Origin of the sequence: Streptomyces sp. NPDC056347 (assembly GCF_042262625.1) — a bacterium.
GTDB lineage: Bacteria > Actinomycetota > Actinomycetes > Streptomycetales > Streptomycetaceae > Streptomyces.
On sequence record NZ_JBHJQP010000001.1, the window covers coordinates 1 to 55,549 of the forward strand.

At 70.1% G+C, this 55,549-nt stretch carries 54 protein-coding genes, 2 pseudogenes and 1 riboswitch (1 of these 57 cut by a window edge); of the genes and pseudogenes, 30 read left to right on the plus strand and 26 right to left on the minus strand.

Annotation, left to right across the window (positions count from 1 at the left end; genetic code table 11):
* Window positions 1-58: 58 nt before the first annotated feature.
* Window positions 59-373, minus strand: a complete 315-nt coding sequence (locus ACFCV8_RS00005; RefSeq protein ID WP_376682921.1) for a hypothetical protein — start codon at window positions 371-373, stop codon at window positions 59-61.
* A 277-nt stretch (window positions 374-650) separates the two neighbouring features.
* Here ACFCV8_RS00005 and rpsF point away from each other — a divergent pair, with 277 nt between their 5' ends.
* From rpsF to rplI, 4 genes are all read left to right on the plus strand, one after another.
* Window positions 651-941, plus strand: a complete 291-nt coding sequence (rpsF, locus tag ACFCV8_RS00010; RefSeq protein ID WP_030115097.1) for a 30S ribosomal protein S6 — start codon at window positions 651-653, stop codon at window positions 939-941.
* A gap of 76 nt (window positions 942-1,017) precedes the next feature.
* The gene (locus ACFCV8_RS00015; protein WP_376682922.1) at window positions 1,018-1,620 is read left to right on the plus strand and encodes a single-stranded DNA-binding protein; all 603 of its coding nucleotides are present in this window, start codon (window positions 1,018-1,020) and stop codon (window positions 1,618-1,620) included.
* A 43-nt stretch (window positions 1,621-1,663) separates the two neighbouring features.
* Window positions 1,664-1,900: a 30S ribosomal protein S18 gene (gene rpsR / locus ACFCV8_RS00020; protein WP_003967857.1), complete on the plus strand. Its 237-nt coding sequence runs from the start codon at window positions 1,664-1,666 to the stop codon at window positions 1,898-1,900.
* Window positions 1,901-1,918: 18 nt separating this feature from the next.
* A complete protein-coding gene (gene rplI / locus ACFCV8_RS00025; RefSeq protein WP_376682923.1) occupies window positions 1,919-2,365 on the plus strand; it encodes a 50S ribosomal protein L9 in 447 nt (148 codons plus the stop codon).
* Window positions 2,366-2,497: 132 nt separating this feature from the next.
* On the opposite strand, the gene ACFCV8_RS00030 is transcribed toward rplI, so the two are convergent.
* Window positions 2,498-3,835 (minus strand): MATE family efflux transporter, encoded by a 1,338-nt coding sequence (locus tag ACFCV8_RS00030; protein WP_376682924.1) that lies wholly within the window; start codon window positions 3,833-3,835, stop codon window positions 2,498-2,500.
* 460 nt (window positions 3,836-4,295) lie between these two features.
* On the opposite strand from ACFCV8_RS00030, the gene dnaB reads away from it, so the two are divergent.
* Window positions 4,296-5,777 carry a replicative DNA helicase gene (gene dnaB / locus ACFCV8_RS00035; RefSeq protein ID WP_376682925.1) on the plus strand — a complete coding sequence of 494 codons (1,482 nt, stop codon included), beginning with the start codon at window positions 4,296-4,298 and terminating at the stop codon, window positions 5,775-5,777.
* Between the two features lie 14 nt (window positions 5,778-5,791).
* Window positions 5,792-6,139, plus strand: a pseudogene (locus ACFCV8_RS00040) (M15 family metallopeptidase); the annotation flags it as partial.
* Here ACFCV8_RS00040 and ACFCV8_RS00045 read toward each other — a convergent pair.
* A complete protein-coding gene (locus tag ACFCV8_RS00045; RefSeq protein WP_376682926.1) occupies window positions 6,115-6,492 on the minus strand; it encodes a hypothetical protein in 378 nt (125 codons plus the stop codon). The pseudogene ACFCV8_RS00040 and the gene ACFCV8_RS00045 overlap by 25 nt on opposite strands.
* A 597-nt stretch (window positions 6,493-7,089) precedes the next feature.
* On the opposite strand from ACFCV8_RS00045, the gene ACFCV8_RS00050 reads away from it, so the two are divergent.
* A complete protein-coding gene (locus tag ACFCV8_RS00050; RefSeq protein ID WP_376682927.1) occupies window positions 7,090-8,055 on the plus strand; it encodes a trypsin-like serine protease in 966 nt (321 codons plus the stop codon).
* Between the two features lie 285 nt (window positions 8,056-8,340).
* On the plus strand, window positions 8,341-8,997 hold the full coding sequence (locus tag ACFCV8_RS00055; protein ID WP_376682928.1) for a M15 family metallopeptidase: 657 nt from the start codon (window positions 8,341-8,343) through the stop codon (window positions 8,995-8,997).
* Window positions 8,998-9,206: 209 nt separating this feature from the next.
* Here the strand turns inward: ACFCV8_RS00055 and ACFCV8_RS00060 are convergent, their stop codons facing one another.
* The 3 genes from ACFCV8_RS00060 to ACFCV8_RS00070 form a co-directional block, all read right to left on the minus strand.
* Complete coding sequence (locus ACFCV8_RS00060) at window positions 9,207-9,371, minus strand: hypothetical protein (protein ID WP_376682929.1); 165 nt, start codon at window positions 9,369-9,371, stop codon at window positions 9,207-9,209.
* A 55-nt stretch (window positions 9,372-9,426) separates the two neighbouring features.
* Entirely contained in the window at window positions 9,427-9,663 is a 237-nt protein-coding gene (locus tag ACFCV8_RS00065; protein WP_376682930.1) for a hypothetical protein, read from the minus strand.
* A 110-nt stretch (window positions 9,664-9,773) separates the two neighbouring features.
* Complete coding sequence (locus ACFCV8_RS00070; RefSeq protein ID WP_376682931.1) at window positions 9,774-10,391, minus strand: TetR/AcrR family transcriptional regulator; 618 nt, start codon at window positions 10,389-10,391, stop codon at window positions 9,774-9,776.
* Between the two features lie 92 nt (window positions 10,392-10,483).
* On the opposite strand from ACFCV8_RS00070, the gene ACFCV8_RS00075 reads away from it, so the two are divergent.
* Both ACFCV8_RS00075 and ACFCV8_RS00080 read left to right on the plus strand, forming a co-directional pair.
* Window positions 10,484-10,897 carry a DUF4345 domain-containing protein gene (locus ACFCV8_RS00075; RefSeq protein ID WP_376682932.1) on the plus strand — a complete coding sequence of 138 codons (414 nt, stop codon included), beginning with the start codon at window positions 10,484-10,486 and terminating at the stop codon, window positions 10,895-10,897.
* A gap of 158 nt (window positions 10,898-11,055) precedes the next feature.
* Window positions 11,056-11,487 carry an SgcJ/EcaC family oxidoreductase gene (locus ACFCV8_RS00080; protein WP_376682933.1) on the plus strand — a complete coding sequence of 144 codons (432 nt, stop codon included), beginning with the start codon at window positions 11,056-11,058 and terminating at the stop codon, window positions 11,485-11,487.
* Between the two features lie 52 nt (window positions 11,488-11,539).
* On the opposite strand, the gene ACFCV8_RS00085 is transcribed toward ACFCV8_RS00080, so the two are convergent.
* On the minus strand, window positions 11,540-12,097 hold the full coding sequence (locus ACFCV8_RS00085) for a DUF2087 domain-containing protein (protein WP_376682934.1): 558 nt from the start codon (window positions 12,095-12,097) through the stop codon (window positions 11,540-11,542).
* Window positions 12,098-12,305: 208 nt separating this feature from the next.
* Here ACFCV8_RS00085 and ACFCV8_RS00090 point away from each other — a divergent pair, with 208 nt between their 5' ends.
* Window positions 12,306-13,346 carry a hypothetical protein gene (locus ACFCV8_RS00090; RefSeq protein ID WP_376682935.1) on the plus strand — a complete coding sequence of 347 codons (1,041 nt, stop codon included), beginning with the start codon at window positions 12,306-12,308 and terminating at the stop codon, window positions 13,344-13,346.
* Window positions 13,347-13,485: 139 nt separating this feature from the next.
* The gene (locus tag ACFCV8_RS00095) at window positions 13,486-14,874 is read left to right on the plus strand and encodes a serine hydrolase domain-containing protein (protein ID WP_376682936.1); all 1,389 of its coding nucleotides are present in this window, start codon (window positions 13,486-13,488) and stop codon (window positions 14,872-14,874) included.
* Window positions 14,875-15,263: 389 nt separating this feature from the next.
* On the opposite strand, the gene ACFCV8_RS00100 is transcribed toward ACFCV8_RS00095, so the two are convergent.
* The 3 genes from ACFCV8_RS00100 to ACFCV8_RS00110 all read right to left on the minus strand — a co-directional run bounded on the left by ACFCV8_RS00100 (window position 15,264) and on the right by ACFCV8_RS00110 (window position 17,882).
* The gene (locus tag ACFCV8_RS00100; protein WP_376682937.1) at window positions 15,264-16,427 is read right to left on the minus strand and encodes a winged helix DNA-binding domain-containing protein; all 1,164 of its coding nucleotides are present in this window, start codon (window positions 16,425-16,427) and stop codon (window positions 15,264-15,266) included.
* 28 nt (window positions 16,428-16,455) lie between these two features.
* On the minus strand, window positions 16,456-16,908 hold the full coding sequence (locus tag ACFCV8_RS00105; RefSeq protein ID WP_376682938.1) for a GNAT family N-acetyltransferase: 453 nt from the start codon (window positions 16,906-16,908) through the stop codon (window positions 16,456-16,458).
* A gap of 104 nt (window positions 16,909-17,012) precedes the next feature.
* Window positions 17,013-17,882: a GNAT family N-acetyltransferase gene (locus ACFCV8_RS00110; RefSeq protein WP_376682939.1), complete on the minus strand. Its 870-nt coding sequence runs from the start codon at window positions 17,880-17,882 to the stop codon at window positions 17,013-17,015.
* Between the two features lie 388 nt (window positions 17,883-18,270).
* Here ACFCV8_RS00110 and ACFCV8_RS00115 point away from each other — a divergent pair, with 388 nt between their 5' ends.
* Window positions 18,271-19,449 (plus strand): globin domain-containing protein, encoded by a 1,179-nt coding sequence (locus ACFCV8_RS00115; protein ID WP_376682940.1) that lies wholly within the window; start codon window positions 18,271-18,273, stop codon window positions 19,447-19,449.
* A gap of 6 nt (window positions 19,450-19,455) precedes the next feature.
* On the opposite strand, the gene ACFCV8_RS00120 is transcribed toward ACFCV8_RS00115, so the two are convergent.
* A complete protein-coding gene (locus tag ACFCV8_RS00120) occupies window positions 19,456-19,935 on the minus strand; it encodes an NUDIX domain-containing protein (RefSeq protein WP_376682941.1) in 480 nt (159 codons plus the stop codon).
* A gap of 63 nt (window positions 19,936-19,998) precedes the next feature.
* Window positions 19,999-20,635, minus strand: a pseudogene (locus ACFCV8_RS00125) (LysR family transcriptional regulator).
* Window positions 20,636-20,855: 220 nt separating this feature from the next.
* On the opposite strand from ACFCV8_RS00125, the gene ACFCV8_RS00130 reads away from it, so the two are divergent.
* Window positions 20,856-21,467, plus strand: coding sequence for a class I SAM-dependent methyltransferase (locus tag ACFCV8_RS00130; protein ID WP_376682942.1), 612 nt, complete (start codon window positions 20,856-20,858; stop codon window positions 21,465-21,467).
* 137 nt (window positions 21,468-21,604) lie between these two features.
* Here the strand turns inward: ACFCV8_RS00130 and ACFCV8_RS00135 are convergent, their stop codons facing one another.
* On the minus strand, window positions 21,605-22,729 hold the full coding sequence (locus tag ACFCV8_RS00135; protein ID WP_376682943.1) for a cystathionine gamma-lyase: 1,125 nt from the start codon (window positions 22,727-22,729) through the stop codon (window positions 21,605-21,607).
* Window positions 22,730-22,817: 88 nt separating this feature from the next.
* Window positions 22,818-23,195, minus strand: a complete 378-nt coding sequence (locus tag ACFCV8_RS00140) for a phage holin family protein (protein WP_376682944.1) — start codon at window positions 23,193-23,195, stop codon at window positions 22,818-22,820.
* A 68-nt stretch (window positions 23,196-23,263) separates the two neighbouring features.
* Between ACFCV8_RS00140 and ACFCV8_RS00145 the strand changes: the two genes are divergently transcribed.
* From ACFCV8_RS00145 to ACFCV8_RS00160, 4 genes are all read left to right on the plus strand, one after another.
* Complete coding sequence (locus tag ACFCV8_RS00145) at window positions 23,264-23,581, plus strand: cupin domain-containing protein (RefSeq protein WP_352274014.1); 318 nt, start codon at window positions 23,264-23,266, stop codon at window positions 23,579-23,581.
* A 241-nt stretch (window positions 23,582-23,822) separates the two neighbouring features.
* On the plus strand, window positions 23,823-24,041 hold the full coding sequence (locus tag ACFCV8_RS00150) for a DUF5326 family protein (protein WP_376682945.1): 219 nt from the start codon (window positions 23,823-23,825) through the stop codon (window positions 24,039-24,041).
* Between the two features lie 247 nt (window positions 24,042-24,288).
* Entirely contained in the window at window positions 24,289-25,059 is a 771-nt protein-coding gene (locus ACFCV8_RS00155; protein WP_376682946.1) for an IclR family transcriptional regulator, read from the plus strand.
* Window positions 25,060-25,160: 101 nt separating this feature from the next.
* Window positions 25,161-25,598, plus strand: a complete 438-nt coding sequence (locus ACFCV8_RS00160; protein WP_072488197.1) for an SsgA family sporulation/cell division regulator — start codon at window positions 25,161-25,163, stop codon at window positions 25,596-25,598.
* A gap of 80 nt (window positions 25,599-25,678) precedes the next feature.
* On the opposite strand, the gene ACFCV8_RS00165 is transcribed toward ACFCV8_RS00160, so the two are convergent.
* Window positions 25,679-27,076, minus strand: coding sequence for a YibE/F family protein (locus ACFCV8_RS00165; RefSeq protein WP_376682947.1), 1,398 nt, complete (start codon window positions 27,074-27,076; stop codon window positions 25,679-25,681).
* A 70-nt stretch (window positions 27,077-27,146) separates the two neighbouring features.
* A riboswitch (TPP riboswitch) is annotated at window positions 27,147-27,280 on the plus strand.
* On the opposite strand from ACFCV8_RS00165, the gene thiC reads away from it, so the two are divergent.
* Complete coding sequence (thiC, locus tag ACFCV8_RS00170; RefSeq protein ID WP_376682948.1) at window positions 27,273-29,048, plus strand: phosphomethylpyrimidine synthase ThiC; 1,776 nt, start codon at window positions 27,273-27,275, stop codon at window positions 29,046-29,048. Its footprint overlaps the riboswitch before it by 8 nt.
* Window positions 29,049-29,201: 153 nt before the next feature.
* Window positions 29,202-29,711, plus strand: coding sequence for a GNAT family N-acetyltransferase (locus tag ACFCV8_RS00175; RefSeq protein WP_376682949.1), 510 nt, complete (start codon window positions 29,202-29,204; stop codon window positions 29,709-29,711).
* Window positions 29,712-29,776: 65 nt separating this feature from the next.
* Here the strand turns inward: ACFCV8_RS00175 and ACFCV8_RS00180 are convergent, their stop codons facing one another.
* The 3 genes from ACFCV8_RS00180 to ACFCV8_RS00190 all read right to left on the minus strand — a co-directional run bounded on the left by ACFCV8_RS00180 (window position 29,777) and on the right by ACFCV8_RS00190 (window position 33,127).
* On the minus strand, window positions 29,777-30,598 hold the full coding sequence (locus ACFCV8_RS00180) for a hypothetical protein (protein WP_376682950.1): 822 nt from the start codon (window positions 30,596-30,598) through the stop codon (window positions 29,777-29,779).
* Window positions 30,599-30,780: 182 nt separating this feature from the next.
* Window positions 30,781-31,857 carry a metallophosphoesterase gene (locus ACFCV8_RS00185; RefSeq protein ID WP_376682951.1) on the minus strand — a complete coding sequence of 359 codons (1,077 nt, stop codon included), beginning with the start codon at window positions 31,855-31,857 and terminating at the stop codon, window positions 30,781-30,783.
* Window positions 31,858-32,014: 157 nt separating this feature from the next.
* Entirely contained in the window at window positions 32,015-33,127 is a 1,113-nt protein-coding gene (locus ACFCV8_RS00190) for a LacI family DNA-binding transcriptional regulator (RefSeq protein WP_376682952.1), read from the minus strand.
* A 370-nt stretch (window positions 33,128-33,497) separates the two neighbouring features.
* Here ACFCV8_RS00190 and hisC point away from each other — a divergent pair, with 370 nt between their 5' ends.
* The 5 genes from hisC (at window position 33,498) to ACFCV8_RS00215 (ending at window position 42,856) form a co-directional block, all read left to right on the plus strand.
* Complete coding sequence (hisC, locus tag ACFCV8_RS00195; RefSeq protein WP_376682953.1) at window positions 33,498-34,577, plus strand: histidinol-phosphate transaminase; 1,080 nt, start codon at window positions 33,498-33,500, stop codon at window positions 34,575-34,577.
* A gap of 279 nt (window positions 34,578-34,856) precedes the next feature.
* Window positions 34,857-36,365: a cytochrome ubiquinol oxidase subunit I gene (locus ACFCV8_RS00200; RefSeq protein ID WP_376682954.1), complete on the plus strand. Its 1,509-nt coding sequence runs from the start codon at window positions 34,857-34,859 to the stop codon at window positions 36,363-36,365.
* A gap of 18 nt (window positions 36,366-36,383) precedes the next feature.
* Entirely contained in the window at window positions 36,384-37,385 is a 1,002-nt protein-coding gene (gene cydB, locus ACFCV8_RS00205) for a cytochrome d ubiquinol oxidase subunit II (RefSeq protein WP_376682955.1), read from the plus strand.
* 106 nt (window positions 37,386-37,491) lie between these two features.
* The gene (cydD, locus tag ACFCV8_RS00210) at window positions 37,492-41,013 is read left to right on the plus strand and encodes a thiol reductant ABC exporter subunit CydD (RefSeq protein ID WP_376682956.1); all 3,522 of its coding nucleotides are present in this window, start codon (window positions 37,492-37,494) and stop codon (window positions 41,011-41,013) included.
* A 136-nt stretch (window positions 41,014-41,149) separates the two neighbouring features.
* Window positions 41,150-42,856, plus strand: coding sequence for a GAF domain-containing sensor histidine kinase (locus ACFCV8_RS00215; protein WP_376682957.1), 1,707 nt, complete (start codon window positions 41,150-41,152; stop codon window positions 42,854-42,856).
* A gap of 138 nt (window positions 42,857-42,994) precedes the next feature.
* On the opposite strand, the gene ACFCV8_RS00220 is transcribed toward ACFCV8_RS00215, so the two are convergent.
* From ACFCV8_RS00220 to ACFCV8_RS00245, 6 genes are all read right to left on the minus strand, one after another.
* On the minus strand, window positions 42,995-43,861 hold the full coding sequence (locus ACFCV8_RS00220) for a Cof-type HAD-IIB family hydrolase (protein ID WP_376682958.1): 867 nt from the start codon (window positions 43,859-43,861) through the stop codon (window positions 42,995-42,997).
* 120 nt (window positions 43,862-43,981) lie between these two features.
* Window positions 43,982-44,881, minus strand: coding sequence for an LLM class flavin-dependent oxidoreductase (locus ACFCV8_RS00225; protein ID WP_376682959.1), 900 nt, complete (start codon window positions 44,879-44,881; stop codon window positions 43,982-43,984).
* Window positions 44,882-45,013: 132 nt separating this feature from the next.
* Window positions 45,014-45,556: an RNA 2'-phosphotransferase gene (locus ACFCV8_RS00230; protein ID WP_376682960.1), complete on the minus strand. Its 543-nt coding sequence runs from the start codon at window positions 45,554-45,556 to the stop codon at window positions 45,014-45,016.
* Window positions 45,557-45,705: 149 nt separating this feature from the next.
* On the minus strand, window positions 45,706-46,686 hold the full coding sequence (locus ACFCV8_RS00235; RefSeq protein WP_376682961.1) for a MerR family transcriptional regulator: 981 nt from the start codon (window positions 46,684-46,686) through the stop codon (window positions 45,706-45,708).
* Window positions 46,683-48,452 (minus strand): SDR family oxidoreductase, encoded by a 1,770-nt coding sequence (locus ACFCV8_RS00240; protein WP_376682962.1) that lies wholly within the window; start codon window positions 48,450-48,452, stop codon window positions 46,683-46,685. The genes ACFCV8_RS00235 and ACFCV8_RS00240 overlap by 4 nt, the downstream gene beginning before the upstream one ends.
* On the minus strand, window positions 48,449-49,300 hold the full coding sequence (locus ACFCV8_RS00245) for a M24 family metallopeptidase (RefSeq protein ID WP_376682963.1): 852 nt from the start codon (window positions 49,298-49,300) through the stop codon (window positions 48,449-48,451). The genes ACFCV8_RS00240 and ACFCV8_RS00245 overlap by 4 nt, the downstream gene beginning before the upstream one ends.
* 275 nt (window positions 49,301-49,575) lie before the next feature.
* Here ACFCV8_RS00245 and ACFCV8_RS00250 point away from each other — a divergent pair, with 275 nt between their 5' ends.
* The 5 genes from ACFCV8_RS00250 to ACFCV8_RS00270 all read left to right on the plus strand — a co-directional run bounded on the left by ACFCV8_RS00250 (window position 49,576) and on the right by ACFCV8_RS00270 (window position 54,179).
* On the plus strand, window positions 49,576-50,610 hold the full coding sequence (locus ACFCV8_RS00250; RefSeq protein ID WP_376683031.1) for an ABC transporter ATP-binding protein: 1,035 nt from the start codon (window positions 49,576-49,578) through the stop codon (window positions 50,608-50,610).
* Window positions 50,607-51,518 carry an ABC transporter permease gene (locus ACFCV8_RS00255; RefSeq protein WP_376682964.1) on the plus strand — a complete coding sequence of 304 codons (912 nt, stop codon included), beginning with the start codon at window positions 50,607-50,609 and terminating at the stop codon, window positions 51,516-51,518. Before ACFCV8_RS00250 ends, ACFCV8_RS00255 begins: the two co-directional genes overlap by 4 nt.
* On the plus strand, window positions 51,515-52,426 hold the full coding sequence (locus ACFCV8_RS00260; RefSeq protein WP_376682965.1) for an ABC transporter ATP-binding protein: 912 nt from the start codon (window positions 51,515-51,517) through the stop codon (window positions 52,424-52,426). Before ACFCV8_RS00255 ends, ACFCV8_RS00260 begins: the two co-directional genes overlap by 4 nt.
* A 30-nt stretch (window positions 52,427-52,456) precedes the next feature.
* Window positions 52,457-53,176, plus strand: coding sequence for an ABC transporter permease (locus ACFCV8_RS00265; RefSeq protein WP_376682966.1), 720 nt, complete (start codon window positions 52,457-52,459; stop codon window positions 53,174-53,176).
* Window positions 53,177-53,480: 304 nt separating this feature from the next.
* Window positions 53,481-54,179 (plus strand): hypothetical protein, encoded by a 699-nt coding sequence (locus ACFCV8_RS00270; RefSeq protein ID WP_376682967.1) that lies wholly within the window; start codon window positions 53,481-53,483, stop codon window positions 54,177-54,179.
* Window positions 54,180-54,353: 174 nt separating this feature from the next.
* Here the strand turns inward: ACFCV8_RS00270 and ACFCV8_RS00275 are convergent, their stop codons facing one another.
* Window positions 54,354-55,160: an HAD family hydrolase gene (locus ACFCV8_RS00275; RefSeq protein ID WP_376682968.1), complete on the minus strand. Its 807-nt coding sequence runs from the start codon at window positions 55,158-55,160 to the stop codon at window positions 54,354-54,356.
* Window positions 55,157-55,549: the end of a serine--tRNA ligase gene (gene serS / locus ACFCV8_RS00280; RefSeq protein WP_376682969.1), read on the minus strand. It continues 897 nt past the right edge of the window; the window shows 393 of its 1,290 coding nt (coding positions 898-1,290); its start codon lies off the right edge, out of view — the gene reads right to left on this strand; its stop codon occupies window positions 55,157-55,159. The genes ACFCV8_RS00275 and serS overlap by 4 nt, the downstream gene beginning before the upstream one ends.

The window sequence follows — 55,549 nt, forward strand, 5'->3', positions numbered from 1 at the left end:
GGGGGGGGGGGGGCCGGGGGGGGCCCCCCCCCCCCCGTTCCGGGCGGTGGTCGCGCAGTCAGCCCACGATGCCGCCGAAGAGGCCGCCGTGGGCCATGCCCAGGAAGAAGCCGATGGCGGCCGCGCCCATGCCGATGACCAGCAGGAACCGTTCACGCGTAGTCACCGAGACGTACTGTCCGTACGCGCCCGTGAGGATTCCGACGAGTCCGGCCCACGAGCTGAGCAGATGCAGGTTGTGGAACATCGCCGTCACGAAGGCGAGCACACCGAGCACCACCGTCACCGTCACCAGGGCCTGCTGGAGCGGGTGGCTCCTGCCGTCCGTGGCGAAGAGCGAGACGGGGGGACGGGGTCGTATTGCCTGTGCCATGGAGTACCTCCTGGCCGAAAAGGGGCGCGCGGTGGCGCCGCTCACACCCGATGTGTCCAGATTGCGTCTCCTGACCACCGGATTTCAACCGGAAGCCGGGGAGCGGGTACTCTGTACGGTCTGCACCGGTGTCTGCCCAGGCCAGCACGGCGGCCCCTCTCCATGGAGGGTGTTGTCGGCAGCGGCCGTTCGGTCCGGCGACAACGGTGCTCACGCATCACGACCCTCCTGCCACGGAACGACCGTGGCCGCTGAGTCCAAAGGAGGTGGGTTCCACATGCGTCACTACGAGGTGATGGTCATCCTCGACCCCGATCTCGAGGAGCGCGCTGTCTCCCCGCTGATCGAGAACTTCCTCTCCGTCGTCCGTGAGGGCAACGGAAAGGTCGAGAAGGTCGACACCTGGGGCCGTCGTCGTCTCGCTTACGAGATCAAGAAGAAGCCCGAGGGCATCTACTCGGTCATCGACCTGCAGGCCGAGCCTGCGGTCGTCAAGGAGCTCGACCGCCAGATGAACCTGAACGAGTCGGTCCTCCGGACCAAGGTCCTCCGCCCCGAGGCCCACTGAGCTTCCCGCTCAGCGGTCATCGGGTCCGAGTAGTAGCAGCAAGCAGCCAGCAGCAATCCCGCCGAGAGGTTCACCCATGGCAGGCGAGACCGTCATCACGGTCGTCGGCAATCTCGTCGACGACCCCGAGCTGCGCTTCACCCCGTCCGGTGCGGCGGTCGCGAAGTTCCGTGTCGCGTCCACTCCCCGCATCTTCGACCGGCAGACCAACGAGTGGAAGGACGGCGAAGGCCTGTTCCTCACCTGCTCGGTCTGGCGGCAGGCGGCGGAGAACGTTGCCGAGTCGCTCCAGCGCGGCATGCGTGTCGTCGTGCAGGGTCGGCTGAAGCAGCGGTCGTACGAAGACCGCGAGGGCATCAAGCGCACGGTCTACGAGCTGGACGTCGAGGAAGTCGGCCCCAGCCTGAAGAACGCCACTGCCAAGGTCACCAAGACCACCGGTCGCGGTGGCCAGGGCGGCCAGGGTGGATACGGCGGCGGCCAGCAGGGCGGCGGTAACTGGGGCGGCGGTCCCGGTGGCGGTGGCCAGCAGGGTGGTGGCGGCGCTCCCGCCGACGACCCGTGGGCCTCCAGCGCTCCGTCCGGCGGCCAGCAGGGTGGCGGCGGAGGTGGCTGGGGTGGAAACTCCGGCGGCTCCGGCGGCTCTGGCGGCGGCTACTCGGACGAGCCCCCCTTCTAGGGACGGCTCGATCCCCACTTCTTGATCACACAGGAGAAACATCATGGCGAAGCCGCCTGTGCGCAAGCCTAAGAAGAAGGTCTGCGCGTTCTGCAAGGACAAGACCCAGTACGTGGACTACAAGGACACGAACATGCTGCGGAAGTTCATTTCCGACCGCGGCAAGATCCGTGCCCGCCGCGTGACCGGCAACTGCACGCAGCACCAGCGTGACGTCGCCACGGCCGTCAAGAACAGCCGTGAGATGGCGCTGCTGCCCTACACGTCCACCGCGCGATAAGGGAAGGGTGACCGAAACATGAAGATCATCCTCACCCACGAGGTCACCGGCCTCGGTGCCGCGGGCGACGTCGTCGACGTCAAGGACGGGTACGCCCGTAACTACCTGGTTCCGCGTGGCTTCGCCATTCGCTGGACCAAGGGCGGCGAGAAGGACGTGGCGCAGATCCGCCGCGCCCGCAAGATCCACGAGATCGCCACGATCGAGCAGGCCAACGAGGTCAAGGCCAAGCTCGAGAGCGTGAAGGTCCGTCTGGCCGTTCGCTCCGGCGAGGCCGGCCGTCTCTTCGGCTCCGTGACCCCGGCTGACGTCGCCTCGGCGATCAAGGCCGCCGGTGGCCCCGACGTCGACAAGCGTCGCGTCGAGCTCGGCTCGCCGATCAAGACGCTCGGCGGACACCAGGTGTCCGTGCGTCTGCACCCCGAGGTCGCTGCGAACCTCGGTATCGAGGTCGTCGCTGCCTAAGGGCGCGGCTCACTTGAGCAGCTGAAGGGTCGCACCTCTCGGGGTGCGGCCCTTCACCGTTTCACGTGAAACGCGCTTCGCCCGAAGTCTTCCGTTTCACGTGAAACCTGTCGTTTCACGTGAAACCACGACTCAGCGGATGGCTCCGGTGACGACCCATTTGCCGGAGCGGGCGCGGAGCCAGAGTGTCGCCAGGCGGACGGCCATCATCAGTGTCATCGCCCACCACAGGGCCGTCAGGCCGCCACCGGCCGCCGGTACCAGCAGGGCGACCGGGGCGAAGACCGCGAGGGTGACGAGCATGGCCCAGGCGAGGTACCGGCCGTCACCGGCCCCCATCAGTACTCCGTCCAGCACGAAGACCACACCGGCGATCGGCTGGGACAGGGCCACCACCAGCAGTGCCGGTACCAGGGCGTCCTGAACGGAACCGTCGCTGGTGAACAGGGGGACGAACAAGGGGCGGGCCAGCACGATCAATGCCCCGAACACCGCCCCGGAGACGACACCCCACTGCACCATGCGGCGGCAGGCCTCGCGTGCGCCCTTGGAATCGTCGGCGCCCAGATACCGGCCGATGATCGCCTGGCCGGCGATGGCGATAGCGTCGAGCGCGAAGGCCATCAGGCTCCAGAGCGAGAGGATGATCTGGTGGGCCGCTATCTCCGTGTCGCCGAGGCGGGCGGCGACGGCCGTGGCGATCATCAGGACGGCACGCAGCGAGAGCGTACGGACCAGCAGGGGAACGCCCGCCTGTGCACTGGCCCTGATGCCGGCGGCGTCCGGGCGCAGCGAGGCTCCGTGGCGGCGTGCTCCCCGTACCACCACGATCAGGTAGGCGGTGGCCATGGCGATCTGGGCGATCACGGTGCCCCAGGCCGATCCGGCGATCCCGAGACCGGCACCGTAGACCAGGCCCACGTTGAGGGCGCCGTTGGCGGCGAACCCCCCGACAGCGACGTACAGCGGGGTCCTGGTGTCCTGGAGGCCGCGGAGCACACCGGTCGCGGCCATCACCACGAGCATGGCCGGGATGCCGATGCTGGAGATCCTCAGATATGTGGTCGCGTAGGGGGCCGCCGTGTCGGAGGCCCCGAAGACGTCCACCAGCCATGGAGCGGCGGGGAGGGTGACGGCGATGACGGCGGCGCCCAGCAGCAGCGCCAGCCAGATGCCGTCCATGCCCTGCCGGATCGCCGAGGCGAGGTCGCCCGCGCCGACCCGTCGTGCCACCGCGGCGGTGGTGGCGTAGGCGAGGAAGACGAAGATGCTGACGGCGGTGGTCAGCAGGGCGGCGGCGACGGCCAGGCCGGCCAGTTGCGGGGTGCCGAGATGGCCGACGATGGCGCTGTCGACCATCACGAAGAGCGGCTCTGCCACAAGTGCGCCGAAGGCTGGAACGGCGAGCGAGATGATCTCGCGGTCGTGGCGACGGCGGCTGGATGGCGGGGGTGCCGGGACCTGGGTCATGGGGGCCAATCTAATCTTCCACAGGTAATAGATGCAATGGGCTTCTAGTCCTTACATTTGTTGAGGTCCGGTGTTCTCTCCCATGCCGTTTGTCGTGATCTTGTGCTGAGTCGGAAAGTTTTTCTCCCCCACAGCCCGTGGATGGGGAAAGCGCAGGTCAGCGCCGTAGTGGCCGTGGCGTTATGAGTTTGTCCACAGTGCTGTCCCCCGCTCCGTGCACAGGTTCTGCGGAGTTCTCCACAGCATCTGGTCCGTCGTCCACATGGCCTGTGGATAACCAGATTGGCTGACGGTGCCGAGCGGCCTACCGTGGACCGGCGCCCGCACTCCGTTTCCGGTCTTGGAACCATGCAGAACTCGACGCGCCGGAACCGGAGTCGGGCGTCTTGTTTGTCGGTGCTGTGCCGTAAGAAGGAGTGGCATGGCGAGGTCCGCGGAGCGGACGGGAGGAGGTGGCCCGGTGAGTATCCCCGAGCCCTTGGACGACCCCTGGGCCGAGTCCGGTCCCAGTGATCGCCTGCCCGTTTCCCGGCAGCGCCGTGCCGAGGGCCAGAGCCGCGGCGAGCAGCACGAGCGCGGCAGGGAGAGCGGCGGCTGGGACGGTGGTTCCTCCTCGGGTTTCGAGCGGGTGCCCCCCCAGGACCTCGCCGCCGAGCAGTCCGTCCTCGGCGGCATGCTCCTGTCCAAGGACGCCATCGCGGAAGTCGTGGAGGTCATCAAGGGCCACGACTTCTACCGTCCCGCGCACGAGACCGTCTTCCAGGCCATCCTCGACCTCTACGCCAAGGGCGAGCCGGCCGACCCGATCACGGTCGCGGCCGAGCTGGTCAAGCGTGGCGAGATCACCAAGGTGGGCGGGGCGCCGTACCTCCACACCCTGGTCCAGTCCGTGCCGACCGCGGCCAACGCCTCGTACTACGCGGAGATCGTCCACGAGCGGGCGGTGCTGCGGCGGCTCGTCGAGGCCGGTACGAAGATCACGCAGATGGGATACGCGGCCGACGGCGATGTCGACGACATCGTGAACTCCGCGCAGGCCGAGATCTACGCCGTCACCGAACAGCGCACCAGCGAGGACTACCTGCCGCTGGGCGACATCATGGAGGGCGCGCTCGACGAGATCGAGGCGATCGGTTCGCGCAGTGGCGAGATGACGGGTGTGCCCACGGGCTTCACCGACCTCGACGCCCTCACCAACGGGCTGCATCCCGGCCAGATGATCGTCATCGCGGCCCGTCCCGCCATGGGTAAGTCCACGCTCGCCCTGGACTTCGCGCGGGCCGCGTCGATCAAGAACAACCTGCCGAGCGTCATCTTCTCGCTCGAAATGGGCCGCAACGAGATCGCGATGCGCCTGCTGTCCGCCGAGGCGCGCGTCGCACTGCACCACATGCGGTCCGGCACGATGACCGACGAGGACTGGACGCGGCTGGCCCGACGGATGCCGGAGGTGTCGACCGCGCCGCTGTACATCGACGACTCCCCCAACCTGTCGATGATGGAGATCCGGGCGAAGTGCCGTCGGCTGAAGCAGCGCAACGACATCAAGCTCGTGATCATCGACTACCTCCAGCTGATGCAGGCCGGTGGCTCCAAGCGGTCCGAGAGCCGCCAGCAGGAGGTCTCGGACATGTCCCGAAACCTCAAGCTCCTGGCCAAGGAGCTGGAGGTCCCGGTGATCGCGCTCTCGCAGCTGAACCGTGGCCCCGAGCAGCGCACCGACAAGAAGCCGATGGTGTCCGACCTGCGTGAGTCCGGCTCCATCGAGCAGGACGCCGACATGGTCATCCTGCTGCACCGTGAGGACGCGTACGAGAAGGAGTCCCCGCGGGCCGGCGAGGCGGACATCATCGTCGGCAAGCACCGAAACGGCCCCACGGCCACCATCACCGTCGCTTTCCAGGGCCACTACTCCCGCTTCGTGGACATGGCACAGACCTGATCGGCGATTTATAGGAACAGATCCGCTCGGCAGCCAGCCGCTACGTGTCCCCGCTCGAGATCGCACCGCACAGCGCCGGGGCAGCTGTTGACCTGACTCTCGCTGATGACGCAGGGCGCGAGCTTGACATGGCCACTCGTATGAACGCCTCTCCGGAGGAGAGCGCGGGCGCTTGTTACACGCAGGCCGACAGCATCAGTGACGAGGCTCGCTCCCATCGGGAACTCCTGGGCACTGCGCTCACTGCTGCGGGCCTGGTCAACTACCCCACAGAGTGGTGGCACTGGTCATACGGAGACCGCTACTGGGCCTTGCAAACAGGAGGGACAGTCGCCCACTACGGGCCCATGGAACTCGGATGACCGGCACGGAACTCATCGAGCAGCTCAAAGAACAGCTCGATCGCGGGCCGGTCCATGGCCTCGGCCGCCCGCTCGATCTCCACCGCCCAGCCCAGCGAGCTTTCGTACTCATACCCCAGCTGCGGCCACAGCCAGTCGGCGAACGGGCCGCCCTGCCGGAAGTCAAGCTCTTCCTTGGCGCCGTGAACCTTCAAAGCCACGTGATAGCCAAACAGCATGGAATCCAGATGCTGCAGCGAACTCCCTCGCACCCACATCCCCGGGCGCAGCCGCACCTCGTCCAGGAGGTCGTACACATTGCGCATCTCGGTGAGCTGTCTGGGCGCCCGCCGGGCCATCCCCGCCTCTGCCATGCGGGAATCCTACTGTCACTTCGAGGACCACCGAACGGGGCAGGGACTTTCGAACAGCGAGACGAAACTGCCCTGCGGCATGAGATCGCCTAGGTCAGACGTCAAGCATCACCCGACGCCGAACCGTCAGGCTTCACCTGACGCTCGACAAGTCACCTCGGGGCGCTAGTTGCGGAACCCGTGGTCAGTGCCCGAGGAAATGACATGCCCGTGAGACAGAAGGCATGCCAACGGTCGTGAGACACCGCGAAAATCTGCAGGTAGAAGCATCGGGCTATGCCACAGGCGGCGAGATCTTGCACGATTGTGTGGGGTCTCGGATTTCGCTGCACAGTCTCACGCTCCGCTTCATATCGGCTGCACTTGTAAAGCGGCCGTGAGACAAGCGGATCGACGCGTTCACTCTTTCGGGATAGTTGGCTCCAAGCTCAGGCGCCTGCTCTCGACGGCGGGCAGCCACACTTCGGGCGCCGAGGTTTCCGCAGTACAGAGGGGGGCTGGCCATACCATCGACCGACCCGTTGCCCGGATGGTGCGGCAGCTTTCGGACAGCGAGGCTGAATGCATACGGATCCACCAAGCAAAAGGGAACTCTCTGTGTTCAGCTCCAAGCCGCCGCGCCACCGTACCGCCCGTGCCGCTGCCGTCGGCGCTCTCGCGGTCGCGGCCTGCGTCACTGTCATGGCCGGCAGCGCCAGCGCCATCGTCAACGGGTCGGACTCCACCGAGAGCTACCCGTTCATGGCGACCATCCCGGAGTCCGCCCCGGACCAGGGTCTGGTCGACGGGAACTGTGGGGCGTCGCTGATCGGTCAGCAGTGGGTGCTGACGGCGGCCCACTGCCTGGCGGTCGAGGGCATCAAGCTGGACGGCATCGTGCGGGTCGGCAGCGACCACCGCAAGTCCGGTGGCACCGTTCGGAAGATCGACCGGACCTTCGTCCACCCCGGCTATGTGAACGGCGACAACAAGGCTGCCAACAAGGACGACATCGCGCTGATACGCCTGGACCGCCCGGTCGCCCAGCAGCCCATCAAGATTGCCGAGCAGGCAGGGCCGCCCGGCACGCCGACCCGGCTCCTGGGCTTCGGCACCACCGTCGACACCGAGTTCAAGTTCCCGGACCGGCTGCAGGAGCTGAACACCCGCAGGGGCGCCGAGTCCGAGTGCGCGCCCGGCTACGCGGACCGGACCCGGCTGTGCACGATCACCACCGTGCCCAAGGCCATGGCGTGCATGGGGGACTCCGGCGGACCGCAGGTCCAAAAGGGCCGGGACGGCCGCTGGGAGCTGATCGGTGTCACCTCCGGGCCCGGCGCCCCGGGCGTGCCGTGCTCGCAGGGACCCGGCCTTTACACCAGCGCGCCCGCCTACGCGGGCTGGATCAACAAGACCATGAAGACCAACAGCGCTCCGTCGACCGCGGCCAAGAGCTCCGACCTCGCCGAGACCGGTACGAACGACAACACCGCGGCGATTGCCGGCGTGGCCGCCGCACTGATTGTCGCCGGTGGCGGCACCGCCCTCGCGGTACGCCGCCGCAAGACCCGCCACGCCGCCTGAGCGAAACCGCCGCATCCCAAAGGCAGCCCCCCTCGCCACGGACCGCCGAACTTTGCCGCGCCCTGCCCGCCTCCCCTGCTCCGTACCCCGAGGAGCGCATCGTGCCCCCGTGCCCCGCCCACCTTCTCCAGGGCAGGGGCGGGGCACGGGGTGCCGAGCGGAACCCACAACCGGCCCTCAAGGTCAATGACCCGACGTCGGAAACGGGCACTCATCCGAGAGTCCTTCCTCGGTGAGTGACGGGAAGAGAGCTATGAGGGCACAAGGTCACGAGGTGATCGCGTCATGACTGAGATCGTCTTGATGTCCGACCCGAGGGTTGCAGCCGTGCCTGTTCAGGAGTGTGGTGAACGGCTCGTCGATGTGCGACGGGACAACTCTCTTCTGGTTGATGAGCGGGAGTGGCAGGACTCCGCAGGCGCCTTCGCCCATCTACGGGAAGGAGTGCACGATCGGCTCCTCAAGGCCCAGGCGCAGCTGCCTCAAGGGATGCGGCTGCTGTTCGTCGAGGGGTATCGCCCACCGTCCCTTCAACGCCGCTACTTCGACGAATACGCAACGCAGCTGCGGGCCGATCACCCGGAATGGTCTGCTGAGCAGGTCCGCTCGGCGGCCAGCCGCTACGTGTCCCCGCCTGAGATCGCACCCCACAGCGCCGGCGTAGCCGTTGACCTGACGCTCGGAGACGCCGACGGCTGTGAACTCGACATGGGCACCCACATGGACGCGACTCCGGAAGAGAGCTCGGGCGCCTGTTATACCCAGGCCGACAACATCAGCGACCAGGCCCGATCCAACCGAGACATCTTGGGTGCGGCACTTACCGCTGCGGGCCTGGTCAACTACCCCACAGAGTGGTGGCACTGGTCATACGGAGACCGCTACTGGGCCTTGCTGACTGGAGCGGCAGTCGCCCACTTCGGGCCCATGGAACTCGACTGACTGACGTTTCCTGAGACGAAATCGTCACGACATGACGTGAGACAGCCTGAAGGGCCGCAGGTCAGAGCTCCGCCACATGACACAGGAGCTGAGAAACTACAGACGGTCCTCGGCGTCCGAGTGTCCGGGGTATCCGTCCGGCGTCCGATGCCTGGTGTTCGGCGTCCGTGCGCGGAGTGGGCATCTCGCGGTCCGCCCGGCCGGGGCGGTCACTCCGCGGACCGGTCCGCCCGCCGCCGCTCCCAGTCCCGGAGCGCGTTGACGCGGTGATCGTGCTCGTAGCGGCCGCTGAAGGGATCGGCTCGGTCGATGGCCCTTGCGGTGCGCGGATCGTCGCGCAGGACGAGGCGCAGCTGGTGGTTCCCCGATTCCACAGGCAGCGCGCGACGATGCGGCGATGCACGGGGTCGGGGCGGTGACGATGGGCCATCACCGCCGACCAGGTCTCGGGCTGTGACGCCGGCCGAGGGCCGGGTGGATCTCTCTCCGGTTCAGGATGTCCCCGTCCGGCTGCTCGGCGGCGCGGGCGATCAGCCCGTCCGCCGGAGCCATGACACGGAAGGCCCGTTCCAGCTCGGTCAGGATGGCACCGTGCCCGGGCCGTGTGACGAGACCGCCCGAGAAGAGCTGGCCGTCCAACTCCCAGGTGTACTCGCTGTTCTGCACCGAAACCGTCTCGGCGCCCCCGCCCGTACGGCCGATACGAGTCGGCGGTCGAGCTCGGCCTCACCGATGTTCCCCACTCCGCGCCCGCTGATACGGCGGCGCGGAGCAGCTCAGCCGATCTCCGGCGGCCAGTCGGGGGCTGGGTCCTCGGTGAGCAGTGGCCGGAGGGCGCCGAGGACTGCGCCGATGCAGACATCGCGCAACTGGGCGCGGGTGCAGGTCTCGTGGGCGAGCCAGTCGACACAGAGGACCTGGACGAAGACCAGCCAGCTCCTCAGCACGCCGGAAACGGCCTCACGCGCACCCTCGTCGGCGAGGGGGAGCACGGCCAGCAGGCGTGTGCGGAGCGCGTCCAGTTCGTTCGCCATGATCGTGTGGATCACGGGGTCGCCGGCGAGAACCCGATTCGCGGCGAGGACGGCGTGGCGGTTCGCCACGAAGTAGTCGAGATGGACCTCCATGCCCTGGATGAGCTGGTCCACCAGGGAGTCGGCGGGGTCGAGCCGGGTCTCGGCGAGCAGTTGGTCCGCGGCCTGCTGATAGACGGCCGCGAAGAGGGCGTGCTTGCTGGGGAAGTGACGGTAGAGCAGGGCGCGGGACACACCCGCCGCCACGGCGACCTCCTCCATCAGGACTTCGTCGTACGGACGTGTGGCGAAGAGCCGTGCTCCGACGCTGAGGAGCTGGGCGCGGCGTTCGGCGGGGCTGAGTCGTTGGCGGGGAGGCACGGAGAAAGGCTACTTGACATGTGTCTACTAGTGCGTCCAGCCTAGTAGACACATGTCAACAAGGGTGGACCGGCACACAGTTCGGAGGGGTCATGGCAAGGACTCTGCGCGTACTCGCACGGTTGATGGGCTGGTCCTGTGTGGCGATCGGCGTGTATCACGTGCTCCTCGGCAACGCGGCGATCCCCGGAGCCGGCTCCGCGGGCCCGACGGTCGACAGCTGGGGCCGGTTCATGGGGGCCGGGTTCGTCGGCTACGGGCTGGCGTGGGTGTGGGCGGCGAGGCAGCGGCCCGTCCCGGCCCGGGTGGTGCGGTGGCTGGCGGGGGTCTTCCTGCTGGGCGGAGCGGGGCGGCTGCTCTCGCTCGCCGTGCACGGATGGCCGCACTGGTTCCAGATCGCGCTGACCGTGGTCGAACTCGGCCTGCCGCCGGTCTTCTTCTGGCTGGCCGCCGCGGACGAGCGCACCCTGCGCGGCGACGCGGAGACCGTGGCCGCCGGTCGGTGAATGAGCCCCGGGGCGGCGGACGCGGGCAGGCTCCGTCGGTACGTCCGGGGCAGGGCCGCTCCTTGGCCTTGACCTCGATCATGGTTGAGGTTGTTGGGTGGGTGATGGTGGCGCTCCTGGCCACCACTTGAGCCATCCGGCACGGAGAGGACACCGTCATGACGAGCGGCATTCTTGTAGTGGGGACGATTCCGCCCGGGACCCAGGACGCGGTGATCGGCGTGGTGAAGGGCCTGGAGAAGGCGTTCAACGAGAAGGACCCGGTCGCGTTGGGCGGGCAGTACGCCGAGTACGCGTCCTGGACCAACGCGAGGGGCACGCGTCTTGACGGCAGGCAGGAGATCTTCGAGTCCGGTGCCGTGGCGCTGAAGAGCTTCCTGCGCGACTCCTTCGCCCGGTACGACGTGGTCAAGATGCTGGAGGCAGCCCCCGGCGTGATCGCGGTGAACGTGGTGCAGATCCCCGTCGACAGTGCGGGCAGGGCTGTCGACGGCACGCAGGGAGCCACGCTCTACGTGATCGCCGAGCAGGCCGACGGCTGGCACATCGTGGCGGGCCAGAACATGGCCGTCGATCCGCAGACGGTGTGACACCCGCTCCCGGCACGGCCCGCTGCCCGGGCCCCGGCAGCCGCGGCGGGGATCAGGAGCCGGTCCCCGCTTCGGTGCGGAGCCAGTAGGTGCTGTCCGACCGGTCGAGGACGTCCAGTTCGACGAGGTAGCGGCGGATGGCCACGTGGTCGGTGCCGGAGCCGTCGCTCCAGCCGCGCAGGATGTCGTTGACGGCCCGCTCGGGGTAGCGCTCTCCGGGGCGGAAGTGCCGGTGGGCGAGGTGGGCCAGGACGGTGCGGCGACGGCCGAGCCGGGAGGGGACGCCGAGCAGGCGGTCGCCGTCGACGAAGGTCCGCAGCAGGAAAGCCGTGCCCTCGTCGCCGGTGTCCGTCTCGGCGACGGCCCGTTCGGCTCCGGCAGGGGAGCGCAGGACTTCCTTGAACCTGCCGGTGGCGGCGGTGAGCCGGCCGTCGTCGTCGGCCACGAGACCGCCGCCGGTGAGTCTGTGCAGGGCGAGGGCCACCTCCTTGGCTGTCGCGCCGGTGGCGGACGCGATCTCGGCGGGCGTTGCCGCGCCCAGCACGATCGCCGAGAACACCCGCAGCCGGGTCTCGTCCGCGAGTAGACCTGCCAAAACCTGTGCCGTCACTGTGCGGTTCCTCGATTCGTTCGCTTCGCTCGGAGCGTCCGTCGCCCATCGCTTCGTCGTGCGTCGTTCCTCGGGCGCAATGTCGTCGACACCAGGTACACGCAGGTAGCGAATTTCGTGCCCCGCGTCGGCCCGGCACCGAGCCCGCCTTCCCATGCGCCACAGGGTCGGGGAACCGTCCCGTACAGCATGATCGTCAGGTTCAGATGTGACTGAAGAGACGCCTGTTCTGACTGACGACCATAGCCAGCTGATCTCCGACCTGTCCGGGATCGTCGATGACTATCCCTCCGTGGATCCGGAGGCGACTCTCGTCGTGCTCGCCGACGACGCGGCGGAGGCGATCGGCCATGACGGCGATCCGGCGGGACGCCAGGAGCGGACCGGATACGCGATCCTCCTGTACGCCACCTGCTGGTACGTCTCGGCACGCGTTTTCAACAAGTCCCTGTTCGCGGCGTACACGGAGGTCCTGGACGGGATCCGTGCCACGCTCGACCCTGCCGCTTGCGCCTGTCCGGCCGGAGCCCATCCCACCGACCTGGACTCGGGGTACGGGATCGAGGCTGGAGTCTCCCTGCTGAGCGAGGCCGGGAGGGCGGTGTTCGCCGAGGACTACGACCTCGACGACGAGGAGTTGGCGGCGTTCGACTGCGAGGGCTTCCTCGCGGAACTCGTCGGCCGGGCGGCGGACCGGGTGCGCGAGGCGTACGAGGAGATCTTCGGCGGCATCGACGTCTCCCCGCTCGACGCGCGGTTCCTCCGGGAGGACGGCACGATCGACATCGTCGCCATGCAGGAGGCGATCCAGCGCAGCTGGGAGGAGAACACCGGCCCGGTCGCGCTGTGGTCGGCCCGGCGCCTGCTCTCCGGGCAGATGCGGGAGACGGAACGGCTCGGCCTGTTCCTGTGCCTGTGGATGGGCATCGCCCAGACGTACGCGGGACTGCCGCCCTCCTACGCGAGGGACCTGGCCGCCGCCCTCGCCACCATCGACCTGGACGTCAGCTGCGACCATCCGAGGCACCCCTGGTCCACCGCGGACTCCACCACCCGGAGCCGGTACCTCGCGGTGGTCCACCTGTACGCACCGGACGAGCATCCGGACACCCCCGTGCCCGCCGAGCTCTCGACCCGCGAGCTGTGGGAATGCCCGGTGCAGTACGCGGAGTTGGCGCGCAGGGCGCTGGACGACCTCGAAGGCTGGCGGGTCATGCGCGGCGGCGAGGAGGAGGACTGGGAGGACTGAACGACGCCGTACGGTCCTGGTCCGTTTCCCGAACCCGGGGCCCGGTCCCGGCCTCGGGAAACAGGGTCGGGAAAGGGGTCGGGAAGCGAGGTCGGGAAACGGGGTCGCCACCGCCCGGTTCTCCGGGTAGTCCTTGACCATGATCTCCCAGCCCGAGCAATTGCTTCCCGGAACGCGGCGCGCTCTGCTGCACCACATCGCCACCGCACAGTCGGAGGGCCGCGCGCCCTCGCTGGTCGCCGCCGTGCAGAGAGAGGGGCAGGTCGTCTGGAGCGGCTCTCGCAGCTGCGTGGACGGACATGCCCCGGACAGTGACACCCAGTTCAGGATCGGCTCCCTGACCAAGACCTTCACCGCGGTGCTGGTGCTCCGACTGCGCGACGAAGGGCTGCTGAACCTGGACGACCCGCTGGAGAAGCACCTCCCGGGCACCGGCGTCGGCGACGTCACGGTCCATCAACTACTGGGCCACAGCGCGGGGCTCGCCGCCGAGTCCCCCGGCCCCTGGTGGGAGCGGACCCCGGGCACGCTGCGGCCCGGGCTGACCGACGTGCTCGGCGAGCAGGCCCGAATGCATACCCCCGGCCACCGCCACCACTACTCGAACCCCGGCTACACGCTGCTCGGCTCACTGGTCGAGCGAGTACGCGGGACGAGCTGGGAGCAGGCGCTGCGGAGCGAGATCCTGGAACCGCTCGGCATGCACCGCACCGGTGCCCAGCCGGAGGCCCCGCACGCGGGTGGCTGGGCCGTGCACCCCTGGGCCGACGTCATGCTGCCGGAACCGGCCGAGGACCTCGGGCTGATGGCCCCGGCCGGGCAGCTCTGGTCCACGACGCACGATCTCCTGCGTTTCGCGGCCTTCCTGACGGAGGGGGACGACCGGGTCCTCTGCGCCGACTCCGTGGAGGAGATGCGCGTCCCCGCCGCGCCGGCCGGCTCCGACGCCTGGCAGTCCGGCTACGGGCTGGGGCTTCAGGTGGTCCGCGACGGTGACCGCACGCTCTTCGGACACACCGGTTCGCTCCCCGGCTTCCTGGCCGCCCTGTGGATCAGCGTCGAGGACGACGTGGCGGCCGTCGCGCTCACCAATACGACATCGGGGCCGGCGATCGGCGAGGTGGCCGCCGGACTCGTCGGCATCGTGGCCGAGGCCGAGCCCCGTATCCCGGAGCCCTGGCGCCCGCTGCCCGAGGCCGAGGCGGATTCCGAGCTCCTCGCGCTGACCGGCCCTTGGTACTGGGGTACGCGCGCCAACGTGCTGCGGCTGGCCCCGAACGGTGGGCTGGAACTCACCCCGATGCATGGTGCCGGCCGCGGCGCCCGGTTCGTCGCCGGGGACGACGGCACCTGGACCGGCCTGGACGGCTACTACGAGGGGGAGGTTCTGCGGGTGGTCCGGAATGGCGACGGCAGTGTGAACCATCTGGACCTCGGGTCCTTCGTCTTCACACGGGAGCCGTACGACCCGGCCGCAGCCGTTCCCGGCGGTGTGGACGAGGGGGGATGGCGGGGCCTGGGCGACTGACCGTGTGTTTCACGTGAAACGGCCGTGTTCCGTGCGAACGGTCATGTTTCATGTGAAACGGCTCCGGATCAGCTTGTGGCCGACTGCTGCGAGCGACAATCAGGCGCTGATCCGTCAGAGAAGGAGAGCATCTGATGATGCCGCCGTTCTGTCCCATATGTCGCGTTCCGTACCAGCATTCAGGCTTTGAGTACGGGGACTTCACCCTCGTGAGCTTCCGTCCCACAAGGGCGTATCCGGATGACTGGGCCGGCCACCCGGAGCACTGCGTGTGGTTCTGCCCCTCGCATCTACCCCTCACGGAGGGGCTGAGGCATCTGCCGGCCGAGGAAGCCCTGGCGCGTATCCGGGTGAGCCTGCAAGAGGCGGCGGATCAGGGAACCTGAGGCTCAGACGGTCAGCTCGCGCTCCAGCGGGGTACGGAAGCGCGGCGTGATCCGTACCGGACCCACCCACCGGGAGAACCGGGATGCTTCTGCCTCGATCGCGGCGGAAGCATCCCGGCCGACAGCGGACAGCAGTCGCCAGACCGGCTCGCCGTCCGCCCGCTGGGCCCAGCCACCCACGATCCGGCCGTTCCACCACACGGACGGGCCGATATTGCCAGACCGGTCGAAAAGAGCCTCCCGGTGCTCGGCCGGCAGATGGAACCCGCGGTCGGCCCACCCCATGGCGCTGGGGTCGAGAGCCGGGAGCAGAGCAGCCCAGGGTTCGGGGGCCGGATCGGGGTCCAGATCATCCGGCAGTACCCATCCGGTGGCTCCGTCGTCCAGCAGGACCTGCTCGGCATTGACGGCTGCCAGAGCCTTGCGGGCCTGGCTCAGGGACCACCCCGTCCACCACTTGAGGTCGCCCTCGGTCGCCGGCCCGTAGGAACCGAGCCAGCGCCGGGCCAGGTCCGCCCGCGCCTGCTCCGGCTCCTCGACGGGCCAGGGCTCGGACACGGTCCAGCGGAACTGGCTGGAGGTCCAGGAGCCCCGGGGGCGATCCCGGCGGATGCGGCCCTCGGCAGCCAGGATCCGGATGACCCGGGAGGCGACGCCCTGTATGCCCTCGGCCTTCTTGCCGGGAAAGACCGTGATCTTCGTACGCAGTGCGGCGACGGCGGCGGAGAGTTCGGAGCCGGTGGCGGTACCCCGGTCGGCGAGCTCGGCGAGTGTCTGCTGCTCGGTCTCGGTCAGCCAGCGCTCGTCCAGCCCGTTGCCGTCCTCCGCCAGGTGCTTGAGGAAGGTCCGGCGCTCCTTGGCGGCCACTGCGCGGGCGTTCGCCGCGTCGACGCAGGGGGCGGCTTCCCGGGGCACGACGAAGAGGGTGTTCCGCATGGAGAGCTGTCGGACCAGCGAGACGTCCCCGTAGAGGGCCTGTTCCACCGGGACGGTGTCCGGCTCGGCCATGCGCGCGCAGGCGGAGAGGAAGACGGTGGCGGCATCGGTGGCATGCAGCGCGACGACGGCCTCGGCCACGGAGACGGGGGAGGAAGCCCGTACGGAGGGGGCCAGGAGGTGGCGCCGACCGAGCCGGATTCTGCGCTGTTCGTCGCTCATGCGGTACACGGTCGGCCTCCTGGTCGGACGGCGGGGTTCAGAGGGCGAGCTTGAAGCCCACATGGCTGGGGGTGAAGCCGAGCCGTTCGTAGAAACGGTGGGCATCGGTCCGGGTCGCGTCGGACGTCAACTGGACCAACTGGCAGCCCAGGCGCCGGGATTCCGCCACCGCCCATTCGATCATCAGGGTACCCAGGCCGCTGCCGCGCTCCTCGGCGTGGACGCGCACGGCCTCGATGATCGTGCGGCTCGCGCCGCGCCGGGAGAGCCCGGGGATCAGGCTCAGCTGCAGGGTTCCGACGACCCGGCCCTCGCGCACGGCGACCACGAGCTGCTGGTTCGGATCGTCCGCCAGCCGCCGGAACGCCGCGAGATACGGATCGAGGTCGTCCGGTGACTCGCGCTGTGCGCCCAGCGGATCGTCGGCGAGCATGGCCACGATGGCCGGGATGTCGTCGGGGGCCGCGGGCCGTATATCGAGATCGGTCATGACCGGCAGGGTACGCAGGTCACGGAGTCCACGCAGGTGCGCGGGCCACGCGGGGCGTCGCGCGGGCGGCGCTGGTTCGCACCGCCCACGCGGATGCCGGGGCGTCAGCCGGTCGCCACGGTCAGCGGGGCGTAGCGACGGGTCCAGTCGCCCGGCAGGTCCGGGGTGCCGAGCGTCATCATCGTGGTCGAGGAGGAGGGGAGCAGCCCGCTCCGTTCCAGCCGGTTCAGCAGGTCGGTGTGGCGCGCGTCGATGTCCGCGCGCAGCGGCAGGTCCGTCGCTGCCGCGAGAGAGGAGACGAGCGCCTCGGCCGTGTCGGTGTCGGGTGCGATCAGCGGGCCGACCACATGGGTCCGGTCGCTCGGCCAGAGCGCCGCGTACCCGACGATCTCGCCCCGGTCCCGCGCGACCCGGATGTGGTCGGCGAAGGCGGGAAGCCGGGCGAGGACAGGGGTGCGGTCGATGCCGAAGACGTCCGAGTCCAACCGGACCATCGCCCTCAGGTCCTCCGCCGTGGCCGCGTGGACGGTCGCCCCGCCGGGCTTCTCGCCGCTCGGCCGGTAGTGGCCGGTCACCCGCTGGGTGCGGCCCACGACCGTGAAGCCCAGCCGTTCGTAGAGCGGTCGTCCCGCGCCCGTCGCGTAAAGACTGAGCGGGGTGCTTCCGTGCTCCGCCAGTACGCGTTCCATCAGGTGCCGGGCGATGCCCTGCCGTGCGTACCGCTCCGCGACGAGCAGCATGCCTACGGCGGCCAGGCCCGGTCCGTACGAGGTCACCACGCAGCTGGCCATCAGCCCCTTGCCTCCGGGGTCGTCCATCCCGTAGCCGGCTCCTGCGGTGAGGAGCAGGCCCCATCGCTGCTCGTCGCGTGGCCAGCCGCGGTCCTCGCAGAGGTCGGCACAGGCGACCAGGTCTCTCGGGGTGAGGCGCCGGACGGGCAGTTCGGCAAGCGGACGGGGCAGTGAACTGGGCATGAGCGCCAGGCTCTCCGACGCGGCATCCGTGCGTCCACCCCTTTACCGGATTCTGGCGAATGAGTTGTTTCACGTGAAACACGCTGCTCGGAAGGGGCGGACCGGTGTGGCAGCACCGGTCGGCCGGTGCACGTCATCGTGCGTATTCCTCGGCGTACCCCACATGTTCCGTAGCCCTTCCCCGCCGGGCGCGTTGCCGTGAGGAGATCGTGGGCGAGTGCCGTCGATCCATGGCTCGGAGGCCCGGGCACACGGCATGCTTTGGCCGAGGCGCCGCGGGTAGTGACCGAAAGCGATCATTGACGGGGGCGATCGTGCCCGCGGCCACGGCGCCGCGAAAAGGCGCTGGTGCGTAGGCGACCACGAGACGTACAAGGCGAGGCAGAGTATGGATGCGCCGGCCACCGGGTGGACCGAGGGCGGAAGGGCCGGATCGTCCGACGCGGACCTGATCCATCGCACCCTGACCGAGTTGTCACCCGTCGCCGACCGGGCGACCTCGTATTTCTACGCGCTGCTCTTCGTGCGCCACCCCGAGCTGCGCGACCTCTTTCCGGTCGCGATGGACGTCCAGCGCGACCGCCTCCTGCGCGCGATCCTTGCCGCGGCCGACCGGCTGGACGATCCGCGTGCGCTCGCCGACTACCTCGGAGAGCTGGGCCGGGGACACCGCAAGTACGGCACGCTGCCCGCGCACTATCCCGCCGTGGGGGAAGCACTCCTGGGTGCGCTGAGCCGCTACGCGGCCACCACGTGGAACGCGCAGACCGAAGCGGCCTGGGTACGCGCCTACACCACGATGTCGCAGATCATGATCGACGCGGCGGCCGGGGAAGAGCGGTGGGCTCCGGCCGTGTGGCACGCGGAAGTGGTGTCCCACGAGCTCAGGACCCGCGACATAGCGGTGCTCACGCTCCGGGCCGAGTACGCGTACCCCTTCGTCGCGGGCCAGTACACGGCCGTGGAGACCCCGTGGTGGCCCCGGGTCTGGCGGCACTACTCCTTCGCCTCGGCACCCAGGCCCGACGGCCTGCTCATCTTCCATGTGAAGGCGGTCCCGGCCGGCTGGGTCTCCAACGCCCTGGTGCACCGGGCCCGGCCCGGGGACGTCCTGCGCCTCGGACGGCCCACGGGATCGATGACGGTCGACCATTCCACCCACAACGGCCTGCTCTGCCTGGGCGGGGGCACCGGCATCGCCCCCATCAGGGCTCTGGTGGAGGACGTCGCGGCACACGGCGACCGGCGTCCCGTGGCGGTCTTCTACGGGGCGCGCAGCGATCACGAGCTGTACGACATCGACACGATGATGCGGCTCCAGAGCACCTTTCCCTGGCTCACGGTGCACCCGGTGGTCGACATCGGAGCGGGAACGGCGGGCGGACCGATCCGTGGCCCGCTGCCCGACGCGGTGCGCGAGCGCGGCCCGTGGAGCCAGTACGACGCCTACCTCTCGGGCCCGCCCGGAATGATCCGCAGCGGTGTGGACGTGCTCCGCGGCATCGGCGTCCCGGCCGGGCGGATCCGGCACGACCGCTTCGACGAACCGGTCGCGACCGGCTCTTGAGGGCCGTCAGCCCAGGTCGGGCGCGTGCATCGCGCGTACGCCCTCGATGTTGCCGTCCAGGTAGTGCCGCAGCGACAGCGGGACCAGGTGTACGGCGGCGATCCCCATCCGGCTGAACGGCACCCGGACGATGTCGTACTCCCCGCAGGGGTCGTCGATCTCGGGGCCATGCCGCCTTGCCGGGTCCATCGACTCCAGCCGGCAGACGAAGAAGTGCTGGACCTTGACGCCCTTCACCCCGCCGCCCTCGATGTGCTCCACCGTGTCGACGAAACAGGGGACCACATCGGTGATCTTGGCGCCGAGCTCCTCGTCCACCTCGCGGTGCAGGGCGTCTACCACGGTGGCGTCCTCGGGTTCGACGCCGCCGCCGGGCGTGACCCAGTAAGGGTCGACGCCGGGCTTGGTGCGCTTGATGAGGATCAGGTCGTTGCCGTCGAGCAGGATGGCGCGTGCGGTGCGTTTGACCACAGGACGTTCGGTCATGGCAAGAGAGTGGCCCGCCGAACCGGTTCTGAAACACCGGGGCGGTGCCGTGCCCGTACGCGCTCACCAGTCGGCCGCGGCCCGCAGCAGCCCCTCGTGCCCCCGCGCGAGCGTGCCGAGTAGGTACGGGCAGCAGAGGCACGGGCGGGTCCATCAGGGCCACCACCTCACCCCGCTCCGGCGCCCGCCGCCGCGCACTCCAGCACCGCACGGAGATCCGGTACGACGACGGTCCCAGCGGCGGCGGGACGGCAGCGTGCGACGAGCGGCAGGCTCTCATGGACCTCCACGACCGGCAGCTGGTCCAGCACCAGGGGCCCGTCGTGCCACAGGGCCCGGGGGCCGAGACTTGCGGCCCGGCGACCAGCACGTGCTCCTCGTCGCAGAGGGGCGTAGCGGTCGGCAGCCCACCGCGCGGCCGGGCCGTCACGATGGCCATGCCGTGGTGACCGGCGGCCAGCCCCTCCGGAGCCTTCTCGGCATCGGCGAGGAAGGAGCTGCGCAGCGCCAGTGCCCGGGCCACGAGCGGGGCGAGCACGGGCAGTGCGCGGACCACCATGAATTCGGGTGGCCCGGCCAGGTGCAGGGTCCGTATCCGCGAGGTCACCGCGGGCTGGGAAAGGCCGAGCAGGGCGGCGGCCCCGGTGAAGGAGCCGGCCCGGTGCACCGTGACGAACGTGCGCAGCAAGGTCAGGTCCATGTCCCGTCCTTCCGCCCTCGCGACGCTTCAAGCCCGTACGGCCATAAATGTGTCGATAGGTTGCTGCCGCTTCCGTGGCTGAGTACTGACGGAGAGTCAATTGGCCTTGTCCGGGCGTTCCTTCGCAGGAGGAACGGGGGTGGTCCGAGCCGCAAGGAGGGAGGCCCGGACCACCCGTCCCCCTTCTGCGATGTCAGTGGCGGGCCGTAGGGTTCCGGGCATGGAGCGAACTGCGGATACGGGGGCGCAACCCTTCTACGCCGAGTCGGCGGAGCGGTTGGGCAAGGTCTACGAGAGCGTTTCCTTCGAGTCGGTGCACGGTCCGCTGATCGACCTGATCCCGGACGCGCCCGCGCGCGTGCTGGATGTGGGAGCGGGGACCGGGCGGGACGCGACGGCCCTGGCCCGGCGAGGCTTCCTGGTCGATGCGGTGGAGCCGGTGGCCGAGCTGCGCGGGGTGGCGGCGCGGCTCCACCCCGACAGCGGGGTGACCTGGAGAGCGGGCGGGCTCCCGGCCCTGGACGGGATCCAGGGCCCGTACGACGTCGTCCTGCTCTCCGCGGTGTGGATGCATCTCCTGCCGGAGGACCGGCCGGTCGCGATGAGGTGCCTGGCTTCGCTGCTGGCTCCGGAGGGTGTGCTGCTGATCACGTTGCGGCACGGTGAACCGCCCGCTGACCGGCGCATGTTCGACATCCCGCCGGACGAGGTCGCCCGCCACGCGGCGGAGGCCGGCCTGTCGGTGCTCCGGACGGTGAACGGGGAGGCGGACCACCTGGGCAGGGAAGCGGTCCACTGGAGCTCCGTGGCGCTGGGCAGAAACCAGTCCTGAACCACTACGGGGAACGGGCCCGCGCCGGTGCGGGGAACAGGCCTGGACCGGCGCGGAAACCGGGCTCGAGCCTGCGGCGGGGAACGGGCCCGAACCAGCGCGTGAACCGGGCCCGAGCCGAACGAACGAAAGGCCCCCTACCCCAGCGCTGCGTCCAGCGCCCGTTCCACGTCCGCGACCAGGTCCGGGGCGTTCTCCGCGCCGACCGAGAAGCGGATGAAGCCGTCGGGCACGGCGTCGCCGCCCCAGCGGGCGCGGCGCTCGGCGGTGGAGCGCAGGCCGCCGAAGCTCGTCGCGTCGTCGACCAGCCGCAGCTCGGCCAGGAAGCGTTCGGCCCGTTCACGGTCGGGCAGGACGAACGACACCACGGAGCCGAAGCGCCGCATCTGCCGTACCGCGTTCGGATACGAGGGGTCGGAGGGCAGCCCGGGATACCTCAGCCCGGTCACCCCCGGCCGGTCGTCCAGCGCCTTCGCCAGCGTCAGCGCCGTGGCGCACTGCCGGTCGATCCGCAGCTCCAGCGTGGCCAGCGAACGGTGCGCGAGCCAGGCCTCCATCGGACCCGGGATCGCGCCGACCACCTTGCGCCAGCGCCGCACCCCCGCCGCCAGCCCGGGATCGCGGCAGGTCACATGTCCGAGCAGGACGTCCCCGTGCCCGGTCAGGCCCTTGGTGTCACTGGCCACCGAGAAGTCCGCCCCCAGCTCCAGCGGGCGCTGGCCGAGCGGGGTGGCCAGTGTGTTGTCGACGGCCACCAGCGTCCCGGCCGCGTGCGCCGCGTCGACGAGCCGGCGCACGTCGCAGACATCGAGGCCCGGATTGGAGGGGGTCTCGATCCACAGCAGCTTCGCCCCGTCGAGGACGCCCAGCTGGGCATCGCCGCCGGTCGGCGCGGTCCGCACCTCGACGCCGTACGCCTCCAGCTGCTCCCGCACCAGCGGCAGGGCCTGGTAGCCGTCGTCCGGCAGTACGACGACATCGCCGGTGCGCGCCTGGGACAGCAGCACGGCCGAGATCGCCGCCATCCCGGAGGCGAAGACCGTGGTCTCGACGCTCTCCCCCGGCGCCTCCAGCTCACCGATGGCCCGTTCCAGATGGGTCCAGGTCGGGTTGGTGTCACGGCCGTAGGTGTACGGGCCGGTGGGCTCACCGGAGAGGTGGAAGTGCGCGGCGAAGACCGGGCCGGGCAGGGTGGGCCCGAACTGTTCCGGTTCCGGCAGCCCGGCCCGTACCGCCCTGGTTCCGTCACCCGTGCTGTTCATTCCGCTTCCTCGCTTCTTCCGAATTTCTCCGTGAGCCTCTCCCGGCGGGCCGTCCACCGCGGCCCGCCCCGTTCCGTGGGGTGCCCGCTCAGTCGTCGTCGGGCAGGACCATGTTCAGCGCCCACGACACGATCGAGATGATCAGGCCACCGAGCACCGCGGTCCAGAAGCCCGAGACATGGAAGCTCAGGTCGAACTGCCCGGCCAGCCATGAGGTCAGCAGCAGCATGGCCGCGTTGACCACCAGGGTGATCAGTCCGAGTGTGAGGATGAACAGCGGCAGGGTCAGCAGCTTCACGATCGGCTTGACCACGAAGTTCACCAGGCCGAAGATCAGCGCGACCAGGATCAGGGTCAACGCCTTGCGCCCGGTGCTGCCGCCCGACAGCGTGATGTCCTGGAGCAGCCAGATGGCCACGGCCAGCGCCCCTGCGTTGGCGATCGTCTTGACTACGAAATTCTTCATGTGTCTGATCGTGGCAGACGTCATCGGTGGCGGACACCGGCAGTACAGAGGCAAGGGGCACAACGGCGATGAAGGCATTCAGACTGGACGAGCTGGAGGCGGAGCGGGCCGCGAACGACGGCGCGTATCTGCAGTTCGTGAAGGAACGGAACATGTCCGTCGGTCTGTACGCGCTGAACGCCGGCGAGATCGACCCGCAGCTGCCGCACCAGCAGGACGAGGTGTATCTCGTTGTCAGCGGCCGCGCCTCGATCACGGTGGGCATGGAGACCACGCAGGTGGGCCGGGGGAGCGTGGTCTACGTACCGGCCGGAGTCGCCCACAAGTTCCACCACATCACCGAGGACCTCCGCGTGATGGTGGTCTTCTCCCCGCCGGAGAGCTGAGCCCAGAGGTCGAGCCCGGTTCTCGGGCCGGAGAACCGGGCCGGAGAACCGGGCCGGAGGGCTGACCGGAGAACCGATCCGGAGAGCTGAGCAGGCGCGCCGCGGATTCCCGGGGCCGGGGTCAGGTCTCAGGGATCCCTCAGGGGTCGATCAGGGGACTTCAAGGGCCGCGGCCCCCCTGACGACCCCCTCCGCGCCTCTAGCATCGAAACCAGGAACTCGAGGAGACGAGGTAGGGACGATGGCCGTACGAGAGATGCTCACGGGAATGCCCTGGTGGGTGAAGTGGATCGTGGTGCCGGTCATCGCGATCGTCGTGTTCGGCGGTCTGATCGCCAGCGTGATCGCCTTCGTGATCGGGCTGCTCTTCAAGGTCCTGATCTTCGTGATCCTGGTCGGCGGGATCGTCTTCGTCGTACGCAAGTTCATGTCGTCGTCCTCCTCGCGCGGCGACTGGTAGGACGATCGGAGACCGGCCGGGGGCGTTAGCCCAGCTGAGCTAAGTAGCGGGCTAAAGAAACGTCCCCCACCGACCCGGGCTATACAGTGACAATTCGCTGTCGCCACCGGGGAATTAACAGCCCGTCACCCTACTGACACGTGGGTTTGTACGACGTTCGGCCTCCGGACTCCAGCCGTGCGGCAGCCCGTGGGGGCGGCCCCCACAGGCGGGATGACCACCCCGTCGCCATGCCTGGGGGTGACTGTTGACCACGGCATCGAGGGCTGCTGCCCCGACGCTGATCGGATCGGTGCAGCGAGCGCTGAGGCTGATGGAAGCCGTGGTCGCCCACCACGACGGGGCGCCCGCGAAGCAGCTGGCCAGAGAAGCCGGACTGCCCCTTCCCACCGCTTACCACCTGCTGCGCACCCTGACCCACGAAGGCTATTTACGCCGGGAGAACGGCGTCTTCGTCATCGGGACCGCGGCCCAGCGCCTGGTCGGCGAAGGGACCCGGCAGGGCCGCCGCGGCAAGATGGCCGAGGCGCTGGGCCGCTGGCGCGACATCATCGGCGCCCCGGTCTACTGCGCCGTCTACCGCGAGGGCGAGATCGATCTCGTGGCGGTCGCCGACTCCCCCGACGCCCCCGCCGTCGCCGCGTCGGAGTCCTTCCGCGAGACCGGTCACGCGCACGCGATCGGCCAGTGCCTGCTGAGCCGGATCGACGAGAAGGCCCGCGAGGACCATCTGGATCGTCACCCTGTGCGTCCGCTGACCCGCTACTCGCTGCGGGATCGCGCGTCCTTCCTCGAACGGCTGCGGTCGCTGGAACGGATGGAACCCGTCATCGAACGGCAGGAGTACGCCCTGGGAACGGTCTGCGCCGCGATCCCGATCGCGGCGGGATTCACCGCTGCGGCGATGGCGATTTCGTTACCACTGGAGCAGGAAAGCCGATTGCTCCCCGCAGTCGAACAACTACGTGGCGAAGTCGCCGACCTCTTGCGTTCATTCGTGTTCTCTATCAGTATCTGAAAAATCACTCCTTGTGATCTGCTATCGCGTGCACCACGATGGCGTCAAGAGGGCCACGGGGGATCATTCCTGGCCAGATTCATCTACTGCGGGGTTGAACGATGCGCGAGTCGGTTCAAGCTGAGGTCATGATGAGTTTCCTCGTCTCCGAGGAACTCTCTTTCCGGATCCCGGTGGAGCTCCGGTACGAGGTATGCGATCCGTACGCGATCCGCATGACCTTCCATCTGCCCGGTGACGCCCCCGTCACCTGGGCGTTCGGCCGCGAGCTGCTGCTCGACGGCCTCAACAGCCCCAGTGGGGACGGTGATGTGCACATCGGCCCCACCGAGCCCGAGGGACTTTCCGACGTACACATCCGTCTTCAGGTCGGTGAGGACCGGGCGCTCTTCCGGGCCGGTACGGCACCACTTGTGGCCTTTCTCGACCGGACCGACAAGCTCGTGCCGCTCGGGCAGGAGTGCACGCTCGGTGACTTCGAGGGCAATCTGGAGGACGCGCTGGGCCGGATCCTCGCCGAGGAGCAGAACGCCGGCTGACGAAGGGCACCGCCGCGGACCGGTCCGCCGGTCGAACACGGGCACCTGCCGGACGGGTGAATCTGCCGTCCGAGGGGCGGTCACGGCTTCGTCCTTCGGCGACGGCCTTTCCCCGCCCCGGCCCACGAAGGCGCCGAAGCTCCGGCTTCCGCGCCGGTCGCCGCGCGGTCCGCGGAGACGACCAGAGCGGCGAGCGCCGTCGTCACCGGCACCGAGGCGACCAGCCCGATCGAGCCGACCAGTGTCCGTACGATCTCCTCCGCCACCAGCTCGCTGTTGGCCACCGTCCCCATGCTGCTCTGCGCGACGGAGAACAGCAGCAGCAAGGGCAGCGCGGCGCCCGCGTAGGCGAGCACCAGCGTGTTGACGACCGAGGCGATGTGGTCGCGTCCGATCCTGATGCCCGCCCGGTAGAGGCCCCGAACGCCCAACGTCGGGTTCGCCTGGTGGAGTTCCCAGACCGCCGACGTCTGGGTGACGGTCACATCGTCGAGCACCCCGAGCGAACCGATGATGACACCGGCCAGCAGCAGCCCGCTCAGGTCGATGTGCGGGTAGAGGCCGTGGATGAGGCCGGTGTTGTCATCGGTGTTGCCGCTCAGGCTCGCCCACCCGATGAAGAGCGATCCGAGCAGCCCGATCAGCAGCAGCGAGACCAGCGTGCCGACCACCGCGACCGAGGTACGGGCGGTCGGGCCATGGCACATGTAGAGCGCGATCAGCATGATCGCACTGGCCCCGACCACCGCGACGAGCAGCGGATTCGACCCCTGGAGAATGGCCGGGAGGATGAAGAGGGTCAGCACGGCGAACGACACGGCCAGCGCGATCAGCGCCATCACCCCGCGCATGCGGCCCACCGCCACCACGGTCAGCGCGAAGATCCCGGCCAGCAGCGCCATCGGGAACTTCCGGTTCACATCCGTCACGGAGTACTGGAGGTCGTGGGGCGCGTCGGGGGCGTACGCGGCCACCACGCCCTGCCCCTCGCGCAGTTTGCGCGGCGAGTCGGGCTGGAGGATCTCGGTGAAGGTCCGCCCCTTGTCCCGGCCGGTCGTCACCTCGATCGTGGCCCTCTCGCACGGCCCCCGCTCCTCCCCGGCCGACGGGGGGTCGTCGCCGAGGGGCGTCTGAACGGCGTTCACGTCCTTGCAGTTCACCTTGTCGACGGTCACCACCTTTCCCTGCTGGGTCTGCCGGTCGAAGCCGATGCCGGTCCGTTCGTGCGGCGGTGCGCCGCCCGGCCAGAGCGCCACCAGACCGACTACTACTGCGGTGGCGAACGGGATCAGTACGGCCGCGATGACCTTGCGCAGCTGCCGGGAGCCGGGCGCGGCGGGACCGTGACCGTGGGAGTGGCCGTGGAGTTGCTCGTGGGGGTGGTCGTACGCGGATCCGGGCGATTGGTCGTACGTTCGATCGTGAGGTGCGCCCTGCGGCCGGGCCTGTGGTTCGTGGTCCGTGTGGGGAGAGGTCACCGGCCGATCATCGCAAGAAGGGCCGGGCCCTCTGTTCATCGCGCCGGACGGGGCGCTAGCGTGGAGGAACCTTTGCACACGCGGGAGCTCGGAGCACCGGGCTGAGAGGGCGCTGACATCCGTACGCCCGTACGGGACAGGCTGCGCCGACCGCCGAACCTGTTACCGGGTAATGCCGGCGTAGGGAGTAGGTCTCATGACCACATCGGACGCACGCACGCCTGCCTCGGACCAGAGCGTCGAGGCCGGGAAGTCCATCGGCTGGCACAAGGGGTACGTCCAGGGCTCGCGCCCGGACCTCCGGGTGCCGGTCCGTCAGGTGCACCTCAGCAACGGCAAGGACGTGACGCTGTACGACACGTCGGGGCCGTACACCGATCCCTCGGTCGACACCGATGTCCGGCGCGGACTCGCGCCGCTGCGGGAGAACTGGATCATCGCCCGCGGCGACACCGAGGAGTACCCCGGCCGCCCGTCCCGCCCCGAGGACGACGGGCTCAGGCACACCTCGCCGCGTGGCGGGCTGCGCAATCTCGACGCGGTCTTCCCCGGCCGCCCGAGGCTGCCGCGCCGCAGCCGGGACGGCCGGCCGGTCACCCAGCTCGCGTACGCCCGACGGGGCGAGATCACCCCGGAGATGGAGTACGTGGCCATCCGGGAGAACGTCGATCCCGAGGTGGTGCGCGAGGAGATCGCGGCGGGCCGGGCCGTCCTGCCCGCCAACGTCAACCACCCCGAGATCGAACCGATGATCATCGGCAAGCGGTTCCTGGTGAAGGTCAATGCCAACATCGGCAACTCCGCGGTGACTTCCTCCATCGAGGAGGAGGTGGAAAAGATGACGTGGGCAACGCGCTGGGGCGCCGATACCGTCATGGATCTGTCCACCGGCCGCAACATTCACACCACCCGTGAGTGGGTTCTGCGTAATTCACCCGTTCCGATCGGAACGGTCCCGCTCTACCAGGCGCTCGAGAAGGTCGACGGCCGGGCGGAGGAGCTGACCTGGGACATCTACAAGGACACCGTCATCGAACAGGCCGAGCAGGGCGTCGACTACATGACCGTCCACGCCGGCGTACGCCTCCCCTATGTGCCGCTGACCGCCCGCCGGAAGACCGGCATCGTCTCCCGCGGCGGTTCGATCATGGCGGCCTGGTGCCTCGCGCACCACAAGGAGTCCTTCCTGTACGAGCACTTCGAGGAGCTCTGCGAGATCCTCGCGAGCTACGACGTGACGTACTCGCTGGGCGACGGTCTGCGGCCCGGCTCGATCGCCGACGCCAACGACGAGGCGCAGTTCGCCGAGCTGCGTACGCTCGGCCAACTGAACACGATCGCCAAGCGGTTCGGCGTCCAGACCATGATCGAAGGCCCGGGCCATGTCCCGATGCACAAGATCAAGGAGAACATCGACCTCCAGCAGGAGATCTGCGAGGAGGCGCCCTTCTACACCCTCGGCCCGCTGACCACCGATGTCGCGCCGGCGTACGACCACATCACCTCCGGCATCGGCGCGGCGATGATCGCGTGGTGGGGGACGGCGATGCTCTGCTACGTCACGCCGAAGGAGCACCTCGGCCTGCCGAACCGGGACGACGTGAAGACCGGCGTCATCACCTACAAGATCGCGGCGCACGCGGCGGACCTCGCCAAGGGGCACCCGGGGGCGCAGGACTGGGACGACGCGCTCTCGGACGCCCGTTTCGAATTCCGCTGGGAGGACCAGTTCAATCTGGCCCTCGACCCTGACACGGCACGGGAGTTCCACGACGAGACGCTGCCCGCAGAGCCCGCGAAGACGGCCCACTTCTGCTCGATGTGCGGCCCGAAGTTCTGCTCGATGAAGATCTCCCAGGACATCCGGCGCGAGCACGGGGGCACGTCGGAGGAGATCGAGGCGGGCATGGCGGAGAAGTCCAGGGAGTTCGCGGCCTCCGGCAACCGGGTGTACCTGCCGATCGCGGACTGACGCGGAAGCCCGGGGCGTTGCGCGGAGTGCCTTGGTCCGCCGTGCGACGCCCCGCTGCTTCCGGTGTACCCGCGTGCGGCCCGAAACCCCGTGGACGCGGTGGCGGCCGGGTGTTGCCATGGAGGGCGGATTCTCCATGGAACGGTGGTCGTGATGGCTGAGATCAGGATGGCCCTGTCGGTGCGGGAGCTGACCCGTGCGGACCTGCCGTCGTGCGGCTGGACGGGCGACGCGATGCATGTGCGGCAACTCGCGGATCAGCTGCGGCGGGCGGAGGCCGGTGAGATCGACTACCTGGCGGTCTGCACGCCGGTGGGGCTTCCCGTGGCGGTCGGCGGCGTCGACTACACGGTGAAGGAGGGCGCCGGCGAGATCTGGCAGCTCGGGGTCCACCCGGCTCTCCGGTCGTGCGGGATCGGCACGCTGCTGATCCGCTCCGCGGAGCGGCGGATCTCGGCCCGGGGCCTGACCCGGGCCGAACTCGGCGTCGAGGAGGACAACCCCCGGGCCCGGGCCCTCTACGAGCGCCTCGGGTACCAGGCGTACGGCCGGGGCCCCGACTCCTGGGACGTGGTGGCGGAGGACGGCTCGATCCGCAGGTACGAGACGATGTGCACGATGATGCGCCGGGACTTGGCGGTGGGGGAGCACGCCCCTGCCTGAGCGCCGGATGCGCTGCGTTCTCCCCCTGGTCCCGGGCCGGTCACCGCCCGCCCGACGGGAGGCGGTCAGTCCAGCTCGTGCTCGGGGCCGCCGAAGTCGGGGCTGGTGAAGTCCGGTGAGGTGAAGCTCGGGCGGGGACTCGCCGACGCGCCGTCGGCCGGGCTGGAGAAGCCCGGCTTGATGTGGCCGACCTTCGGGATGCGGTTCGCCGAGCGCCGGGGTGTGCGCCGGGCGCGTCCGGCCTCGGGGTCGGCGAGCGCGTCCCGGAGGAACGGCAGGATGCCGCGCTCCAGCAGGGCGTGCCGCCAGGCCTCCCGGGCCCGCGCCACGTCCTCCGGCAGCTCGTCCTCCAGCTCCTCGACGGGCTGCGGCTCCGACGCGTTGCGCAGCGCGGTGAACATCAGCCCGACGGCGGCCGCCACGATCGCGACGGCCATGAGCACCGCGAAGATCCAGCCCGCCGAGATCAGGGTGGAGGCGAACCGCGGCGGGTCGTCGAGCAGCCGCAGCAGATAGCCGACGAGCAGGAAGACGAGGGCCGCGGCGCCGGCGAGCACCGGCGCGAGGACCGTGACGACGGCGCCCGCCCCGGCGCCCGGGCCGGGGCGGTGTCCGGTGCCGGAGCCCGGGGCCGCTTCCTGGACCGTCCCGTCGTCGCCGCGCAGCTCGGCGCGGGCCTGCACGTAGTGCGCGTACTCGGTGGCGGCGGTGGCGGTGATCGACTCCGTGGCCTCCAGAGCCATGGTGCGCAGCTGTACGGCGTTGAGCCGCTCACCGACCTCGGCCAGATCCGGCCGTTCATGGGCGTGGCGCAGTGCGTCGTCGAGGATCCGCTCGTACTCGGGTCGGTCCTCGGCCAGCAGGTGCGGAGCGCTTTTCATCTGCATCCCCCGATGCTCCGTCGGGCCTGACTGCCTGCGCGACACGGGCGGTCGGGCGGCAACGGAGGAGAGCCTGCTACTGATACGCCGATGGTAGAGCGCCCACGGCACGGGGTGACAGGGGGTTTCCGTAAATAGGCCCGGTGGTCGGCGTGGTCAGGTCGTGGATGCGTCTGCCCAGAAGAGTGTCAGCCATGCAGAGGCAGTTGGACGACCAGTAGCTTTCCGGCCATGGTCACTCCGCCGTCCATGGCGATGGCGAGCCCGTCCGCGTAGACGTGCGGGCCTTCGACCAGGGGGCCGGAGCTGTCCTCGCCCTCCTCCGATCCGACCTCGCCGAGGAGGTAGGGGATGGGGCTGTGACCATGGACGATGCGCTGTCCGCCGTAGGCCGCCATCAGCTCCCGGACCGCCTGCGGGCCCGAGTCGTCGCGGAAGGCGAACCGCTTGGTGAGCTTGCGGAAGAGATCCCAGCACTCGTCGGCGTCGTTACGCGTGAGGATGGCGTGGACGTTCTCGTTGACGTCCTCGATGGTGGCGCCGTACTCCAGGTAGGCCGTCGTGTCGGAGTGCATCAGCAGATGCCCGTCCTCCTCGACGACCGCGTCGAGCCGGGACATCCACTGGAGGTGGACGTCCTGGAGCCGCTCCATGTCGTTCTTCTGGCCGCCGTTGAGCAGCCAGGCGGCCTGGAACGTGGCGGTTCCCGCGCCGGAGTTGACCGGGGTGTCGTTGAACCGCTTGGCGCCGAGGAGCAGCAGCTCGTGGTTGCCCATGAGCGCCTTGCAGTAGCCGCCGGCGGCCGCGGCCTCGGCGGACAGCCGCATCACGAGATCGATGACCCCGATGCCGTCGGGGCCGCGGTCGGTGAAGTCGCCGAGGAACCAGAGCCGGGCGTTGCCCGCCGCCCACTTGCCCTCGGCGTCGATCAGGCCCTGCTCGGTGAGGGCGGTGCGCAGCTCGTCCAGGTAGCCGTGGACGTCGCCGACGACGTAGAGAGGTCCGCGCCCCTGCTCCTGGGCGGGGCGCGGCTCGGGGGCGACGGCGGGGACCTGGAGGGTGTCGCCGCGGTTGATCACGGGCAGATCGCGTGCGGTAGGTGTGTATCCCTCCGGCGGCTCGTCGCCGGGCACCGCGTCCCCCGGATGCGGTGTCGACGACTGCACCGGGGTCTGGGCATAGGGCGGTACGCGGAAGTCGCGCAACGTCGCAGTCCGCACCACGGGTTCCTGACCGGCCCCCTGTGTCATCGACCCCTCCACCACCGTCGCACCGCCGTACACCTGACGGGCCCTGCTGGTCGGGCGGTCCGCGGTGTCGTTCGCCCATCATAGGAATGCGGATCGTGCTCTGTGACGCACCAGGGGTGGTGAATCCGGACGCACGTCGGGTTCACCGGCCGATTGGCCCGAATTATCCCGATCAATCCCTTGTCGGTGAGCGTGGCGCGCTGACCGTCGTACGGGGCGGGCGTCGCTGCGAGGAGGTCCGCACGATGAGCTCCGTCGGTATGACCTGCTCCACCGGTCCGTCCTGGGCCACGCCCTCGATGGCGTCGATCAGGAGCTGGACGACCGCCGTACCGATCCTGCGCGGTTTGAGCGAGAGGGTGGTGATGGGGGGCTCGGTCGTCGCGTACACGGTGGACTCGCTGCAGCAGACCAGCAGCAGGTCCTCGGGGACGCGCAGGCCGTACCGGCGCGCCGCCGCCAGCAGGTCGGTGCCGTTGGGGTCGAAGAGCCCGTAGACGGCATCGGGGCGGTCCGGCCGGGCGAGCAGCCGGTCGGCCGCGACCGCGCCCGCGCACGGGTCGTGGGCGGGGTACGACTCGTACACCGGGTCCTGGCCCACGCGCTCGCACCAGTGGAGGTACGCGCTGGTGGACAGGCGGGTGTACGTGTCGGTGGTGGTGCCGGTGAGCAGGCCGATGCGGCGGGCCCCGGCGGCGGCCAGGTGGTCGAGCAGGTCGAGCACGGCGGCCCGGTGGTCGTTGTCGACCCAGGCGGTGACCGGGAGCGTACCCGCCGGGCGTCCGTCCGAGACGACGGGCAGCCCCTGGCGGGCGAGCTCCATGACGACCGGGTCCTGGTCGGAGGGGTCGATCACGACGGTGCCGTCGAGCGCCACGTTCGACCAGACGTCGTGGCGGGAGGTGGCCGGCAGGATGACGAGGGCGTAACCGCGGGCGAGCGCGGCGGAGGTGGCGGCTCTGGCCATCTCCGCGAAGTACGCGAACTCGGTGAAGGTGAAGGGTTCGTCCCCGTAGGTCGTCACGGTCAGGCCGATGAGGCCGGACTTGCCGGTACGGAGGGTGCGGGCCGCGGCGGAAGGGCGGTAGCCCAGGCGCTCGGCGACTTCGCGGACATGGCGACGGGTGGCGTCCGGGAGCCTGCCCTTGCCGTTGAGCGCGTCGGAGACGGTCGTGATGGAGACCCCTGCGGCGGCGGCCACGTCGCGGATGCCCGCTCGTCCCTGCCTGCCGCCGCGCCGGGGTGTGTCCGTCCGGCTCACCTGGTGCTTCCCTGCTGCTGTCATGGCGTGCCGATAGTAGGGCTCAACCGGGCGTCCGGCCTGATCGCATATTCACGCGTTGACAGGCACGATTTTGCATGATCATCAGACATCAAAGGCCGTGAAACCCAAGGGGGTTGGGGGTTGTAGCCATCGTGTGTCATATGCCGAAGTCGGTGGGCCTACTAAATGGTCGAAGTCTCGAAGCGGTTTCATCTCACCACTTCGAGGGACGCGCGCCACGGAGTGCGCCACCGGCGCGCGGCAGTGTGAAGAGCGCTCCCCCCATTCCTGGTCGGACCGGACGATTGAACGCTTCGGCCATTCGCAGCGGCGCCCAATCCTCATAAGGTGAGCAGTATTGATGTGTACAGACGGTCGAGGAGGACCTGCGGTGAGCGAGACGAGCCCCAAGCTGCGCGCCGAGCTGGACGGCGTCCCCGCCTATGTACCGGGCAAGCCGGCCGCGGCCGGCGGACCGGTCGCGTTCAAGCTTTCCTCCAACGAGAACCCGTATCCCCCGCTGTCCGGGGTGATGGAGTCGGCACTGGCGGCGGCCGCGAACTTCAACCGTTACCCGGACATGGCCTGTACCGGCCTGATGAACGAGCTGTCCGAGCGTTTCGGTGTGCCGCTCTCGCACCTCGCCACCGGGACCGGCTCGGTCGGGGTGGCGCAGCAGCTGCTCCAGGCCACCTCGGGCCCGGGTGACGAGGTCATCTACGCCTGGCGGTCCTTCGAGGCGTACCCGATCATCACGCAGGTCAGCGGTGCCACCTCGGTGAAGGTGCCGCTGACCGACGGTGATGTGCACGACCTCGACGCGATGGCGGACGCCATTACGGACCGGACGCGGATGATCTTCGTCTGCAACCCGAACAACCCGACCGGCACGGTGGTGCGCCGGGCGCAGCTGGAGCGGTTCCTGGACCGGGTGCCGGGCGATGTCCTGGTGGTGCTCGACGAGGCGTACCGGGAGTTCGTCCGCGACGTCGAGGTGCCGGACGGCATCGAGATCTATCGGGACCGGCCCAATGTGGCGGTGCTGCGGACCTTCTCCAAGGCGTACGGCCTGGCGGGGCTGCGGGTCGGTTTCGCGGTGGCCCACGAGCCGGTGGCGGCCGCGCTGCGCAAGACCGCGGTGCCTTTCGGGGTCAGCCAGCTCGCGCAGGACGCGGCGGTCGCCTCGCTGCGTGCCGAGGACGAACTCCTGGGGCGGGTGGGCTCGTTGGTGGCCGAGCGGCAGCGGGTGCAGCGGGCGCTGGCCGGTCAGGGGTGGACCGTGCCGGACTCCCAGGCGAACTTCGTCTGGCTGCGGCTCGGGGACCGTACGGCCGACTTCGCCGCGGTGTGCGAGCGGGCCGGTGTGGTGGTCCGGCCGTTCGCGGGTGAGGGCGTGCGGGTGACGATCGGGGAGGACGAGGCGAACGACCTGTTCCTGAAGGCGGCGGAGTCGTACCGCAAGGAGCTGTAGTCCGTCCGTACGTACCGGACGGTGGGGCCCCGCATCTCGTCGGACGAGGTGCGGGGCCCCGTTCGTGACCGGGACGGCGGGGGCCGGACGTCTGGTTCGCGGGGGGATCGATCGGAACGTCCGCAAGGGGGGTACCCCGCCCGAACGTCCCGAAAGTCTGTGCGCCATAATGCTTGTGAATGTGAACGCGTTCACAAGCGTGTCCTGTTCTTCCCGTGATTAGTCGGATTTAAAGGGCAAACTGCCGGTGTGATCACGGCGACGTAAGGAGAAGACGACGTGGAGCTGGCGCTGGCGCCGGAGACATTGGCGCGATGGCAGTTCGGTATCACTACCGTCTACCACTTCCTTTTCGTCCCCCTGACGATCTCGCTGGCCGCGCTCACCGCGGGCCTGCAGACCGCATGGGTCAGGACGAACAACGAGAAGTACCTGAGAGCGACGAAGTTCTGGGGCAAACTCTTCCTGATCAACATCGCCATGGGCGTGGTCACCGGCATCGTCCAGGAGTTCCAGTTCGGCATGAACTGGTCCGACTACTCGCGATTCGTCGGTGACATCTTCGGTGCTCCGCTCGCGTTCGAGGCACTGATCGCGTTCTTCTTCGAGTCCACCTTCATCGGCCTGTGGATCTTCGGCTGGGACAAGCTGCCGAAGAAGATCCACCTCGCCTGCATGTGGATGGTCTCGATCGGGACCATCCTGTCCGCGTACTTCATCCTGGCGGCCAACTCCTGGATGCAGCACCCGGTCGGCTACCGGATCAACGAGGAACGCGGCCGCGCCGAGCTGACCGACTTCTGGCGCGTACTCACCCAGAACACCGCGCTCACCCAGTTCTTCCACACCATCACCGCGGCCTTCCTGGTCGGCGGCGCGTTCATGGTCGGCATCGCGGCCTTCCACCTGGCGCGCAAGAAGCACATCCCGGTGATGCGGACCTCGCTGCGGCTCGGCCTGGTCACCGTCGTCATCGCCGGACTGCTCACCGCCGTCAGCGGCGACCAGCTCGGCAAGGTGATGTTCAAGCAGCAGCCGATGAAGATGGCCGCCGCCGAGGCCCTCTGGGAGGGCGAGGAGGGCGCACCGTTCTCGCTCTTCGCGGTCGGTGACGTGGCCAAGGGGCACAACACCGTGGAGATCTCGATCCCCGGGATACTGTCCTTCCTCGCCGACAACACCTTCACCTCGTACGTCCCCGGCATCAACGACATCAACAAGGCGCAGCAGGAGAAGTTCGGTCCCGGCGACTACCGGCCCAACATCCCGGTCGCGTTCTGGAGCTTCCGCTGGATGATCGGCTTCGGGATGGCGTCCTTCGCGCTCGGCATCCTCGGGCTGTGGCTGACCCGGAAGAAGTTCATGCTGCCACCGGCGCTGCGGACCGGTGAGGACGAAGTGCCCAACCTGGTCCTCTTCAAGAACAAGGCACTCAGCCCGAAGTTCGCCAAGTGCTACTGGATCCTGGCGCTCTGGACGATGCTCTTCCCGCTGATCGCCAACTCCTGGGGCTGGATCTTCACCGAGATGGGCCGTCAGCCCTGGGTCGTCTTCGGCGTGCTCCAGACCCGTGACGCGGTCTCCCCCGGGGTCTCGCAGGGTGAGGTGCTCACCTCGATGATCGGCTTCACCCTGCTCTACGCCATTCTCGCGGTGGTCGAGGTCAAGCTGCTCGTGAAGTACATCAAGGCAGGCCCGCCGGAGCTCACGGAGGCCGACCTCAACCCGCCCACCAGGATCGGCGGCGATCACGACGACGCCGACCGGCCGATGGCCTTCTCCTACTGAGGGCCGAGGAGCTGAGAGATGGAACTCCACGACGTCTGGTTCGTGCTCATCGCCGTCCTCTGGACCGGCTACTTCTTCCTGGAGGGGTTCGACTTCGGGATCGGTGTTCTGACCAAGCTGCTGGCCCGGGACCGCAAGGAACGACGGGTCCTGATCAACACGATCGGGCCCGTCTGGGACGGCAACGAGGTCTGGCTGCTCACCGCGGGCGGGGCGACCTTCGCCGCGTTCCCCGAGTGGTACGCCACCCTGTTCTCCGGCTTCTACCTGCCGCTGCTGATCATCCTGGTCTGCCTGATCGTGCGCGGGGTCGCCTTCGAGTACCGGGCCAAGCGGTCCGGCGAGCGGTGGCAGACCAACTGGGAGCACGCCATCTTCTGGACCTCGCTGATCCCGGCCCTGCTCTGGGGCGTGGCGTTCGGGAACATCGTCCGCGGGGTGAAGATCGACGCCGACCTGGAGTACGTCGGCAACTTCTGGGACCTGCTCAACCCGTACGCGATCCTCGGCGGACTGGTCACGCTCTCGCTCTTCACCTTCCACGGCGCCGTGTTCGCGGGGCTCAAGACGGTGGGGGACATCCGGCAGCGGGCGGGCCGGCTGGCGCTGAAGCTGGGAATCGTCACCGCGGTGCTCGGGCTCGGCTTCCTGATCTGGACCCAGCTCGACAACGGTGACGGCTGGAGCCTGCTGGCGATGATCGTCGCGGTGGTGGCGCTGGTCGCCGCGATCGCGCTGATCGCGGTGGGCCGAGAGGGCTGGTCGTTCGCGTTCTCCGGGGTGACCGTCGCGGCGGTGGTCGCGATGCTCTTCCTGACGCTCTTCCCGAACGTCATGCCCTCCTCGCTGAACGACGCCTGGAGCCTCACGGTCACCAACGCCTCGTCCACCCCGTACACCCTGAAGATCATGACCTGGTGCGCGGGGATCGCCACCCCGATCGTCCTGCTGTACCAGGGCTGGACGTACTGGGTGTTCCGCAAGCGCATCGGTACGCAGCACATCGCCGAAGCGCACTGACCGGGTCCGTGTTCCGTCCGGCGGCCCGGGGCCGGGAAGCTTCGGCCTCCCCGGCCCGCCGGACGGAGCCAGGTCCGCCGACCGAGCTCGCTAGGGGCTGTTTCACGTGAAACCGATCGATCCGCGGCTGCTCCACCACGCCCGCGCCACCCGCCTCTTCCTGGCAGCCGTGGTGGCGCTGGGCGTGGTCGGGGCGGCGCTGGTCATCGCCCAGGCCATGCTCATCGCCGAGATCGTGGTCGGCGGCTTCGAGGACGGACTCACCGCCGCCGGGCTCCGGACCCCGCTGATGCTCCTCGGCGGGGTCGCGCTGGGCCGGGCACTGGTCTCCTGGCTGACCGAGCTCGCCGCGTACCGGGCCAGCGCGGCGGTCAAGTCCGAGCTGCGCGGCCGACTGCTGGAACGGGCCGCCGCGCTCGGCCCCGGCTGGCTCAACGGCCAGCGCACCGGCTCCCTGGTGGCGCTCGCGACCCGGGGCGTGGACGCGCTCGACGACTACTTCGCGCGCTATCTGCCGCAGCTCGGTCTCGCGGTGGTCGTCCCGGTGGCGGTCCTCGCCAGGATCGTCACCGAGGACTGGGTCTCCGCCGCCATCATCGTGGTGACGCTGCCGCTCATCCCGCTCTTCATGATCCTGATCGGCTGGGCCACCCAGTCGCGGATGGACCGCCAGTGGCGGCTGCTGTCCCGGCTCTCCGGCCACTTCCTCGACGTGGTCGCCGGACTGCCGACCCTGAAGGTCTTCGGCAGGGCCAAGGCGCAGGCCGAATCCATCCGTACGATCACCACGCAGTACCGCCGGGCCACCCTGCGGACCCTGCGGATCGCCTTCCTGTCGTCCTTCGCGCTGGAACTGCTGGCGACGCTCTCGGTGGCCCTGGTGGCCGTCACCATCGGCATGCGGCTGGTCCACGGCGAACTCGATCTCTACACCGGGCTGGTGGTGCTGATCCTGGCGCCCGAGGCCTATCTCCCGATCCGCCAGGTCGGCGCCCAGTACCACGCGGCCGCCGAGGGGCTCTCCGCCGCGGAGGAGATCTTCGCGGTCCTGGAGACCGAACTCCCCGTGCACGGAACGGCCGACGTCCCCGGCTCGCCGCGGCTGGAGCTGGACGAGGTGACCGTACGGCACGAAGGGCGCGGCGAGCCCTCCCTGGACCGGGCCTCGCTGGTCGTCGACGAGGGGGAGACCGTGGCACTGGTCGGCCCCAGCGGCGTCGGGAAGTCCACCCTGCTCGACGTGGTCCTCGGCTTCACCCGGCCGGACCGGGGACGGGTACGGGTCGGCGGCACCGACCTGGCCGAACTCGCGCCCGAGCGGTGGCGGGAACGGATCGCCTGGGTGCCGCAGCGCCCGTACCTCTTCGCGGGGACCATCGCGGAGAACGTACGGCTGGCCCGGCCGGACGCCGACGACCGCGCCGTGGCGGACGCGCTGCGGGACGCCGGGGCCCATGACTTCGTGTCGGCGCTGCCGGAGGGGGCGCTCACCAGGATCGGCGAGGACGGTGCCGGGCTCTCCGCCGGACAGCGGCAGCGGCTCGCGCTCGCCCGGGCCTTCCTCGCCGACCGCCCGGTGCTGCTGCTCGACGAGCCGACCGCGAGCCTGGACGGCGAGACGGAGGCGGGGATCGTCGAGGCGGTGCGGCGGCTGGCCGCGGGGCGGACCGTGCTGCTCGTCGTGCACCGCCCGGCGCTGCTCGCGGTGGCCGACCGGGTGGTGCGCCTGGCCCCGGCCGTGACCGCGCGGGCGGAGCGGGCCGGGACTCCTGCCACGGGGGCTCCCGGAACAGTGCCGAGGCAGGCGGGGAGCGCGGCCGCCGCCCCGGAACCCGACGGGCCCCGACGGGCCCCGGCCCGCCCCGGGCGTGTGCTGCGCAGGGTCCGGGAGGCGGCGGGGGCGCGGCGCGGCCGGCTGGCGCTCGCGCTGCTGCTGGGGAGCCTCGCCGTGGGTTCCGCCGTCGGCCTGATGGCCGTCTCCGGCTGGCTGATCGCGCGCGCCTCCGAACAGCCCCCGGTGCTCTACCTGATGGTCGCGGTGACGGCGACCCGGGCCTTCGGCCTGGGCCGGGCCGTCTTCCGCTACGCCGAGCGCCTGGTCTCGCACGACGCGGTGCTCGCGATGCTCGCCGAACTCCGCGTCGCGGTCTACCGGGGGCTGGAGCGGGTCGCCCCCGCCGGGCTGCGCCGGGCCCGGCGTGGGGACCTGCTCTCCCGGCTGGTCGCCGATGTCGACGCGCTCCAGGACTACTGGCTGCGCTGGCTGCTCCCGGCCGGGACCGCCGTGGTCGTCGGGACGGCGACCGTCGGCTTCGTCGGCTGGCTGCTTCCGGCGGCGGGCGCGGTGCTGGCCGCCGGGCTGCTGCTGGCCGGTGTCGGCGTGCCGCTGATCAGCGGTGCCTGCTCCCGGCAGGCGGAACGCCGCCTCGCCCCGGCCCGCGCCGAACTGGCCACCCGGGTCACCGACCTGCTCGGCGGGACCGCCGAACTGACCGTCGCGGGCGCCCTGCCCGCCCGCGTGGAGCGGACCCGGGAGGCCGACGGCGTACTGACCCGGATCGCGGCCCGCGCCGCCACCGCCACCGCGCTCGGCGGCGGCCTCGGGACGCTGGTCACCGGGCTCACCGTCGTCGCCACCGCGCTCGTCGCGCTGCCCGCCGTACGGGACGGCCGCCTCGCCGGTGTGGAGCTCGCGGTGCTGGTGCTGACCCCGCTGGCCGCCTTCGAAGCGGTGGCCGGTCTGCCGCTCGCCGTGCAGTACCGCCGACGCGTCGAACGGAGCGCGGAGCGGGTGTTCGAAGTGCTGGACGCCCCCCTGCCGGTGCGTGAGCCCGAGAGCCCGGCCGAGGCACCCGCATCGCCCTTCCCGCTGGAGCTGCGCGGTCTGTCGGCCCGGTACGCGGAGGCGGACCGCGACGCCCTCGACGCCGTCGACCTGACGCTGACCACCGGCAGGCGCATCGCCGTCGTCGGGCCCTCCGGATCGGGGAAGACCACCCTCGCGCAGGTCCTGGTCCGCTTCCTGGACGCCAGGGCCGGCACGTACCGGATCGGCGGGGTCGAGGCCGGTGCGCTGGACGGGGACACCGTGCGGCGGTACGTCGGGCTGTGCGCCCAGGACGCCCACGTCTTCGACAGCTCCGTCCGGGAGAACCTGCGGCTGGCCCGTCCCGGCGCGACGGACGCCGAGCTGCGGGCCGCCCTGGACCGGGCGCGGCTGCTCGACTGGGCCGACGCGCTGCCGGACGGGCTCGACACCCTGGTGGGCGAACACGGCGCACGCCTCTCCGGAGGGCAGCACCGCCGCCTCGCCCTGGCCAGGGCGCTCCTCGCCGACTTCCCCGTACTGGTCCTGGACGAACCGGCCGAGCACCTCGACCTGGCGACCGCGGACGCGCTGACCGCGGATCTGCTGGCGGCCACCGAGGGACGGACGACCGTGCTGATCACCCACCGGCTGAAGGGGCTCGACGCCGTGGACGAGGTGCTGGTGCTGGACGAGGGCCGGATCGTGCAGCGCGGCCCGTACGCCGAGCTGGCCGCCGCCGAGGGGCCGCTGCGCCGGATGCTGGACCGCGAGCGGGAGTCCGACGGGGCGCCGGCTCAGACCGTAGGCGCCCCGGCCTGAGCCGCAGGAAGCAGGCACGGAGGAGAGAGGAACGGACACGGGCGCGGAGGAAAGGGGCGCGGGCGCAGAGGGAAGAGACACGGATGCGGAGGAAATCCGACTTTCCTTGCTAATGGGTGCTAATTACGCTCGGGGTATGCCGGAGCAGGACCCGAACGACCCACTCGAAGCGGCGACCCGGGCGACCCGCGGTCTCCAGGGCCTGTCCGCCGAGATCACCGCCCGCATCCCGCAGCTGCTGGAGGCGATGCGATCCGTCGGCGCGGGCCTGGAGCTGCACTCCACCCTCGACCGGATCTGTGAGACCGCCGCCGAACTGGCCCACGCCCGCTACGCCGCGATCGGCGTCGTCGACGCGGAGGGCGAGGGCCTCTCCGACTTCGTCACGTACGGGGTGCCGGACGAGACGGCGGACCGGATCGGCCGCCGCCCCGACGGGCACCGGGGGCTGCTGGGCGCACTGATCCACGACCCGGCGCCGGTGCGCCTCGCCGACCTGACGGCCGATCCGAGGTTCGCGGGTTTCCCGCCCGGCCACCCGCCGATGCGGACGTTCCTCGGCGTTCCGATCCGGGTGCAGGGCGAGATCTTCGGGAACCTGTACCTGGCCGAGAAGGAGGGCGGCGGCGAGTTCAACGACTACGACCTGCACATGGTGCGGGTGCTCGCCACGGAGGCCGGGATCGCCATCGGCAACGCCCGGCTCTACGAGGCGGCACGCCAGCGCGAGCGGTGGATCGACGGCTCGGTGGCCGTGACGACCGCCCTGCTCTCCGGCGGGGACGCCGACGACGCGCTCTCCGTCGTCGCCGAACAGGCCCGTCGGCTCGCCGACGCCGCCGCCGGGGTGGTGCTGCTGCCCACCGGGGACGGCGGCCTGGAGGTCGTCGCCGTCTCCGCGGACGATCCCGCCTCCCCGCTCGGGGTGATCATCGGTCCCGAGAGCCCGGTGGCGGCGAGACTGCTGGACGGCGAGCCGGTCTTCGTGGACGACTCGGCCACCGATCCCCGGATGGTCACCGCCCTGGCACCCCGGTACGGCCCGAGCATGCTGCTGCCCCTGCACAGCGGCGGGCGGGTGCTGGGCGCGCTCGCCACCCCGCGCGCCCGGGGCGGCAGGGCGTTCACGGAGGCGGAGCGGACCCTCGCCACCCAGTTCGCCTCGCAGGCCGCGCTCGCGCTGATGATGGCCGAGGCGCAGCGGGACCGGGAGCGGCTGGCGGTCTACGAGGACCGCGACCGGATCGCCCGCGATCTGCACGACCTGGTCATCCAGCGGCTGTTCGCCACCGGGATGATGCTGGAGAGCGCCCAGCGCCGGTCGGCGGTGCCCGAGGAACGGAACGGGATCGGCCGGGCGGTCGACGAGCTGGACGTGACCATCCAGGAGATCCGTACCGCGATCTTCGCCCTCCAGCAGGAACCCGCCGAGGCGCCGTCGGGGCTGCGTACCCGGGTGCTGCGCGAGATCAATACGGCGGCGGTCCCGCTGGGTTTCAAGCCCGGGCACCGCTTCCTCGGCCCGGTCGACTCGCTGGTCGGGGAGCTGACCGGCAAGAACCTGATCGCGGCACTGCGGGAGGCCCTGTCCAACGCCTTCCGGCACGCCGACGCGTCGGTGATCGACGTGGTCGTGGACGCCACGGCGAAGCTGCCCGACGGGCGGGCGGCGGTGCGGCTGTCGGTCGCCGACGACGGAGTGGGCATCCCCGGGGGCGGCCGCCGCAGCGGGCTGCGGAACCTGGCGCGCCGGGCGGAGTCGCTGGGCGGGTCCAGCTGGTTCGGGCCCGGCATCGGGGAGGACGGCGGCGGCACGACGGTGGTGTGGGAGGCGCCGCTCTGAGGGCCGCCGGGTGGGGGCCGCGCGGGCTCGGTGCATTCGCCCGGGGATTCGGCCCGTGGGGCTCGGCGTATCCGGCCCGGGGCTGTCAGGCCGTAGGGAGCCGACGCACCCGGCCCGGGGCTCTCAAGCCGTACGGAGTCAGTGCACCCGGCCCGCGGCGCGGCGCTCGGCGATGATCCGCTCGATGACGACGGCGACGCCGTCCTCGCTGTTGGTGGCGGTGTGGCCGGTGGCGGCGGCGAGCGCGGCGGGGTGGGCGTTGCCCATCGCGTACGAGGCGCCCGCCCAGCGCAGCATCTCCACGTCGTTGGGCATGTCCCCGAAGGCGACGACCTCGGCGGGCGAGATGCCGCGCTCGGCGCAGCACAGCTCCAGTGTGCTGGCCTTGGAGACTCCGGTCGCGCTGACCTCCAGCAGGGCCGTGGGGCTGGACCGGGTGAAGACGGCCCGGTCCCCGGCCGCCGCCATGGCCAGGGCGAGGAACGCGTCCGGGGCCAGGTCGGTGTGGTGGGCGAGGAGCTTCAGCATCGGGGAGCCGGCACCGGGCGTCTCCTCGTGCAGCAGCTTCTCGACCGGGGCGACCGTGGCGTTCGGGTCCAGGTGGAGGGGCGGGTACTCCGGTTCGTAGTGGATGCCGGTGGCCAGCTCCACGGCGAAGGAGGCGCCGGGGGCGGCGGCCCGCAGCGCACCGACCACGTCCAGGGCGACGGCACGCTCCAGCGGACGGATCTTGACCAGCTCACCGCCCGCGTGCAGATCGGCCACCGCCGCGCCATTGGCGCAGATCGCCAGGCCGTGGCCGTGCACGTAGTCGCTGACGACCGTCATCCAGCGGGCCGGGCGCCCGGTGACGAAGAAGACCTCTATGCCCTCCTCCTCGGCGGCGGCGAGCGCGGCGACCGTGCGGTCGGAGACCGTCTTGTCGTCGCGGAGCAGGGTCCCGTCCAGGTCGGTGGCGATCAGCCGGACAGCGGCAGGCGAGGGCGAATCGGAAGCTGAGGTCACCCGCCCATTCTCCCGTACGAGCGTGCACGGGCGTGCGGAGGGGCGCACATCTGAGGATGTACGCCCCCGACCAGGAGAACATGCCTGGTGCATATGCCAAGAGCTCTGAACGGCGGAGGATCAGCCGCCGAGCTGGGCCAGTCCCTCGGTGGCGATGCGCTCGAAGACCTTCTCGTCCGCCGCGAAATCGGAGTCGGGGACGGGGGTGTGGATGACGATCTCCGTGAAGCCCAGCTCGAAGTGGGTGCCCGCGAAGTCCACGAAGGCGTCGAAGGAGTCGAGCGGGCGGTCCGGGGTGAAACCGGTCAGCAGGATCCGGTCCAACTCGGCGGCGTCCCGGCCGACGGCCTCGCAGGCCGCGTCCAGCTTGGCGATCTGTCCCCGGACGGCCTCCACGGACTGCGCGGGGGTACCCGTCTCGTACAGCTTCGGGTCGCCCGTGGTGACCCAGGCCCGGCCGTACCGGGCGGCCAGCTTCATGCCGCGCGGACCGGTGGCGGCCACCGCGAACGGCAGCCGTGGCCGCTGGACGCAGCCGGGGATGTTCCGGGCCCCGTTCGCCGAGTAGAACGTGCCGTCGTACGTCACCGCGGGCTCGCGCAGCAGCCGGTCGAGCAGGGAGACGAACTCTTCGAAGTGGTCGGCCCGTTCGCGCGGGGTCCACGGCTCCTCGCCGCTCCGGCGCAGCGTCGTGGCGTCGAAGCCGTCGCCCCCGGCGCCGATGCCCAGGGTGACGCGGCCGCCGGAGACGTCGTCCAGCGTGATGAGGTCCTTGGCGAGGGTGACGGGGTGCCGGAAGTTGGGGGAGGTGACGAGGGTGCCCAGGCGGATGTGCTCGGTCGCGGCGGCGGCGGCGGTGAGAGTCGGGACCGCACCGAACCAGGGGCCCTCGCGGAAGCTCCGCCAGGCCAGGTGGTCATAGGTGTAGGCGGCGTGGAAGCCCAGTTCCTCGGCGCGCTGCCAGATTTCGCGGCCTTCTCGCCAGCGGTGGATCGGCAGAATCACAGTGCTCAGACGCATGGCTACGACCATACGGTCACCGGTTGTCCGGGCCGGACTCACGGCCGATCGAGCCGCTGCCCGGTCGTCCCGCCGCCCGGTGGCCCGGTGGCCCGGTGGCCCGGTCGGTCGGTCGCCCCGTCGGCCGGGCGCTCAGTCGCGCAGTCTCAGGAACTCCGGCGGGACGGCTTCGGTGAGCCAGACCCCGTTGGCGCTGACGTGGAAGGTGTGGCCCGCGCGGTGCATCGCCCCCGCGTCCACCGGCAGCACGACGGGGCGGCCGCGCCGGGCGCCCACCCTGGTCGCCGTCTCGCGGTCGGGCGAGAGGTGGACATGCGTGCGGTTCATGGGCCGCAGCCCCTCGCTCCGGATCGACTCCAGCGCCCGGCCGACCGTGCCGTGGTAGAGGTACGCGGGCGGCTCGGCGGGCGGCAGGCCGAGGTCGACCGGGACGGTGTGGCCCTGGCTGGCCCGGATCCGGTCGCCCTCCACGGCGAAGCGCCGTTTGTCGTTGGTGGCGACGACATGGTCCAGCTCGGCCCGGGTGAGGTGGACGCCGTGCCGGGCCATGGCACGCAGCAGCGTGTCGACCGGCACCCAGCCCTGGGCGTCGAGCGTGATGCCGATGCGCTCCGGCTGGTGGCGCAGATGCTTCGAGAGGTACTTGGACACCTTGACGGTGCGTCTTTCGTCCATTGCGCCAGCGTGCCCGTGGCGACCCCTCCGATGCATCCGGGTTTCGGCCGTGACGTTCCGAAGAAAGTGTCTACCCACAGGTTTGATCCACAGTCAGTTCGACTTATCCACAGAGGAATTGACGATCCTGTGGACAACTCCCTGAAGTTTTAGGCGTTTTGGTCAATATTGTTCATATTTGCGATAGTTGGGGCGAGATGATCCAAAGTGCGTGCCTGTACCTCACGTTCGGTGGCGGCCGCGATGAACGCGGTGACGTTTTCCGCGCCAACCAGCCGCTGCACGGCCCGGATCGTCTGTGCCGGCAGCTCCACCGGAAGCGCGGCGAGCGGCGGGTCGTCCGTGCCGAGCGGAGTGTCCGCGCCGAGGTGGTGGTGCAGATGCCGGGTCGCGAACGTGCGCATGGCACGGGCCAGTTCGGCGTCGACCGTCTGCTGGGCGAGCGGTCTCAACCGGCGCACCATGGCGGCGGCCTCGGCCGCGTCCGAGTCGGTCGGCGGCCGGTGCCCGAGATAGCGGGCGAAGACGTGCTCGGTGGTGAACTCGAGGAAACGGGAGGCTATCTGCTCGACCTGGCCGCGAAGTTCCCTCAGATGGCCCGAGATCGCGATGAGCGGCACGCCCGCCGCGTGCAACTCCACGGCCACGGCAAGCTCCTGGGGGCTCGGCACCAGGAACTCGTCGTCCCTGCCCGGGACCGGCTCCAGCACCCCGAGCTCCACGGCCTCGGCGACCGCCTGGTCGTCCGGGACACCGCCGAACGCGTCGATCAGCTCGGCCAGCGAGATCCGGTCGGCCTGCTCGTCCGTCCAGGGGCCGTGCACCTCGGCCACGAGCCCGAGCACCCCGCCCAGGCCGCGGCCGGCGTCCCAGGCGTCCAGCAGCTCCTTGATGCTGGCCAGGGTGTAGCCGCGGTCCAGCAGGTCGGCGATCTGCCGGAGCCGGGCGAGATGGGTCTCCCGGTACACATTGGCCCGGCCGCGGCGCTCCGGCGTCGGGAGCAGGCCGCGGTCCTGGTAGGCGCGGATCGTGCGGACCGTGGCCCCGCTGGCGTGCGCCAGGTCCTCGATCCGGTACTCGGCGGCGGACGGCCGGTCCGCCGCCGGGGCCGGCCGCTGGGTGCCGCTCACAGCGGCGGCTTCATCCGGGCGATCCCGCGCAGCGCACCGGGGCTGAACCGGGAGAGGAGGCGGGCGCCGCGGGCCTCGGGGGTCACCGGCACCACGGCCTGGTTGCGCACCACGGCCTTGAGGATCGCGTCGGCGACCCGCTCCGGTGGGTAGTTCCGCAGCCCGTACAGTCTGCTGGTCCGCTTCCGCAGCCGGGTCTCCTCGGCGGCGTCGGCCCCGGCGAAACGCGTCGTCGCCGTGATGTTCGTGTTGACGATGCCGGGGCAGATGGCGCTGACCCCGATCGACCGCTCGGCGAACTCGGCCCGCAGGCACTCGCTGAGCATCAGCACCGCCGCCTTGGACGTGCTGTACGCGGGCAGTGCCCGGGACGGCTGATAGGCGGCGGCGGAAGCGGTGTTGACGATGTGGCCGCCCTGGCCGCGCTCGGCCATCTGCCTGCCGAAGATCCGGCAGCCGTGGATGACTCCCCACAGATTGACGTCGAGGACGTTCTTCCAGTCCTCGCTCGTGGTGTCCAGGAAGGAGCCGGACAGGCCGATCCCGGCGTTGTTGACCAGGACGTCGACGATGCCGTACTCGGCGGCCACCTTCTCGGCGAGCTTCTCCATCGCCTGCTCGTCGCTCACGTCGACCGCCTCGCCCCAGGCGTCCTGGGCGCCGATCAGCCGGGCCAGCTCCGCCGTACGGGCCGCCCCCTCCGCGTCCCGGTCCACGGCCACCACCCTGGCGCCCGCCTCGGCGAACGCGAAGGCGGTGGCCCGGCCGATGCCGCCGGCCGCGCCCGTCACCAGGACCAGGCGGCCGCCGAACCGGTCCGCGTACGCCCCGGTCGGCGCGGCGTCCCGGACCGGGGAGCTCTCCCCGGCCGTCTCGTTCGCGGCGACGAACTCGCTTATCCAGGCGGCGAGCTGGTCCGGCCTGGTGCGCGGTACCCAGTGTTTGCCCTCCAGGGAGCGGCGCACCAACCGGGGTGCCCACAGCTCCAGTTGGTCGTAGAGCTTCTCCGAGAGGAACACGTCACCGGTCGGCGTGATCAGCTGGACCGGCACATGCGCGTAGGCCTCGGCACGCGGCCGGCTGAGCCTGGCGCGGACGTTGTCCCGGTAGAGCCAGGCGCCGTGCGCCGCGTCGCCGGGCAGCGAGGCCGTCGGGTAGTCGCCGGCCGGAACCTTCTCCAGCCGCTCGAGAATGCGCGGCCACCGTTTGCCGAGCGGCCCGCGCCAGGCCAGCTCCGGCAGGACGGGCGTATGCAGCATGTACACGTACCAGGACTTGGCGCCCTGCCCGAGCAGCTGGCCGACCCGGCGCGGGGTGGGCCGGCTCATCCGCTGCTTGATCCAGTGCCCGAAGTGGTCCAGCGAGGGGCCGGACATCGAAGTGAACGAAGCGATCCGGCCCTCGGTCCGCTTGACGGTGGCGAACTCCCAGGACTGGACCGAGCCCCAGTCGTGCCCGACCAGATGCACCGGCCGGTCGGGGCTCACCGCGTCGGCGACCGCCAGGAAGTCGTCGGTGAGCTTCTCCAGGGTGAAGCCGCCGCGCAGCGGCTTCGGCGCACTGGACCGGCCGTGTCCGCGTACGTCGTACAGCACGACGTGCCACCGCTCGGCCAGCTGCTCCGCCACGTCCGCCCAGACCTCCTTGCTGTCCGGATAGCCGTGGACCAGGACGACCGTCGGCCGCGCGGGGTCGCCCAACTCCGCGACGCACAGCTCGATTCCACCCGTACGCACCCGGCGCTCACGCGCCTCCGGCAGGCTCATGCCGCCACCCTTTCCTCGGCCCAGCGCCGCACGTGCGGCAGATCGTCGTCCAGCCAGAAGGCGCTCTGCTCGGGGTCCTTGGAGTCGGTGACCACCAGGATCTCCTCGAACTTGGCGCCCGTGCCCCGGAATCCCAGATGGGGCTCGACCGCCCACAGCCCCGGCTGCGGCGGGTGGTCGGAGAAGCGGTACGGACTCCACAGCGGCGACCAGCCGTCCCGGTGGCCGTGCAGCGCGTCGCTCAGCAGCCCCTTGAGGGACTGGGTCCCGAAGCCGAACACATGCGGGGACCAGCGCCGTTCGGCGACGCGGTCGACCTTGTGCGCGATGACCCCGAAGGGGTAGGCGCGGTGCCGGTTGGCATAACCCTGCCCGACCATCAGGCGGTCGACGTCCTCGTATATCTCGCGCAACGACCGCCGTTCGCGCACCTCGCGCAGTATCAGCTCGCGGTGCGCCTCCAGGTCGGTGAGGAGCTTGTCGTGCAGCGGATTGGGGCCGAGGCAGCCGGAGTAGCCGATATCGGCCGTGAAGCCCTTGTACACAGGGGCCATGTCGAGGATGAAGGGCATCCCCGGCTCCAGCTCCCGGTTGCCCGGGAAGAACTGCAGCGGCACCCTGAACCCGGTGAATGCCGTGCGGTCGCCGAACCAGGCGAACGGGAGGTGGAACCAGTCCCGCACCCCGCGCTCGCGCAGCCAGTCGCGCTGCATCCGGGCCGCCTCGCGCTCGGTCACTCCCGGTACGAGCTGTCCCGCGACCGCCTCCGCGCAGGCGTACGCGAGGCTCTGCACCTCTCTGAACCCCCGGAGCTCCGGGGCCTGTGCGTGCTTCACCGCCGAATGCATGCCACCGTCCGTTCCCTGCCGTGTGCGGTACGTGCCCGTAACGTGACACTGATGAATGTGACAATGTCCGGCGGCTGCGTCAAGGGGTGTGCGCGCACCTGTGGACAACCCGTCCGCGGCCGCCCCGGGGACCGGGGACGTCATCCCCTGCGACGGCCCCCTACGGGTCCGTACATCTGGAGTCGGACGCCGATCCAGCCGCCAGGGCTGACGACCTGTGTGGCCCGCGCCACTACGTTCGGTATGTGACTGTGATCGCGACTGAGCGCCTGACTATGCGGTTCCCCCGGGTGACCGCGCTTGACCGGCTCTCCTTGGACATCGGCCCCGGCGTGACGGGGCTGGTGGGTTCCAACGGGGCCGGCAAGTCCACATTGATCAAGATCCTGCTGGGGCTGTCCCCCGCCACCGAAGGCCGGGCCACCGTGCTCGGGCTCGACGTCGCCACCGAAGGCGCCGCCATTCGGGAACGGGTCGGCTACATGCCCGAGCACGACTGCCTGCCGCCCGACGTCTCGGCCACCGAGCTCGTCGTCCACATGGCGCGGATGTCCGGGCTGCCGCCCACCGCGGCCCGCGAGCGCACCGCCGACACCCTGCGGCACGTGGGTCTCTACGAGGAGCGCTACCGCCCCATCGGCGGCTACTCGACCGGCATGAAGCAGCGGGTGAAGCTGGCCCAGGCGCTCGTCCACGACCCCCGGCTGGTACTGCTCGACGAGCCGACCAACGGCCTGGACCCGGTCGGCCGCGACGAGATGCTCGGCCTGATCCGCCGCGTCCACACCGACTTCGGCATCTCGGTCCTGGTCACCTCGCACCTCCTGGGCGAGCTGGAACGCACCTGCGACCACGTCGTCGTCATCGACGGCGGCACCCTGCTGCGCTCCAGCTCCACCAGCGACTTCACCCAGACCACCACCACCCTCGCGGTCGAGGTCACCGACAGCGACACCCACCCCGACGGCACCGGCGCACTGCGCCGCGCCCTCACCGCGGCCGGGGTCAAGCTGATCGGCCACGACGGGCTCGACACCCGGGGGCTGCCCGGCGCGGGCCACATCCTGCTGGTCGAGGCGGTCGGCGAGGAGACGTACGACACCGTGCGCGACAGCGTCGCCGGGCTCGGACTCGGCCTCGTACGGATGGAACAGCGCCGCCACCACATCGCCGAGGTCTTCCACGCCGAGGAGACCCACGCCGAGGAGGCCCACGCCTCCACCGCCCCGGCGCCCGGCACACCCGGCACATCCGCCACACCCGGCGCGCCCGCATCAGCCGCCCGTACAGCAGAAGGGGAGCGGTCGTGACGAGCACCGAGACCGGCACCGCGGCCGGGAGCGACACCTCCCGCATCCACAACATCGGCTACCGCTCCTACGACGGCCCCCGGCTGGGCCGGGGATACGCGCGGCGCTCGCTCTACGCGCAGTCCCTGCGCGGGGCTTTCGGACTGGGCCGTTCCGCCAAGTCCAAGGTGCTGCCGATGCTGCTCACGGGCGTGATGTGCCTGGTCGCGGCGATCATCGTCGCCGTCGCCATCGCCACCCCGGGCATGAAGGCACTGCCGATCAAGTACACCGCGTTCGCGATCTTCCTCCAGGCGGTGATCGGCCTCTTCCTCGCGGCCCAGGCGCCCCAGTCGGTCTCCCGGGACCTCCGCTTCAAGAGCGTGCCGCTGTACTTCTCGCGGCCGATCGAACGGGTGGACTACGTCGTGGCCAAGCTGGCCGCCATGGCTTCCGCCCTCCTCATTCTCACCGGCGCGCCGCTCGTCATCCTTTATCTCGGCGCGCTCCTCGCGAAGTTCGACTTCGCCGAGCAGACCAAGGGATTCGGACAGGGCATGGTCTCCGTCGCACTGCTCTCCGTGCTCTTCGCCGCGCTGGGCCTGGTGATGGCGGCGCTGACCCCGCGCCGCGGCTTCGGAGTCGCCGCCGTGATCGCCGTACTGACCATCACCTACGGCGCGGTCTCCACGATCCAGGCCATCGCCTGGCAGACGGGCTCCGAAGGCGCCGTCGAGTGGCTGGGGCTGTTCTCCCCCATCACCCTGATCGGCGGCCTGCAGACCGCCTTCCTCGGCGCGGACTCGGCCTTCCCCGGAGGGGAAGGCCCGGGAGCCGGGGCCGGCATGGTCTATCTGATCGTATTTCTCGCGCTCGTCTCCGGCTGCTACGCCGTGCTGATGCGCCGCTACCGGAGGGTCGGGCTGTGACCACCATCGAGATCGACCACACCTCGCGCTGGTTCGGCAACGTGGTCGCCGTCAACGACGTCAGCATGACGGTGGGGCCGGGCGTCACCGGGCTGCTCGGGCCCAACGGCGCGGGAAAGTCCACGCTGATCAACATGATGGCCGGGTTCCTCGCCCCGTCGACCGGCGCGGTCACGCTGGACTCCAGGCCGATCTGGCGCAACGAGGCCGTGTACCGGGAGATCGGCATCGTGCCTGAGCGGGAGGCCATGTACGACTTCCTGACCGGCCGCGAGTTCGTCGTCGCCAACGCCGAGCTCCAGGGACTCGGTGACGCGGAGGCGCAACGGGCCCTCGCCACGGTCGAGATGGAGTACGCGCAGGACCGCAGGATCGCGACGTACAGCAAGGGCATGCGCCAGCGCGTGAAGATGGCGTCCGCGCTGGTCCACGAGCCCTCGGTGCTGCTGCTCGACGAACCGTTCAACGGCATGGACCCCCGGCAGCGGATGCAGCTGATGGATCTCCTGCGACGGATGGGGGAGGAGGGCCGTACGGTGCTCTTCTCCTCGCACATCCTCGAAGAGGTCGAGCAGCTCGCCTCCCACATCGAGGTGATCGTGGCCGGGCGGCACGCGGCGTCCGGCGACTTCCGCAGGATCCGCCGGCTGATGACGGACCGCCCGCACCGCTACCTCGTGCGCTCCAGCGACGACCGCGCCCTGGCCGCGGCGCTGATCGCCGATCCGTCGACGGCGGGCATCGAGGTGGACCTGGGCGAAGGGGCCCTGCGCATCCAGGCGGTCGACTTCGGACGCTTCACCGAACTGTTGCCCAAGGTCGCGCGGGAGCACGGAATTCGCCTTCTGACCGTTTCGCCGTCCGACGAGTCCCTCGAATCGGTCTTTTCCTATCTCGTATCGGCCTGAGTAGTGGCCTGAAAGGAGCTGTGAAGCGTCATGTACGAACCCACAGTCGCCCGGCTCACCTACCGGGCCCTGCTCGGCCGGCGCCGGGCCGCCATCCTGTTCGTCCTGCCGGTCCTGCTGGTGCTGATCGCCGTCGCGGTACGGATGTTCGCAGGATCCGACGACCAGGTCGCCTCGGACGTGCTGGGCGGCTTCGCCCTCGCCACGATGGTGCCGCTGATCGGTGTGATCGCCGGGACCGGGGCCATCGGCCCCGAGATCGACGACGGATCGATCGTCTACCTGCTGTCCAAGCCGGTGAAGCGGCCGACGATCATCTTCACCAAGCTGATCGTCGCCATCGCCGTGACCATGGTCTTCTCGGCGCTGCCGACACTGATCGCGGGCCTGATCCTCAACGGCAACGGCCAGCAGATCGCGGTGGCGTACACCATCGCGGCCCTGGTCGCCTCGATCGCGTACAGCGCGCTGTTCCTGCTGCTGGGCACGGTCAGCCGGCACGCGGTCGTCCTCGGACTCGTCTACGCGCTGGTGTGGGAGGCCCTGTTCGGCTCGCTGGTCCCCGGGGCGCGCACGCTCAGCGTCCAGCAGTGGTCCCTCGCCGTCGCCGAGAAGGTCGGCGGGGCGGGCACGATCACCTCCGAGGTCGGGCTGCCGACCGCGACGGTCTTGCTGACGGCGGTCACGGTGGCGGCGACCTGGTACGCGGGCCAGAAGCTGCGCACGCTGAAGCTGGCCGGAGAGGAGTGAGAGGGGCCCGACGCCCTCATTCGCCCCCGGCGAAAAACTCCGTCAACCCCCGCCCTCCCGGCGGGGGTTGACGCATTCCGGGCACTCTTCCGCGTAACTGTGCGGTTATCGGTTCGTTGGTCGAGATGCGTGGAGGCAACTGGAATCCGTGGCGTCGTGGCTTTCGTGAATCAGGGGAATGCCGATACCGGTGGGGAGCACCCGCCGGGTCGGTCATCGAGTGAGTGGCAACCGTGAGCGTCCTCCGCCCTTCGAGCCCGGGACAGGGCTGTCCGTCATCCGTTTCACGACAGGAGGCATGCCCATGCCCACGGAAGTCGCCCTGCTCGAATCACGCGCGTTGCGTGTCGAACAGATGGGGCGCGTCGACGTCCTCGACAAGGTGAAGAGCCTTGTCATGCTCCCGGACGGAATTCACGTTCGCACAGAGGACGTGGCACGTTACTTCGAAGTATCCACAGCCACCGTGAGGAGGCTCACCGACCGCCACCAGGAGGAGCTGGCGGAGAACGGGATGCGGCTGCTACGTGGCGCTGACCTGCAAGCCTTCCATAGCGACATGATGTCGCTATGGGTGGGTGAAGGGCGGGAAAGTTATCCACAGGCGGCGGCTCGGCTCAGGGTCTACACCCGCAGGACCGTCCTCAACATCGCGATGCTTCTTCGCGACAGCGACATCGCCCGCTGCGTCCGCACGTATCTGCTCGACGCCGAGCGGGACCTGCGGGCGGGCTACGCCGCACTCGAACACCGGGTCACCCGGGTGGAGAGCTGCCTGGCCGGGGTCGGGGCCGCGCTCCAGGAGCTCGGGCCGGTCCTCGGCCGGATGTCGTACCGGCTCGACAGTCTCGACCGGAGGCTGGACACCACGCACCAGGTCGTCGGCGCGATGAGCGTGCGACTGGGGCATGTGTCGGAGAACGTCGTCCGGATCGACGCCCGGATGGATGAACTCGCCCACAACCTGAAGGACCTGAGCCGCCGCACCCGCAAGCAGCGCTGATCGGGCAGGAGTTCGCGGCCCGGAGTTCACGGCCGGGACTTCACCGCCGGAGTTCACGGCCGGGACTTCACCGCCGGAGGGTCACGGCCGGGACTTCACCGCCGGAGGGTCACGGCCGGGAGCGAACGAGCGGGTCGGTCCGCCCGCCCGCTCCCGGCCGTCACCGGCTCGGTGCTACGACGACTGGAGCAGCCGTTCCAGGACCACGGCGATGCCGTCCTCCTGGTTGGACGTGGTGATCTCCTGGGCCACGCTCTTCAGCTGCTTGTGCGCGTTGGCCATCGCCACGCCGTGCCGCGCCCAGGCGAACATCGGGATGTCGTTCGGCATGTCGCCGAAGGCCAGGGTGTCCGCGCCCTTCACGCCCAGCCGACGCGCGGCCAGGGAGAGCCCGGTCGCCTTGCTCAGCCCCAGCGGAAGGATCTCCACCACCCCCGGACCGGCCATGACCACGTCCACGAGATTGCCGACGGCCGCACGCGCCGCCGTCGCCAGGGCGTCGTCGTCCAGCTCGGGGTGCTGGATGTAGACCTTGTTCAGCGGCGCGGTCCACAGCTCGGCCGGATCGTCCGTGAAGACCGCCGGAAGCGGCCCGTCCTGTACGCGGTAGCCGGGGCCGACCAGCACCTCGCCGTCGAGACCGTCGCGGCTCGCCGCCAGGGCCAGCGGGCCGACCTCGGCCTCGACCTTGGACAGCGCCAGGCCGGCGAGCTGCCGGTCCAGCGTCAGCGAGGTCAGCAGCCTGTGCTCGCCCGCGTGGTACACCTGCGCGCCCTGGCCGCAGACCGCGAGCCCTTCGTAGCCCAGGTCGTCCAGGATGTGGCGGGTCCAGGGGACGGACCGGCCGGTGACGACGATGTGCGCGGCACCGGCCGCCGCGGCGGCGACCAGTGCCTCACGGGTGCGCTCGGAAACCGTTTCGTCGTCACGCAGCAGCGTGCCGTCGAGGTCGGTCGCGACGAGCTTGTACGGAAAGGTCACTTGGCGACCGGCTCCAGGACCTCGCGTCCGCCCAGGTACGGCCGGAGCACCTCGGGCACCCGTACCGAACCGTCGGCCAGCTGGTGGTTCTCCAGGATCGCCACGATGGTGCGCGGTACGGCGCAGAGCGTGCCGTTCAGCGTGGCCAGCGGCTGGAGGACCTTCTTGCCGTCACGGTTGTCGCGCATCCGGACGGACAGGCGGCGGGCCTGGAAGCCGTCGCAGTTCGACGCCGAGGTCAGCTCGCGGTACTTGCCCTGCGTCGGGATCCAGGCCTCGCAGTCGAACTTCCGGGAGGCCGAGGAGCCCAGGTCGCCGGTGGCCACGTCGATCACCTGGAAGGGCAGCTCGAGAGCGGTGAGCCACTGCTTCTCCCAGTCCAGGAGCCT

Excerpts from the sequence above, each read along its gene's own strand:
- ACFCV8_RS00005 (WP_376682921.1), bottom strand. The coding sequence starts at position 373 with ATGGCACAGGCAATACGACCCCGTCCCCCCGTCTCGCTCTTCGCCACG.
- ACFCV8_RS00075 (WP_376682932.1), top strand. The coding sequence starts at position 10,484 with ATGGCAAGGACTCTGCGCGTACTCGCACGGTTGATGGGCTGGTCCTGT.
- ACFCV8_RS00180 (WP_376682950.1), bottom strand. The coding sequence starts at position 30,598 with ATGCAGATGAAAAGCGCTCCGCACCTGCTGGCCGAGGACCGACCCGAG.
- ACFCV8_RS00175 (WP_376682949.1), top strand. The coding sequence starts at position 29,202 with ATGGCTGAGATCAGGATGGCCCTGTCGGTGCGGGAGCTGACCCGTGCG.
- ACFCV8_RS00030 (WP_376682924.1), bottom strand. The coding sequence starts at position 3,835 with ATGACCCAGGTCCCGGCACCCCCGCCATCCAGCCGCCGTCGCCACGAC.
- ACFCV8_RS00130 (WP_376682942.1), top strand. The coding sequence starts at position 20,856 with ATGGAGCGAACTGCGGATACGGGGGCGCAACCCTTCTACGCCGAGTCG.
- ACFCV8_RS00105 (WP_376682938.1), bottom strand. The coding sequence starts at position 16,908 with ATGACCGATCTCGATATACGGCCCGCGGCCCCCGACGACATCCCGGCC.
- ACFCV8_RS00055 (WP_376682928.1), top strand. The coding sequence starts at position 8,341 with ATGACTGAGATCGTCTTGATGTCCGACCCGAGGGTTGCAGCCGTGCCT.
- ACFCV8_RS00190 (WP_376682952.1), bottom strand. The coding sequence starts at position 33,127 with ATGACAGCAGCAGGGAAGCACCAGGTGAGCCGGACGGACACACCCCGG.
- ACFCV8_RS00240 (WP_376682962.1), bottom strand. The coding sequence starts at position 48,452 with ATGAGCCTGCCGGAGGCGCGTGAGCGCCGGGTGCGTACGGGTGGAATC.
- rpsF (WP_030115097.1), top strand. The coding sequence starts at position 651 with ATGCGTCACTACGAGGTGATGGTCATCCTCGACCCCGATCTCGAGGAG.
- ACFCV8_RS00160 (WP_072488197.1), top strand. The coding sequence starts at position 25,161 with ATGCGCGAGTCGGTTCAAGCTGAGGTCATGATGAGTTTCCTCGTCTCC.
- ACFCV8_RS00270 (WP_376682967.1), top strand. The coding sequence starts at position 53,481 with ATGCCCACGGAAGTCGCCCTGCTCGAATCACGCGCGTTGCGTGTCGAA.
- ACFCV8_RS00015 (WP_376682922.1), top strand. The coding sequence starts at position 1,018 with ATGGCAGGCGAGACCGTCATCACGGTCGTCGGCAATCTCGTCGACGAC.
- ACFCV8_RS00150 (WP_376682945.1), top strand. The coding sequence starts at position 23,823 with ATGGCCGTACGAGAGATGCTCACGGGAATGCCCTGGTGGGTGAAGTGG.
- ACFCV8_RS00215 (WP_376682957.1), top strand. The coding sequence starts at position 41,150 with ATGCCGGAGCAGGACCCGAACGACCCACTCGAAGCGGCGACCCGGGCG.
- ACFCV8_RS00225 (WP_376682959.1), bottom strand. The coding sequence starts at position 44,881 with ATGCGTCTGAGCACTGTGATTCTGCCGATCCACCGCTGGCGAGAAGGC.
- ACFCV8_RS00095 (WP_376682936.1), top strand. The coding sequence starts at position 13,486 with ATGATCTCCCAGCCCGAGCAATTGCTTCCCGGAACGCGGCGCGCTCTG.
- ACFCV8_RS00045 (WP_376682926.1), bottom strand. The coding sequence starts at position 6,492 with ATGGCAGAGGCGGGGATGGCCCGGCGGGCGCCCAGACAGCTCACCGAG.
- ACFCV8_RS00135 (WP_376682943.1), bottom strand. The coding sequence starts at position 22,729 with ATGAACAGCACGGGTGACGGAACCAGGGCGGTACGGGCCGGGCTGCCG.
- rplI (WP_376682923.1), top strand. The coding sequence starts at position 1,919 with ATGAAGATCATCCTCACCCACGAGGTCACCGGCCTCGGTGCCGCGGGC.
- ACFCV8_RS00265 (WP_376682966.1), top strand. The coding sequence starts at position 52,457 with ATGTACGAACCCACAGTCGCCCGGCTCACCTACCGGGCCCTGCTCGGC.
- ACFCV8_RS00110 (WP_376682939.1), bottom strand. The coding sequence starts at position 17,882 with ATGCCCAGTTCACTGCCCCGTCCGCTTGCCGAACTGCCCGTCCGGCGC.
- ACFCV8_RS00140 (WP_376682944.1), bottom strand. The coding sequence starts at position 23,195 with ATGAAGAATTTCGTAGTCAAGACGATCGCCAACGCAGGGGCGCTGGCC.
- rpsR (WP_003967857.1), top strand. The coding sequence starts at position 1,664 with ATGGCGAAGCCGCCTGTGCGCAAGCCTAAGAAGAAGGTCTGCGCGTTC.
- ACFCV8_RS00250 (WP_376683031.1), top strand. The coding sequence starts at position 49,576 with ATGCGGTTCCCCCGGGTGACCGCGCTTGACCGGCTCTCCTTGGACATC.
- thiC (WP_376682948.1), top strand. The coding sequence starts at position 27,273 with ATGACCACATCGGACGCACGCACGCCTGCCTCGGACCAGAGCGTCGAG.
- ACFCV8_RS00145 (WP_352274014.1), top strand. The coding sequence starts at position 23,264 with ATGAAGGCATTCAGACTGGACGAGCTGGAGGCGGAGCGGGCCGCGAAC.
- ACFCV8_RS00115 (WP_376682940.1), top strand. The coding sequence starts at position 18,271 with ATGGATGCGCCGGCCACCGGGTGGACCGAGGGCGGAAGGGCCGGATCG.
- ACFCV8_RS00230 (WP_376682960.1), bottom strand. The coding sequence starts at position 45,556 with ATGGACGAAAGACGCACCGTCAAGGTGTCCAAGTACCTCTCGAAGCAT.
- cydB (WP_376682955.1), top strand. The coding sequence starts at position 36,384 with ATGGAACTCCACGACGTCTGGTTCGTGCTCATCGCCGTCCTCTGGACC.
- ACFCV8_RS00245 (WP_376682963.1), bottom strand. The coding sequence starts at position 49,300 with ATGCATTCGGCGGTGAAGCACGCACAGGCCCCGGAGCTCCGGGGGTTC.
- ACFCV8_RS00080 (WP_376682933.1), top strand. The coding sequence starts at position 11,056 with ATGACGAGCGGCATTCTTGTAGTGGGGACGATTCCGCCCGGGACCCAG.
- ACFCV8_RS00120 (WP_376682941.1), bottom strand. The coding sequence starts at position 19,935 with ATGACCGAACGTCCTGTGGTCAAACGCACCGCACGCGCCATCCTGCTC.